This window comes from Aquimarina algicola (assembly GCF_006443095.1).
In the GTDB taxonomy this organism is placed as follows: Bacteria; Bacteroidota; Bacteroidia; order Flavobacteriales; family Flavobacteriaceae; genus Aquimarina; species Aquimarina algicola.
On sequence record NZ_VFWZ01000002.1, the window covers coordinates 1,268,773 to 1,326,443 of the forward strand.

Annotated in this window: 37 protein-coding genes and 1 tRNA gene (2 of these 38 only partly in view); 24 read left to right on the forward strand and 14 right to left on the reverse strand. The window is 33.3% G+C overall.

Annotated elements, in window-relative coordinates:
- Nucleotides 1-266 carry the 3' portion of a SoxR reducing system RseC family protein gene (locus FHK87_RS09620; protein WP_140592461.1) on the forward strand. The gene continues 229 nt to the left of window position 1, outside the view, so 266 of the gene's 495 nt are visible here — the last part of the coding sequence; its start codon lies beyond the left edge, outside the window; the stop codon is at nt 264-266.
- 54 nt (nt 267-320) lie between these two features.
- Here the strand turns inward: FHK87_RS09620 and FHK87_RS09625 are convergent, their stop codons facing one another.
- From FHK87_RS09625 to FHK87_RS09635, 3 genes are all read right to left on the reverse strand, one after another.
- Complete coding sequence (locus FHK87_RS09625) at nt 321-551, reverse strand: hypothetical protein (RefSeq protein ID WP_140592462.1); 231 nt, start codon at nt 549-551, stop codon at nt 321-323.
- Nucleotides 552-751: 200 nt separating this feature from the next.
- Nucleotides 752-1,165: a hypothetical protein gene (locus FHK87_RS09630; protein WP_140592463.1), complete on the reverse strand. Its 414-nt coding sequence runs from the start codon at nt 1,163-1,165 to the stop codon at nt 752-754.
- Between the two features lie 118 nt (nt 1,166-1,283).
- Nucleotides 1,284-3,119, reverse strand: coding sequence for a cation:proton antiporter (locus FHK87_RS09635; RefSeq protein ID WP_140592464.1), 1,836 nt, complete (start codon nt 3,117-3,119; stop codon nt 1,284-1,286).
- A gap of 624 nt (nt 3,120-3,743) precedes the next feature.
- On the opposite strand from FHK87_RS09635, the gene FHK87_RS09640 reads away from it, so the two are divergent.
- From FHK87_RS09640 to FHK87_RS09660, 5 genes are all read left to right on the forward strand, one after another.
- Nucleotides 3,744-4,610, forward strand: a complete 867-nt coding sequence (locus FHK87_RS09640; RefSeq protein ID WP_140592465.1) for an MBL fold metallo-hydrolase — start codon at nt 3,744-3,746, stop codon at nt 4,608-4,610.
- Nucleotides 4,611-4,623: 13 nt separating this feature from the next.
- Entirely contained in the window at nt 4,624-6,300 is a 1,677-nt protein-coding gene (locus FHK87_RS09645) for a S8 family peptidase (protein ID WP_140592466.1), read from the forward strand.
- Between the two features lie 6 nt (nt 6,301-6,306).
- Nucleotides 6,307-8,142 carry a M1 family metallopeptidase gene (locus tag FHK87_RS09650; protein ID WP_140592467.1) on the forward strand — a complete coding sequence of 612 codons (1,836 nt, stop codon included), beginning with the start codon at nt 6,307-6,309 and terminating at the stop codon, nt 8,140-8,142.
- A 112-nt stretch (nt 8,143-8,254) separates the two neighbouring features.
- Nucleotides 8,255-8,626, forward strand: coding sequence for a ribonuclease P protein component (rnpA, locus tag FHK87_RS09655; protein ID WP_140592468.1), 372 nt, complete (start codon nt 8,255-8,257; stop codon nt 8,624-8,626).
- A 54-nt stretch (nt 8,627-8,680) separates the two neighbouring features.
- On the forward strand, nt 8,681-10,303 hold the full coding sequence (locus FHK87_RS09660) for a S41 family peptidase (protein ID WP_140592469.1): 1,623 nt from the start codon (nt 8,681-8,683) through the stop codon (nt 10,301-10,303).
- Between the two features lie 90 nt (nt 10,304-10,393).
- On the opposite strand, the gene FHK87_RS09665 is transcribed toward FHK87_RS09660, so the two are convergent.
- The 3 genes from FHK87_RS09665 to FHK87_RS09675 form a co-directional block, all read right to left on the reverse strand.
- A complete protein-coding gene (locus FHK87_RS09665; RefSeq protein ID WP_140592470.1) occupies nt 10,394-10,840 on the reverse strand; it encodes a GNAT family N-acetyltransferase in 447 nt (148 codons plus the stop codon).
- A 60-nt stretch (nt 10,841-10,900) separates the two neighbouring features.
- Nucleotides 10,901-11,335, reverse strand: a complete 435-nt coding sequence (gene rpiB / locus FHK87_RS09670; protein WP_140592471.1) for a ribose 5-phosphate isomerase B — start codon at nt 11,333-11,335, stop codon at nt 10,901-10,903.
- 657 nt (nt 11,336-11,992) lie between these two features.
- A complete protein-coding gene (locus tag FHK87_RS09675; protein ID WP_140592472.1) occupies nt 11,993-12,232 on the reverse strand; it encodes a DUF2007 domain-containing protein in 240 nt (79 codons plus the stop codon).
- A 477-nt stretch (nt 12,233-12,709) separates the two neighbouring features.
- Between FHK87_RS09675 and rnr the strand changes: the two genes are divergently transcribed.
- From rnr to FHK87_RS09690, 3 genes are all read left to right on the forward strand, one after another.
- Nucleotides 12,710-14,908, forward strand: coding sequence for a ribonuclease R (rnr, locus tag FHK87_RS09680; protein ID WP_140592473.1), 2,199 nt, complete (start codon nt 12,710-12,712; stop codon nt 14,906-14,908).
- A gap of 70 nt (nt 14,909-14,978) precedes the next feature.
- Nucleotides 14,979-15,659 (forward strand): head GIN domain-containing protein, encoded by a 681-nt coding sequence (locus FHK87_RS09685; RefSeq protein ID WP_140592474.1) that lies wholly within the window; start codon nt 14,979-14,981, stop codon nt 15,657-15,659.
- A gap of 39 nt (nt 15,660-15,698) precedes the next feature.
- A complete protein-coding gene (locus FHK87_RS09690; protein WP_140592475.1) occupies nt 15,699-16,409 on the forward strand; it encodes a LysE family translocator in 711 nt (236 codons plus the stop codon).
- A gap of 21 nt (nt 16,410-16,430) precedes the next feature.
- Here FHK87_RS09690 and FHK87_RS09695 read toward each other — a convergent pair.
- Both FHK87_RS09695 and folB read right to left on the reverse strand, forming a co-directional pair.
- Nucleotides 16,431-16,501, reverse strand: a tRNA-Cys gene (locus tag FHK87_RS09695).
- Between the two features lie 94 nt (nt 16,502-16,595).
- Nucleotides 16,596-16,952: a dihydroneopterin aldolase gene (gene folB / locus FHK87_RS09700; protein ID WP_140592476.1), complete on the reverse strand. Its 357-nt coding sequence runs from the start codon at nt 16,950-16,952 to the stop codon at nt 16,596-16,598.
- A gap of 159 nt (nt 16,953-17,111) precedes the next feature.
- Here folB and FHK87_RS09705 point away from each other — a divergent pair, with 159 nt between their 5' ends.
- Nucleotides 17,112-19,157, forward strand: a complete 2,046-nt coding sequence (locus FHK87_RS09705; RefSeq protein WP_140592477.1) for a glutamine--tRNA ligase/YqeY domain fusion protein — start codon at nt 17,112-17,114, stop codon at nt 19,155-19,157.
- A 60-nt stretch (nt 19,158-19,217) separates the two neighbouring features.
- Here the strand turns inward: FHK87_RS09705 and FHK87_RS09710 are convergent, their stop codons facing one another.
- The 4 genes from FHK87_RS09710 to FHK87_RS09725 form a co-directional block, all read right to left on the reverse strand.
- Nucleotides 19,218-19,727, reverse strand: a complete 510-nt coding sequence (locus FHK87_RS09710) for a hypothetical protein (protein WP_140592478.1) — start codon at nt 19,725-19,727, stop codon at nt 19,218-19,220.
- Nucleotides 19,728-20,046: 319 nt separating this feature from the next.
- A complete protein-coding gene (locus tag FHK87_RS09715; RefSeq protein ID WP_140592479.1) occupies nt 20,047-20,994 on the reverse strand; it encodes an SPFH domain-containing protein in 948 nt (315 codons plus the stop codon).
- A gap of 248 nt (nt 20,995-21,242) precedes the next feature.
- Nucleotides 21,243-22,754 (reverse strand): glutamate--tRNA ligase, encoded by a 1,512-nt coding sequence (gene gltX, locus FHK87_RS09720; protein ID WP_140592480.1) that lies wholly within the window; start codon nt 22,752-22,754, stop codon nt 21,243-21,245.
- 100 nt (nt 22,755-22,854) lie between these two features.
- Complete coding sequence (locus tag FHK87_RS09725; RefSeq protein ID WP_140592481.1) at nt 22,855-23,904, reverse strand: alkane 1-monooxygenase; 1,050 nt, start codon at nt 23,902-23,904, stop codon at nt 22,855-22,857.
- Nucleotides 23,905-24,006: 102 nt separating this feature from the next.
- Here FHK87_RS09725 and FHK87_RS09730 point away from each other — a divergent pair, with 102 nt between their 5' ends.
- From FHK87_RS09730 to FHK87_RS09780, 11 genes are all read left to right on the forward strand, one after another.
- Nucleotides 24,007-27,411 (forward strand): DUF4175 family protein, encoded by a 3,405-nt coding sequence (locus FHK87_RS09730; RefSeq protein ID WP_140592482.1) that lies wholly within the window; start codon nt 24,007-24,009, stop codon nt 27,409-27,411.
- Nucleotides 27,404-27,823, forward strand: coding sequence for an rRNA maturation RNase YbeY (ybeY, locus tag FHK87_RS09735; protein WP_140592483.1), 420 nt, complete (start codon nt 27,404-27,406; stop codon nt 27,821-27,823). The genes FHK87_RS09730 and ybeY overlap by 8 nt, the downstream gene beginning before the upstream one ends.
- A 55-nt stretch (nt 27,824-27,878) precedes the next feature.
- On the forward strand, nt 27,879-29,750 hold the full coding sequence (gene mnmG, locus FHK87_RS09740) for a tRNA uridine-5-carboxymethylaminomethyl(34) synthesis enzyme MnmG (protein WP_140592484.1): 1,872 nt from the start codon (nt 27,879-27,881) through the stop codon (nt 29,748-29,750).
- Entirely contained in the window at nt 29,750-30,229 is a 480-nt protein-coding gene (locus tag FHK87_RS09745; RefSeq protein ID WP_140592485.1) for a hypothetical protein, read from the forward strand. The genes mnmG and FHK87_RS09745 overlap by 1 nt, the downstream gene beginning before the upstream one ends.
- 128 nt (nt 30,230-30,357) lie before the next feature.
- On the forward strand, nt 30,358-30,831 hold the full coding sequence (locus FHK87_RS09750; protein WP_140592486.1) for a hypothetical protein: 474 nt from the start codon (nt 30,358-30,360) through the stop codon (nt 30,829-30,831).
- Nucleotides 30,831-31,682 (forward strand): class I SAM-dependent methyltransferase, encoded by an 852-nt coding sequence (locus FHK87_RS09755; RefSeq protein WP_140592487.1) that lies wholly within the window; start codon nt 30,831-30,833, stop codon nt 31,680-31,682. Before FHK87_RS09750 ends, FHK87_RS09755 begins: the two co-directional genes overlap by 1 nt.
- Before the next feature lie 231 nt (nt 31,683-31,913).
- Nucleotides 31,914-32,450 (forward strand): OmpH family outer membrane protein, encoded by a 537-nt coding sequence (locus tag FHK87_RS09760; RefSeq protein ID WP_140592488.1) that lies wholly within the window; start codon nt 31,914-31,916, stop codon nt 32,448-32,450.
- Nucleotides 32,451-33,021: 571 nt separating this feature from the next.
- Nucleotides 33,022-35,091, forward strand: a complete 2,070-nt coding sequence (locus FHK87_RS09765) for a T9SS type B sorting domain-containing protein (protein WP_140592489.1) — start codon at nt 33,022-33,024, stop codon at nt 35,089-35,091.
- Between the two features lie 6 nt (nt 35,092-35,097).
- A complete protein-coding gene (locus FHK87_RS09770) occupies nt 35,098-39,102 on the forward strand; it encodes a PorP/SprF family type IX secretion system membrane protein (RefSeq protein ID WP_140592490.1) in 4,005 nt (1,334 codons plus the stop codon).
- Between the two features lie 62 nt (nt 39,103-39,164).
- On the forward strand, nt 39,165-50,414 hold the full coding sequence (locus tag FHK87_RS09775) for a T9SS type B sorting domain-containing protein (RefSeq protein WP_140592491.1): 11,250 nt from the start codon (nt 39,165-39,167) through the stop codon (nt 50,412-50,414).
- Between the two features lie 72 nt (nt 50,415-50,486).
- The gene (locus tag FHK87_RS09780; RefSeq protein WP_140592492.1) at nt 50,487-51,443 is read left to right on the forward strand and encodes a PorP/SprF family type IX secretion system membrane protein; all 957 of its coding nucleotides are present in this window, start codon (nt 50,487-50,489) and stop codon (nt 51,441-51,443) included.
- A 63-nt stretch (nt 51,444-51,506) separates the two neighbouring features.
- Here FHK87_RS09780 and FHK87_RS09785 read toward each other — a convergent pair whose 3' ends face one another.
- Together FHK87_RS09785 and FHK87_RS09790 are read right to left on the reverse strand one after the other, a co-directional pair.
- A complete protein-coding gene (locus tag FHK87_RS09785) occupies nt 51,507-51,908 on the reverse strand; it encodes a DoxX family protein (protein ID WP_140592493.1) in 402 nt (133 codons plus the stop codon).
- A 69-nt stretch (nt 51,909-51,977) separates the two neighbouring features.
- Nucleotides 51,978-53,132 (reverse strand): DNA polymerase III subunit, encoded by a 1,155-nt coding sequence (locus FHK87_RS09790; protein ID WP_140592494.1) that lies wholly within the window; start codon nt 53,130-53,132, stop codon nt 51,978-51,980.
- 549 nt (nt 53,133-53,681) lie between these two features.
- On the opposite strand from FHK87_RS09790, the gene FHK87_RS09795 reads away from it, so the two are divergent.
- The 3 genes from FHK87_RS09795 to FHK87_RS09805 form a co-directional block, all read left to right on the forward strand.
- A complete protein-coding gene (locus tag FHK87_RS09795) occupies nt 53,682-54,869 on the forward strand; it encodes a phosphoglycerate kinase (protein WP_140592495.1) in 1,188 nt (395 codons plus the stop codon).
- Nucleotides 54,870-55,165: 296 nt separating this feature from the next.
- A complete protein-coding gene (locus tag FHK87_RS09800) occupies nt 55,166-56,791 on the forward strand; it encodes a lytic transglycosylase domain-containing protein (RefSeq protein ID WP_140592496.1) in 1,626 nt (541 codons plus the stop codon).
- A gap of 19 nt (nt 56,792-56,810) precedes the next feature.
- Nucleotides 56,811-57,671, forward strand: partial view of a DUF4837 family protein gene (locus FHK87_RS09805; RefSeq protein ID WP_140592497.1) — the 5' portion only. It continues 126 nt past the right edge of the window; 861 of the gene's 987 nt are visible here — the first part of the coding sequence; its start codon is at nt 56,811-56,813; its stop codon lies beyond the right edge, outside the window.

Consider the following 57,671-nt stretch of genomic DNA (forward strand, 5'->3'; position numbering starts at 1 on the left):
TCATCAAAATCAAACCTACCACAAACGGAACTCATTTGAATATAACGGCAAGACCCAATTTTACTGGTTCAATATTTGCGATTTTATTTCCTCTTATAGGTATTTTCTTTTCATGGATATTTGAAACAACTAAAGAAGGATATAGTGCTTTACTTGTACTTGGATTACCGTTTATTGGTTTGGGGCTATATCTTTATTTAGAAGGCAGATATTTTCGTAATCGATTTCTAAAAAGAATTATTTCATATCTGGATATACAAAACTAAAAAAGCGCTCTGATTAAATAGAGCGCTTTTTTACATCAATAAATGATTTACCAATTAAAATCCTATTTGGATATCACATAATCCTGAATTGGCCAATGCTGCTGCATCGTCATAATTATCACCAGTATCATTTCCATCTTCATCTATAGCATTACCATTTTCTCCACGAGTAAAAGTAAAACCTGCACACTCAAAAGAATCAACTCCTCCATCATCATCACTGCTACAAGCGATTAGACCAAGTACAAGAGTAAATACAGCCAAATACATAAGTTTTTTCATCATATAGGGGGGGGTTGTAGATTAACGCGGACGAAGATATAAGAAAAAACGTTTTTTAACAAAAAATTAAGTTAAAAATATCTTTTAGTCGATATAAAAAGTATTTAGTCGGTTTTATTGTATAAAAACTGATGTGTATTAAACCAAAAAAACGACCTTAAAAAAGTCGTTTTCAATTTATATTATTAGATAAATAAAAAGTATTATTCACAATTTGATAATTCTATATATCTAGCAAAAGGAATACCAATATCTCTATCATCTATAAAAGCATTACCATTTTCTCCTCTACAAACAACTGTAGCGATACCACTATTGGTACAAACCAAACATGTTCTGCCAGAAAAAGTACAATCTCCTAATTGAGCTAATTCTTGTCTTAATGTATTTATTACCTCTTCATCATCACCAGAGCAACCATTGTTTATTACTGTTTCTAATGCCATTCTATAAGCATTACATGCGTCTGTAGATTCTATATTTGATCTATATGCGTTTTGAGCTTCAGACAACATTGTGTTTGCTTCTTCACAATTAATACCATCATCATCGCTCTTACAAGCAGTAAATCCGAAGACTAACAAGCAAGTAGCCATATACATAAGTTTTCTCATCATTTTTAGTTTTGGGTTAAGCGTGATCAAAAGTAAGAAAATTAACTATAATTATACAAAAGTAGGAAAAATACTATTTTTTATGTACTCAAATACAATGCATTACAATGATTCTTAGTTCTTATTTTACTTCTTCGATATCTATAGGTTTACCGATATATGCAAGAGTACTATCTTCGTCAATTTGGTTAATTTCTTCACTGTAAGAAGAAATAATTCTTATTTTTTTATCTGCTCCTTTTATAAATAGCGGAATGATGTCTTTATCTTCTTTTGTAATATCAATAAGGTTTTTATAGTGTTTTTGATCTTTGATTTTAATCTCTTGTATTCCAGGATATTTTTCTGCCAATCCAATAAGCTTATAATAATCATCTGTATGAGAAAATAGCCCTTCTTGTGGATTATTTCTGGGGTCTTCCATTTCTTCTGGTGTAATTAACCTAAAGGATCCATGTTCTCCAAACTGATTTCTGAACTTATTAATTGCATATTTATTGATATCACTATTTGCGGTTAATGCCATGAGATACCCTACATCACTTAGTTCTATATTGTCTTTTAATTCACCTCCATAAATATTACTTTCTATAGCTTCTAAGCCAAGGTCTTTGGCTTTATTAATATTGTTTCGGTTATTATCGACAAGTACCACATGTCTACCGTTATCTTTTAGATATACTGCTATCAATCTTGATATTTTCGATCCTCCTATAATTAGAATCCCGTCAGATTTTTTAAGAAATACACCAACGATTTTAGCAAACAAACGAGCTGTAGTTGCATTAAGTAGAACTGTGCCTAATACAATCATGAATACCAGTGGTGTAATATATTCTGCTGCCGGGATACCTACTTTATACAATTTTAAACCAAATAAAGAAGCAATACCGGCTGCTACAATACCTCTTGGTCCTACCCAACTTATAAAAAGTTTTTCATTTGTTTTAAGTCCTGATTGCATTGCACTCAAAAACACTCCCAAAGGTCTTATCAAAAAAGCTACCACAGAAAATAACAAAACTGCTTTCCAGTTATAAATAAGTTTAAGGTCTTCGATATTAATATTTGCTGCCAAAAGAATAAATAATATAGATATTAATAATACACTAAGAGACTCTTTGAAATATAAAATCTCATTAATATTAGGCAGATTAATGTTTCCCAAAACCAATCCCATAATTACTACAGAAAGTAAACCGGATTCGTGGGCAAAAATATCGGATAATACAAAGACTCCAAGTACAGAAGCTAGGGTAACTACATTAAGTAAATAATGCGGAATAATCTTTCTCTTAATCGCAAATGCAAGTGCATGTGCGAAAGTAAAACCAAAGGTAAGTCCAAATAATACAATTTTACCAAACTCGATCAGAGCTGTAAAAGTAAACTCCTCTCCTGCTCCTGCTCTTATAAACTCAAAAACCAAAACAGCGATAAGAGCTCCAATAGGATCAATTAAAATACCTTCCCATTTTAAAACAGCAGAAACGTCTTTCTTGAGAGGTATATTTCTCAAAATCGGTGTGATCACGGTAGGACCTGTTACAATAATCAATGAAGAAAATAAAAATGCAATCGGCCAGCTCAAATCAAAAATGAAGTGTGCCGCAAGACCTGCTCCAAAAAACGTGACCACCACTCCTATAGTTATCAATTTAATAATTACCGGTCCAACATTAAGGACCTCACTTCTTCTCAATGTAAGTCCACCTTCAAAAAGAATAATACTTATTGCTAATGAAACAAAATAAAACAAGCTTTCTCCAGGAAATAATCCCTCTCTACCATTCCAAATAGGCTGTATTAGCTTTGCACCATCTTCGGTAAAAAGAGTAGCTATAGGACCAACCAACAAGCCTATCAAAATCAAAGGTAAAATAGCCGGGATTTTTAATTTCCAGGCAACCCACTGGGCTAAAATTCCTAAAATGACTATTCCTGCCAGTTCTAACATTTTGTATTATTATCTAATTATTCAGGAGAAAGATCGTAATTTTTTTCCAACATGATAAAAATATATGCCAATTTAAAGTTTCATTTAATATCCGTTCAAGTTATTATTGAGTACACATCAAATTTTATCATCCTAAATTAAAGGTATAATATTTTGATTTACATCCTTTTCAAAAAGCAATATTTTATAAAATCATATTAATTAATCCTGTAACACTACAATTCTTTATGAGTTTTTATAAATGCTTGGAAAAGAAATTTCTAAGTTTAATAGAGTATGAGTCACAAAATGTTAAAATTTGTGTATACATTTGTGTGAAAATGATATTATCGTTAGAAAGCACACAAAATTAAATGTTCAATATAAGTACAGTTATTTTTTGTATTAAAACCTATCGATTCGTACATAAGACAGATATATTGTATTGAAATAGTGTTAAAAAGTACAAAAATTAAATCTTGATATTTGCCATTTTTCTATTTTGCAAAAATTTACAACTATCCATACCGTGCACCACACAGTTGGAATCAAAAAAAGTGTATTTTTTTATAAATAATTGTGTTAAGAATAATCTTTTTAAATTTTGTGGTAAAATTTAAAAGGGTAAAAATTATTATACATTAAATGAATTTATATCCTATAAAGGCAGGAAATTTCAAACTTGATGGCGGTGCTATGTTTGGAGTCGTTCCCAAAGTACTTTGGAATAAAACAAATCCTGCGGATCAAAACAATCTTATTGATATTGCTGCTCGTTGTCTGTTGATAGAAAATGGTGATCAATTGATTTTAATAGACTCCGGTATGGGCGATAAGCAATCCGAAAAGTTTTTTAGCTACTATTCTTTATGGGGAGATGATAGCCTTGATAAATCTCTAGCAAAGCATAATTTTCATAGAGATGATATCACAGATGTATTTATTACACACTTACATTTTGATCATTGCGGAGGTGTTATACAATGGAACGATAAAAAAACCGGCTATGAATTAGCATTCAAAAATGCTAAAATATGGAGTAATCAAGAGCATTGGAAATGGGCTACAGAACCTAATGCAAGAGAAAAAGCCTCGTTTTTAAAGGAAAACATACTACCCATAGAAGAGAGTGGTCAACTTAATTTTATTACAAGAACACAACTCAATACTTCTTATCAAGAAGAATCAGAATTAGGGTTTGGTATATTATTTGCCGATGGTCATACAGAAAAACAAATGATACCTCATATTAATTACAAAGGGAAAACTATAGTTTTTATGGCAGATTTGCTCCCTACAGTTGGGCATATACCTTTACCATATGTTATGGGCTACGACACAAGACCTTTATTAACTTTGGATGAAAAAAAATTGTTTTTAGAAAAAGCTGCTACAAATAATTGGTATTTGTTTTTAGAACATGATGCGCATAATGAAATAATAACCGTACAACATACAGAAAAAGGCGTACGCCTAAAAGAAGTTTTTACTTGCTATGAAATTTTTAATTAAAAAAAACACCAAAATGATTGTCCCATCTTATAAAATGGTTACAGCTGTTACCGCATCGATCCTTATGATTGGCTGTGGTACGCCTGCAATAATTTCTACTCCTATAGAAAATATTGACGCAATTCCTTTAAAAAATATTGATCTAACAGAAACACAATTAAAAAAATGGAATTCTTTAGATCTTGTTTCTGACACTATTCCGGGAATGAGTGTTGATAAAGCATATAACGAGCTCATCAAAAATAGAAAAGGAAGCACTGTAATTGTTGGAGTGATCGATAGTGGTGTAGACATAGAACATGAAGATCTTAAAAATGTGGTTTGGGTAAATCCAAAAGAAATAAAAGGCAATGGAATCGATGATGATAATAATGGATATGTTGATGATATCAACGGTTGGAACTTTTTAGGCGACTCTGAAGATGAAAATCTAGAATTTGTAAGAATTATAAAGAAACTAAGCTCAAAATACAATGGTAAAACCTTAGCCTCTGTATCAGAAGAAGATCGTAATGAGTATAGCAATTATATTGAAGCCAAAGCTGAATATGAAAAAAAATATCAGGAAAATGCTTCTCAAAAAATGCAATATGAACAGATTTTAAGACAATCTGAAATTTCTCACAAAGCTATTGTTGATGTAATTGGAAAAGAAGATTATTCTAAAGAAGAATTACTAAAAATAGAAGCAACTACTCCAGAAATGCAACAAAATGTCGCTTTTTTAGCACAAATGTTTGGTTTTATGGATCCGGGAGATACTGTAGCAGACTTTATAAAGAATCTAAATGAAGGTGTAGATCATTTTACAGAACAGCTTAATTACAATCTCAATATAGAATTTGACGGCAGAACTGCTGTGGGAGATAATGTAGATGATATCACAGATACCAAATATGGTAATAATAATGTTATGGGACCAAATCCTAAAAAAGAAGGAATAAAACATGGTACTCACGTAGCAGGAATCATCGCCGCAGAAAGAAACAATAATATAGGATTAGATGGTATTGCTCAAAATGTAGAAATCATGGCAATAAGAGCCGTTCCTAATGGAGATGAGTATGACAAAGATATCGCTCTTGCTATACGATATGCAGTAGATAACGGAGCCACTGTAATCAATACGAGTTTTGGTAAATATTTTAGTACACACCCAGAATGGGTTCGAGAAGCTATTTCTTATGCTGCTTCAAAAGATGTATTAATCGTAAATGCAGCAGGAAATGAAGCCGAAGATTTAGATCAAAAAGCAGTATATCCAAACGATCAAATTAATAACGAAACTGAAATTTCGGATAACTTTATTACTATAGGCGCTCTTAACTATGAATATGGTTCAAGTTTGATCGCTGATTTTTCTAATTATGGTAAGAGTAATGTAGATGTATTTGCTCCAGGAGTAAAAATATGGTCTACCACCCCAAATAACTCTTATGAGTACTTGCAAGGAACATCAATGGCTGCTCCTGCTGTTGCCGGTGTTGCTGCACTTATTAGATCTTATTATCCTAAATTAAAAGCTGCGCAGGTAAAACAAATCCTTATGAATAGCGGATTAAGTACAACTGCTTCTGTAATCATAGGAGGAGACGCAGCAAATGTAGGTCCATTTACTTCACTTTCTAAGTCTGGTAAAATGGTAAATCTTTATAATGCTTTTATTATGGCAGATAAATTATCAAAATAATATTTTATGATTACTAAAGCATCGTCTTTTCTTGTTTTATTCACCGGAATTCTATGTGCCGTAGCACAGAATAATACTCCGTATTGGCAACAACATGTTGATTATACAATGAAAATCGATATGGATGTAGACAAATTTCAATACAAAGGCACACAAGAATTAGTGTATACCAATAACTCTCCCGATACTTTGTATCAGGTTTTTTATCATCTTTATTTTAATGCTTTTCAGCCAGGAAGTGAGATGGATGAACGATCTAGAGATCTACCGGATCCAGATCCGAGAGTTATGGATCGAATCAGCAAATTAACTCCAGAAACAATAGGTTTTCTCAAGGTATCGTCTTTATCTCAAAATGGTACCTCTCTTACATACAAAACAGAAGGAACTGTTCTAGAAGTAAACCTTAATAAACCCATTTTACCTGGAGAGAAAGTTAATTTCTCTATGGAGTTTAATGGTCAAGTACCTGATCAAATACGTCGTTCTGGTAGAAATAGCAAAGAAAATGTGGCTTTATCAATGACACAGTGGTACCCAAAAATGGCCGAATATGATTTTGAAGGTTGGCATGCCCATCCATACATTGCTAGAGAGTTTCATGGAGTTTGGGGAAATTTTGATGTCACAATAGATATTGATAAAGATTACATTTTAGGAGCTACAGGATATTTACAGAATCCTCAAGAAATAGGGTATGGCTATGAAAAACCTAATACCAAAGTAAATAAAAAAGGAAAAAAGCTTTCTTGGCATTTTAATGCTCCTAACGTTCATGATTTTGCATGGACTGCTGACCCAGATTATATTCATGATGTAGTAGAGGTGCCCAATGGACCCACTTTGCATTTTTTATATAAAAACAAAAAAGAATATATTGATAACTGGAAGGATCTACAGCCTAAAACAGTAGAATTAATGCAGTTTTTTAGTGATAAAGTTGGTAAATATCCATACGATCAATATTCTGTATTGCAAGGAGGAGACGGAGGAATGGAGTATGCTATGTGTACTCTAATTACAGGAGAAAGAAAGTTTGCCAGCCTTGTAGGAGTTACAGCTCATGAGATGGCACATTCATGGTTTCAACATATTTTGGCCACTAATGAAGCAAAGCATGAGTGGATGGATGAAGGATTTACAACCTATATCTCTACTTTGGCTATGAATGAAGTCATGAAACAAAATAATCCTAATTCTCTTAGAGGGATTTATAAAGGATACATGCAATTAGCATTATCAGGTATAGAACAACCACAAACAACTCATGCAGATAGATATGCTCATAACTCTGCTTACGGTGCTTCTGCATACTCAAAAGGAGCTGTTTTTCTTTCACAGTTAGGATATATCATAGGAGAAGAAAATCTTGCAAAGACTCTAAAAAGATACTTCAATGAGTGGAAATTTAAACATCCTACTCCTAACGATTTTAAACGAATTGCAGAAAAAATATCAGGGTTACAATTGGACTGGTATCTAACAGATTGGACCAAAACTACAAATACAATAGACTATGGTATCAAAGAAACCATAGAAAAAGAAAAAACAACTCAGGTAATTTTAGAACGAATGGGTCTTATGCCTATGCCAGTAGATCTTTATGTAGAATACAAGGATAATACGGTAGAATCTTTTTATATCCCCTTAAGAATGATGAGAGGACAAAAAGAGAACCCTATTCCATCTATGAAAAGAACTATTCTACCCGATTGGCCCTGGGCCAAACCAACATATTCTGTACAACTTTCTAAACCAAAATCAGAAATAAAAACAATATCTATAGATATTACAGGTACTATGGCAGATGTAAATCCTGGTAATAATACATTTTCAGAATAAAAAATATATTATTTAGGATAACTTATATAAAAACCGACTTTAAAAGTGTTTTAAAGTCGGTTTTCTTTACTTCAAGAATATATATAAAATCTATTGATTACTTTTAGCTGCAATGAAAGCCACTTTTAATAAGAAAGAAAAATTAAAAAGCAGAAAAGAAATTGGTAATCTTTTTTCTGAAGGGAAAGCTGTATCAAAATACCCCATTAAACTCATCTATAAAAAAACTACTTTTGAAGAAAATGTCACTATAAAAGCTGGTGTTTCTGTAAGCAAACGTAACTTTAAAAAAGCTGTTGATCGTAACCATATAAAACGTTTAATGCGGGAAAGTTATAGAAAAAATAAGTATATTGTCATCAACACTACTCATCAATACACATTTATGTTCTTATATTTAGGTAAAGAAATACCAGAGTATACATTTATGGAACATAAATTTAAAGCATTATTACAAAAATTTGTTGAACAAGAAATAAAATAGCTTATCAACATCAATACTATTGTATTTAATCAGGTAAGCAAAAAATAAGTCTTTATGAAAAAGAGAGTTATATATCCTATTGTAGCAGTTGCTATTTTACTATCTACAGTTAGTTTTAAATCAGATTTTTTTGAAATCGCAAAACAAATCGAAATTTTTACAACTATGTTCAAAGAATTGAACATGAACTATGTAGATGAAACAAACCCTGCAGAATTGATGGATACTGCGATCAAAGCCATGCTCGATGATCTTGATCCATATACCAAATATTGGAATGAACAAGATGTTGAAGCGTCCAAAATTCGTAATGCAGGAGAATACACCGGTATAGGCGCTTCGGTAAGAACAATCAAAGATAAAATCATTATCATAGAACCGTATAAAGGTTATCCTGCAGATAAAGCCGGATTAAAAGCCGGAGATGAAATTATACAGATCGGAGATATAAAGGTGTCTGATTTCAAAGAAGACGCTGGAGAACTTCTTAAAGGAGCCAGTAATACCAAAGTAGACATTACTTATAAAAGACAAGGAGAAACAAAGAAAACAGTACTTACACGAGAAGAAATCGAAGTAGATGCTGTCCCTTTCTACACATTATTAAAAGATAATACAGGGTATATTGTATTATCAAAATTTAATAACAAAGCTTCTAGCGAGACTATTGCTGCTTTAAAAGACCTAGAAGCCAAAGGTGCTAATAAATTAATTCTTGATTTAAGAGGTAATCCAGGAGGTTTACTTAGTGAAGCTATCAATGTTACCAATATTTTTGTTCCCAAAGGTGAGTTGATTACCACTACAAAATCTGTTGTTAAAAAATATAACAAACAGTATTTTACAAAAAAAGAACCTATAGATACTCAAATTCCTTTAGTCGTTTTGGTAAATGGAAGAAGTGCTTCTGCAAGTGAGATCGTAGCAGGAAGTATTCAGGATCTCGATAGAGGAGTAGTAATTGGTGCAAGAAGTTTTGGAAAAGGATTAGTACAGCGACCAAAAAAACTTACGTATGGTACACAATTAAAAATAACCATATCAAGATACTACACCCCAAGTGGCAGATGCATTCAGGCTTTAGATTATTGGCATAGAGATAAGGATAATAAAGCCGTACGCTATGATGCAAAAGATTTCAAAGCCTTCAAAACCAAAAATGGAAGAACAGTATACGATGGTGGAGGTATACAACCTGATATTGAAATGGAGACCTCAAAATTTAGTGAAATTACTACAGCACTATTGCGTTCGGATGCTATCTTTACATATGCTACCAAATATTACTACTCTCATGAGTTAAAAGATGCCACTAATTTTACTTTTACTGATAAAGATTATGAGGATTTTAAAACCTATGTAAAACAAAGTGATTTTAATTTTGAAACTGAGACCGAAAAATCATTTAAAAAGGCTTTAGAATCAGCAAAAAGAGAAAACTTTGATAAAGAAATCGAAGCAAGTTATAAACAAGTTATGGCTTCTATTGAAGTATCAAAACAAAATGCTTTAGACACTTATAAAAAAGAAATTAAAAATCTAATTACAGACGAAATTGTAAAACGCTATTTTTATAGAGAAGGATTGTATAATTACTACGTAACTCACAATCCTGAAGTAGCAAAAGGTCAGGAAATTTTAAATGATACAAATAAGTATGCTTCTATATTAAAATAGTACACATATTTACTTTATAAATAATCAAACCCCTTTAAAGAAGCTTTTTTTAAAGGGGTTTTTGTTACGATGTTATATAAATATTATACTTTAAGATTTTATCATTGCGATATGGGGAATACCATCTTCCAAATATTCTTCTCCAACTTGAACAAAATCATGACTATTATAGAACTTTTTTAAATAGGTTTGCGCAGAGATTTTGATCTGTTTTGTGTCAAAATGATTCTCAATTGCTTTTATACTTTCTTTCATAAGATCATGACCATAGCCGTATTTTCTTTCATTTTCGGCAACAACAACTCTGCCAATACTAGCATTTTCAAAGTAATCTCCCTTATCAAATATTCTTGTATACGCTACTACATGATTATCTTTATTCCCTAATACGTGTAGTGCCTTTTGATCTTTATTATCTATATCTTGATATACACAATCTTGTTCTACCACAAAGACCTCAGCACGTAAGCGCAGTACTTGATATAACTCTGATAATGATAAATCACTAAATTTTTTTACAGAAAAGTTAACAGCCATACGTGATACAGAATAAACTTGAATACTGTTTAGAAATAATTAAAAAAAATGATAACATTTTTATATACATGTTGCTATTTTATCAACACGTTTTGCATGTCTTCCTCCTTCAAACTCTGTATCTAAAAAAGTTTTTACCATTTCTATAGCTTGTGGTAGAGATGTAAATCTAGCAGGAATGCATATGATATTTGCATTGTTATGTTGTTTGGTCAGTTCGGTAATTTCTTTTGTCCAGCAAAGCCCTGCTCTTACTTTTTTATACTTATTTGCTGTCATTGCTACACCATTTCCGCTACCGCAAATCAAAACTCCTAGATCTACTTGTTCTGTATCAACATCTTTTGCTACAGGATGTACAAAATCAGGATAATCTACGCTACTATTTTCATTCGTTCCGTAATTTTGTACAGTTATTCCTTCTGACTCTAAATATTCTACAATGGCAAGTTTATATTCAGTCCCTGCGTGATCATTCCCGATAGCTATTTTCATTTTTTTTGTCGATTTTGATGTTTATGCAAAGATACTCTAAACTTGAAAAGTAGTCAACTACTTCTAGATAAGCTCATAAGCATAGACAAATAAGTATTTTTAGGATTTTGAAAGAAACCCAGGATCATTTATATCTCAATTATACAGTAAACTTCAAGTAATCAAATGTTTAGCCAATATTATCTTAATGTTAATAACTCATAACCCTATGTTAACATACTATGTGAATAAATAGTTGCTAAAATTGAGAAAGTTTTTTTGCTTCTTTTAATTTTTATTAGAATACAAAGCTGTCAACAACAAATCAAAATTTTAATTCGTCTTTTTTTGGAGAAGTTTTCAAATGTTAAGCTAACGTTATAAACTACGGTTTTACCGTAATAATATTAAAAATATCTTGTAATTTTGATCTATTAACATCTGTTAATTATATTTCATTTTTAGAAGATTTTCAGGCATTTATGCTATTAATATCCTGTTCATATGTTTATGAAAATTTACTTTAACTTAAAAAACAAATAAAATTTCAAAAAGTTATACCGCTATCCACACTACATCATAATAATCATTATTAATTTTAAAAAAGAAAAAGAAAAAAGAGAATTATATAATATCTGTTAAGAACTAAAGAAATTAAAAGAGTATTGTAAAATGAATTTATACGATTCTTAAGTTTGGATCTCTGTTAAGTTGATCAATAATTTGTAGAACCCTTGTTTTATCCTTTTTGTGGACTTTGAGATTGATACCTCCTATTGCGTTAGAATAGAAGGGGAATACGCCAACCATGGTTTCGTTTTCAAAAAAATAAGAGATACCTTCTTGATCTAATAATAGTTTTAAAACAGTATATTCAAAAGGATATGTATACGTTTTTACGATTACGAAGTCTTTCATTTTAAGGCGAATGCTAAATACTCATGCTAGTACAAGATACAAAATAAGAATTATAAAATTAGATTAATGAATTTGAGTAGCTTTTCTATCTGAAGGTTGAGGTATAGGAGAATTTATATTTGTTTGATCAATAGGTTCTTTCTTCTGACTCATTGTTTTATTTATATATACACTAAATGAGTATATGCCTAAAAGAAATATGACAATAAAGAGTATTATAATTTTATGTATTTTTTTGATTTTATTCATGTCAAATACCGTGATTCAAACTTCATTCAGATATACTTAGTTCTATAAATTTAAGTAATTTTTAAGATAAATATAAGTTTTTGTTTAAAAAATTGAATTGTATTCATTTGATTTACAGATAATTTATTAAACAAAGCTAATTTTTAATGATTAATAAAAGTTTAAAGTTAAAATTGTAAATGTTAAAAGATAAACTGTACTTTTATCATAAATAATAGAATAGATTTAATGAAAAGAAAGAGTAGAAGAAGAAAAAAGTCTCCCAAAATAGAAAACATCAACCAAGGAATCCTTAAAATTCTCAAAGCTGATCCTGATAAAAGTTTTAACTACAAACAAATTGCTGCAAAATTTGGTGTTAATGATGCCAGTAGTAGAAACCAAATTATTAAAAAGCTTGCACAATTAGCAGCCAAAAAACAGATAGAAGAAGTTGATCGAGGAAAATTTAAAATTATTCTTAGTAGTAATACATATGTTGGAAAATTAGAGATTACTTCAAAAGGTTCAGGATATGTAATTGTAGAAGATCAGGATGATGATATTTTTATACCTAGTACGAATTTAAACAAAGCGCTGAATGGTGATGAAGTAGAAGTGTATGTATATCGAAGAAAGCGAAGAGGAAAAAGCGAAGGCGAAATCTCAAGGATCATTTCTCGTAAGCAAAGTGAATTTGTTGGTGTTATTGAAATTCAAAAGAATTATGCTTTTGTCGATATGCAAGATTCTAGAATGTACACAGATATTTTTATTCCAAAAAATAAGATTAATGATGCAGAAAATGGAGATAAGGTTTTGGTCAAACTTGAAGATTGGCCCGAAAATGCAGAGTCTCCTTTTGGAAAAGTAATCAAAGTATTGGGTAAACCTGGTGAGCATCATACAGAAATCCATGCAATTTTAGCACAATACGGGCTTCCTTATGAGTTTCCACAAGAAGTAGAAGAGTTTGCTAACAAGTTAGATACATCTATTCAAGAATCTGAAATCAAGAAACGTAGGGACATGCGTGATATCTTGACGTTTACCATTGATCCAAAAGATGCAAAAGATTTTGATGATGCTTTGTCATTTCAGCTACTTGATAATGGTAATTATGAAGTGGGAATCCATATTGCAGATGTATCTCATTATGTACAACCCGGCACCATTCTCGACGAAGAAGCATACGAGAGAGCTACCTCTGTATATTTGGTAGATCGAGTAGTACCCATGCTACCAGAAGTATTATCAAATAATGCTTGTTCTTTAAGACCACATGAAGAAAAATATACATTTTCTGCTGTGTTTGAGTTGAATGATAAAGCAGAAATAAAAGAGCAATGGTTTGGTAGAACAGTTACATACTCTGATACACGTTTTGCTTATGAAGAAGCACAACACATTATAGAAACTAGTCAAAACGAAATTCCTGAAGAGATTTCACTAACAGGAAAAGCATATGCAACAGATCAAAATATTGCAGATGCAGTATTAAAATTAGATGAGCTTGCAAAAATAATGCGAACGCAACGAATGCGACAAGGAGCTATATCTTTTGATAAAGTTGAGGTTAAATTCTCTTTGAATGAAGATAATGAGCCAAAAGGAGTGTTTTTTAAGACTTCTAAGGACGCTAATAAGCTTATTGAAGAGTTTATGTTGCTTGCTAATAAAAAAGTGGCAGAATTCATCGGAAAACAAAATCCTAAAAAAACATTTGTATATCGAGTACATGATGAACCTAATGATGAAAAATTAGCTGCTTTACAAAATATCATTGGTCGGTTTGGATATAAATTAGATCTTAGAGATCGAAAAACAACTACTAATTCACTAAATGGATTACTAAAAGAGGTTCAAGGAAAAAAAGAACAAAATTTGGTAGATACGTTAGCAATACGTAGCATGAGTAAAGCAGAATATACAACTCACAATATAGGTCATTATGGTTTAGCTTTTGATTACTACTCACATTTTACCTCACCGATTAGAAGATATCCGGATGTTATGGCACATCGTTTGTTACAACATTATTTGGATAAAGGAAAATCTGTTGCCGAAGAAGAGTACGAAGAACGCTGTAATCATAGCAGTTCTATGGAGAATCTTGCAGCCAATGCAGAACGTGATTCTATAAAATTTATGCAAATAAAGTTTATGAAAGATCACCAAGATGAACAGTTTTTGGGTGTTATATCAGGAGTAACAGAATGGGGTATCTATGTAGAGATCATAAATAATAAATGTGAAGGTATGGTTAGACTCAAAGATCTATCAGATGATCATTACATTTTTGATCAAGACGAATACGCTGTTATTGGTCAGCAAACAAAGAAAATATATCAGTTGGGAGACGAGGTATATGTAAAAGTAAAAAATGCTGACCTGATCAAAAGACATCTTGATTTTACCTTGCTCGGAACCAGAGAAGAAATAGAATAATCTTTTGCAGATTACGTTTTATCCTAAATGAGAATATAAGTTTACATTTTAAATTTATTAAATAAGGAAAATGATGAAAAAGGCAATTATGCTTATTGTATTTTCTGTCTTGATAGGCAAAATACACGCGCAAAAAGAAATTACAAGAAATTTAGGAGATTTTAATGAATTAAAAGTCTTTGATAAGATACAAGTAACATTAGTAAAAAGTGAAGAAAATAAGATTGAGATCACTGGTATCAAAAGAAGAGATGTTAATGTGGTTCAAAATGGAAATCTTTTAAAAATCAGAATGTCTCTTAATAACCTATGGGATGGTAATAATACAAAAGTTATCCTGTTTTATAAAGAACTAAAGAAATTAGATGTTAATGAAGGGGCAAGAATAGCTTCAGATGATGTAATAACTTCGAGAAAATTAGATATTAGAGCGCAAGAAGGAGGAAAGATAGACGCAAAGATCGAAACAGATTTTCTTTATGCAAAATCTGTGACAGGTGGGGTATTAGAACTTGAAGGAGATGCAAAAGAACAAGAGGTTGTGATAAATTCCGGAGGGCAATTTTATGGTAGAAATCTAGAAACCGTAGAGACACAAGTAAGAGTTAGTGCTGGTGGAATAGCAGAAGTAAATGCAAATATCTATCTGAAGGCGAATACAAATGCAGGTGGTACAATACGTGTTTTTGGAAATCCAAAAGAATTAGATACACAAAAGCTATTAGGAGGAAAAATAATTGAAGTTAACTAGTTAGTTTTTTTAACTTTGTAGCAAACACGTTGATACGTCATGCTACAAGATGCTCAAGCAGCAATACCTATTGGATTTTTTTTAGCTTTTTTGATAGGGCCGGTTTTTTTTGTTTTATTAGAAACTGCCGCTATCAAAGGCTTTAGAGCAGCATTGGCAGTAGACCTAGGAGTTATCTTTGCAGATATCGTTTTTATATTTATTGCATATTTTAGTACGAGCAAGATCATAGAAAAAATAAAAGATGATCCTGCTCTTTTTATTTTGGGAGGTATGTTATTGCTTACCTATGGGATCATTTCGTTTATCAAAGAACGAAATAGCTATCTAAAAGTAAGAGATACAACAGTAGAAGTAATTAATAAACGCAATTATTTCAAACTATTTATAAAAGGTTTTTTACTCAATTTTATTAATATAGGTGTTCTGGGATTTTGGTTATTTGTGATTATAGGATTTGGTTCTCAGGATGATATGAGTAGCCAAAGAATTATTATCTTTTTTACAATGATATTAGGAACATATCTTTTTATCGATGTATTTAAGATGTTACTAGCCAAAAGACTTAAACGAAAATTGACTCCAAAACGGATATATATTATCAAAAAATCTATCAGTATTATTATGGTAATCTCAGGTATTTTTCTGATAATGAAAGGTGTAATACCAGATACAGTAGAACAAAGAATACAAGATGAAATCGACAAGATAACACCACAATCTACTTTACATAAAAAAATCCCGGAATAAAAATTCGGGATTTTTTCTTTGAGGTGTCGAGCGGATTCGAACCGCTGTAGATGGTGTTGCAGACCACTGCCTAGCCACTCGGCCACGACACCCTTTTCAATTGGAGAGCAAATGTAAAAAAATTTATCATTACTTCTCAAATGATTTCGCATTAAAACGTAAATCTTCTAGATTTATATCCAAAAATTAACGTTTTTTGGTTCTTGTAATCGTTACCATTTCTACATTTCCACCAATAGGTGGATTTATTTTTGAAACATTTACAATAGCGATATCAACCAGAGGTAATTCGTCTAAAATTCTAACCAAAATACGCTCAGCTGCATGTTCTAATAGTTTTGAACGAATTGCCATTTCTTCTTTCACAATACGATTTAAATGAACGTAATCTACAGTATCTGCCAGTTTATCAGATAATGAAGACTTTGTAAGATCAGCTTTAACTTTTAAATCTACTCGATAATCTGATCCAATTTTTTTTTCTTCAACAAGGCATCCATGATAGGCATATACCTTGATGTTTTTTAATTTGATAAATCCCACAAAATCTTTTTTGCAAATGTAAAAAGAATCTTTGGTATTCATAACGGGGAAAATATCCCTTTTTTTATAAGGTCATTATCTTTTTTATGTTGATAAATACCTTTTGTGTATTCTCTAAGGTTAGAATTTTAGTAATTTTGTGGCTTATATAAATTGGCCATGTCAGAAGAGAAAAAACCACTCAATTTTATAGAGCATATTATAGAAGAGGATTTAAACAACGGAATGTCTAAAGATGACCTTCGTTTTCGTTTTCCTCCTGAGCCTAATGGATACTTGCATATAGGACACACAAAAGCAATAGGAATAAGTTTTGGATTGGGACTTAAATATAATGCCCCGGTTAATCTTAGATTTGACGATACAAATCCCGCAAAAGAAGAGCAAGAATATGTTGATGCTATCAAAAAAGATATCTCTTGGTTGGGCTATCAATGGGATAAAGAATGCTATTCTTCAGACTATTTTCAACAATTATATGATTGGACAGTAGCACTTATCAAAGAAGGTAAAGCCTATGTAGACTCACAGTCTGCAGAAGAGATAGCAGAGCAAAAAGGAACTACAACAGAACCAGGAAAAAATAGCCCATATAGAGACAGGTCTGTAACAGAAAACCTTGATCTTTTTCAGAAAATGAAAGAAGGTGTTTTTGATGAAGGAGAACATGTAGTGCGTGCTAAAATTGATATGGCTGATCCTAATATGTTGATGAGAGACCCTTTGATGTATAGAATTCTAAAAAAATCACATCATAGAACTGGAGATCAATGGTGTATTTATCCTATGTACGACTGGACTCATGGCGAAAGTGATTATATAGAACATATTTCTCATTCTCTATGTTCATTAGAGTTTAAACCTCATAGAAAATTATATGATTGGTTTTTGGATCAAGTATATAGTGAAAATATACGACCAAAACAGCGAGAATTTGCACGGTTGAATCTCAGTTATACGATTATGAGTAAACGTAAATTACTTAGATTAGTAGAGGAGAAGATCGTATCGGGTTGGGATGATCCAAGAATGCCTACCATTTCTGGTTTAAGAAGAAGAGGTTATACACCATTATCTATTCGAAAATTTGTAGAAACCGTTGGGGTTGCCAAAAGAGAAAATGTTATTGATGTTTCTTTATTAGAATTTTGTGTAAGAGAGGATTTGAATAAAAGAGCACCAAGAGTGATGGCTGTTATTGATCCAGTTAAACTTGTGATTACAAATTATCCAGATAGTCAGGAAGAGTGGTTAGAAGCAGAAAACAATCCTGAAGATGCAAATGCAGGATCTAGAAACGTTCCTTTTTCTAAAGAATTATATATAGAAAAAGAAGATTTTAAAGAAGAAGCCGGACGTAAGTTCTTTAGATTAACTCTAGGAAAAGAAGTTCGTCTTAAAAACGCATATATTATCAAAGGAGAAAGCGTTGTAAAAGATAGTGAAGGTAATATTACAGAAATTCACTGTACCTATGATCCAGAAAGTAAATCGGGTAGTGGTACAGAAGCGTCTAAACTTAATGTAAAAGGAACACTACACTGGGTGTCTATACAACATGCGATACCTGCAGAGATTCGTGTATATGATCGATTGTTTAATGATGAAGCTCCAGATAGCCATAAAGACAAGGATTTTATGGATTTTCTTAATCCTGATTCATTAAAAACGATTACAGGTTATGTAGAACCAGGTCTTGCAGACGTGAATCATCTGGATACATTCCAGTTTCAGCGATTAGGATATTTTAATGTAGATATTGATAGTAAACCAGAAGCATTGGTTTTTAATAAAACTGTAGGATTAAGAGATACTTGGGCTAAGGTAAAATCCAGTCCTGTATCATCCAACAACAATCAAAAGCAAGTTCAAAATCAGCAAAGAGAGGTCTCTGCAATAGACGAAATAAAGAGAGCTGGTAAAAAGTATACTAACCTTCCGGAAAATAAGAGAGAAGCGCTTAAAATTAAAATAGTAGAGGCTGCAAAGAAAGTAGAATTAGAAGAATTAGTGCCTTTATTTGAAACAGCAATAAAAAAATCAGGAACTAGAATTGCTACAATGATAGCATTGAGAGAAGTTCTTACAAATACTGATAGTTTGCCTGACCAATCTGCAAAAGATTTTATTACAAAAGGATTAGATGATAAAAATGAGCTTTTGCAACAGGAAGCGGAGGCTACAGCTTCAAAATTTAATATATAACAGAGAATGTTGTAACAAAAAAACGGATGAGAATATACTTCTTCATCCGTTTTTTTGTTTTTAATTATCAGCTATTTGCTCATCAATAGGAATTTCAATATCTGTTTTAAAATCTTTGAAAATGTCTTTCGTTTCGGGATCATCAAGAAGCTTATTTGACTCTACAAAATGCCATTGTTTTTTCTTTTTATCATAAAAACCAAATAATGAGCTTTTTATAATGATAGTTCTACCATTAAAATCCATATTAACGGTATTTTTTACCAAACATCTGTACTCCTTATTTTCTTTTTTAATGTCTGTAACTTCTTCTACAACAGAATTTTTGATCGTTATATTTTGAGCATCCATAGTTCTAAAGATTTCATCCATAGCACTCATTAATTCTTCTTCACCATATTTTTTTATGATCTTTGGATGTGTATATTTTAAGATGTTACTTAGATTCCGATCAATTGATGCTTGAGATGTTGCTCTTGCATCTTTTAGTGCTTGTTTTTTTAAAGCATCTATATTTTGAGAAAAGATGCTTCCTGTGATAAAAAGAAAGATAATTAGATAATTTCTCATAGGGGGTCTAAATTTAATATGATTAAAATTTGTGAGATAATTTTTACAAATTTATTAATTTTTATTTGATAAGATTAATCTATAATTTAAGTAATAGTTATCATTTTTTATTATAAATTTTGGATTCATATAAAGCGTATTAAGCGCTTATTTTTTTAAGTTAATATCACAATAGCATTTACCTTGTAAAGACTTCTTAAAATGTTCTTATTTGATTTCTGGTTAAAAAACATCAGATTTTTAGCCTTGTCTAATAAAAATTAACATTTACTCAATAATTGAAATTAAAATACCTTAAGAAAATATCAAATTAAGTGTTTTATAAAGTATCATCATTTTTTCTTTGATTTCGTTTTTTGGCGTTTTGCTTTTTTAACTCTTCACCAATTTGATTTGATGCAGTAAAAGACGCAATCATATTATTTAACATATCACTTCCTGCTTGTGGAGAATTTGGTAATAGAATAAGATTACTGTTTGTTTCTTCTCCTATAGATTGTAATGTATCGTAATGTTGAGTCACTACAATTAGGGCAGAGGCTTCTTGAGAATTTATTCCTACATTGTTCAAAACATCAACACTTTCTTCTAGACCTCTGGCGATTTCTCTACGTTGGTCTGCTATACCTTGTCCTTGTAGTCTTTTACTTTCAGCTTCGGCTCTTGCTTTGGCTACAATTTTAATTCTTTCAGCTTCGGCTTCGTATTCAGCAGCTACCTTTTCACGTTCTGCAGCATTGATTCTGTTCATAGCTTCTTTTACCTGAAGATCAGGATCGATATCTGTAACCAATGTTTTTATAATATCATATCCATAGTTTACCATGGCCTCATTAAGTTCTTGCTTTACAGCAATTGCAATATCATCTTTGCGTTCAAAAACATCGTCAAGTTTCATTTTTGGTACTTCTGCACGTACTACATCAAACACATAAGAGGTAATTTGATCGTTAGGATTTTCTAATTTGTAAAAAGCATCATATACTTTTTGTTTGATCACCTGAAATTGCACTGATATTTTGAGACGAACAAATACATCATCTTTGGTCTTTGTTTCTACAATTACATCTAATTGTTGTATTCTAAGATTTACACGCCCTGCAATACGGTCAATCATTGGTATCTTGAAATGAAGTCCTGAATTTCTTGTGCTTAGAAACTTTCCAAAGCGTTCTATAATGACAGATGTTTGTTGCTTTACAGTGAATATTCCTGAAATTATGAAGATAAACCCAAAAATAACAGCGGGAATTAAATATAGATTCATTATGTTTTGTTTTATAAATTATTACATTCTAAAATACTCAATAAATTTTAACTTCTTATAATTGAAAATCTATAATATTATTAAGGTTAAGATATTAATAATGAGTTTTATAATATGAGTATATATTTACATAATAATGTTACATCTCTAAAAAATAAACCCTGAAGAAAGTTATAATACTAATCTCTCTTCAGGGTTGGGTATATAAAACTATGTAAATAAAAATCTTGATTGTTGAGTAAGATATGTTAATTATTTTCTATAGCATTTTCTATTCTTTGTATAGTTTCTTCTTTTCCGATCATAGCAGCGATTTGAAAAAGATCCGGGCCCTGTAGAGAACCAACAAGTGCGATACGCAGAGGCATCATAATTTTACCAAAACCTATTTCTTTACCAGTGATCCATGCTTTTACGGTTGTAGTTACATTGTCTTCGCTAAAATCAGTAATATCATTCAGAATCCTTGTTAATTCGTGCATAAGGTGAGGAGTATCTTCTTTCCATGCCTTTTTAATAGCTTTTTGATCGTATTCTGATGGAGATAAGAAATAGAATGAAGATAAATCCCAAAGGTCTTTTGTAAAGGTTGCTCTTTCTTTTACAGTATTGATGATTGTAGTAAGATCGAGTTTTGTTTCGATATTTTTTTGTGATAATAGTTCAGCAAATTCATTAGATAGTGTGTCACTATCTTTTCTTTGTAAATGTTGTTGTTGAAACCATTTTGTTTTTTCTGGATCAAATTTAGCACCTGCCTTATTTACTCTTTTTAGATCAAACGCTTTAATGAGTTCTTCTATAGAAAACAATTCTTGCTCTGTACCGGGATTCCAACCTAAAAACGCAAGCATATTGATTACAGCTTCCGGTAGATATCCATCTTGTTTATATCCTGAAGAAATGTCATTTGTTTTAGGATCTTTCCATTCTAATGGAAACACTGGGAATCCCATTTTATCTCCATCTCTTTTACTTAGTTTTCCTTTTCCTACCGGCTTTAATATTAAAGGAAGATGAGCAAATTTTGGAGTATCCCATCCTAAGGATTTGTATAATAAATAGTGTAGGGGTAGGGATGGTAACCATTCTTCACCTCGAATTACATGCGTAATTTTCATAAGATGATCGTCTACGATATTAGCAAGATGATATGTAGGCATACCATCACTTTTGAATAAAATTTTATCATCTAGAATATTAGTATCGATTTTGATATCTCCTCTAATTTCATCTTGAAGATACAGAGTTTCATCTTTTGGAGATTTGAATCTAATGACATATGGTTCTCCGGAATTAATTTTGTGATCAACTTCTTCTGGAGTTAACGATAAAGAATTAGTAAGTTTTTCTCGGTTATGCCAGTTATAGATAAATGTTTTTCCTTCAGCTTCGTGTTCTTTTCTATGTATATCTAAGGCTTCTGTAGTATCAAATGCATAGTATGCAAATCCATTTTTGATGAGTTGATCTGCATATTCTTTATAAATATGTTTACGTTCACTTTGTCTATATGGTCCAAAACCTTTGTCCTTATTTGGTCCTTCATCATAAGGAATTTTACACCAATCAAGTGTTTTTTTTATGTATTCTTCAGCTCCTGGTACATATCTATTTTGATCTGTATCTTCAATTCTTAGTATAAATGTTCCGTTATGCTTTTTGGCAAAAAGATAATTAAATAATGCAGTTCTTACACCACCTATATGCAAGGGTCCGGTAGGACTTGGTGCAAATCGTACCCTAATGTTATCAGTCATGATTATGTGTTTTAATCTTAAATAATGTATAGTACTTGCAAAGATACAATCTTATATAGGCTCAAAAAATGATTTGGTAAGTATTATATAGGATATATTTCTAAGTATTTTTAGCAGTTTTCATTTCACGTGGAACACGTTTATTCATTATAAAAAACCAAATAGGTGGTAAGAGTGCCAAAACCATAGATGTTGGATACCCAAAAGGAAGTTGTGGACTTTGATCATGATGATCTAAGATTTGATATTTTTTTGATGCTCGATGATGATGGTCGCTATGTCGTGTAAGTTCATATAACAATATTCTTCCGAGTTGATGATTAGAATTCCATGAGTGGATTTCTCTTACTCGCTCATATCTTCCCGTATTAGTTTTAGATCGTCTTAATCCGTAATGTTCTATATAATTTATAGTTTCAAGAAGAAGAAACCCTACAATGCCACTTAGAATAGCGGTCTTCAAACCAAGAATGCCAAAGAAATATGTAATTGTAGAAAGATATATTAGGATAAAAAATATATACCATAACATATCATTTTTGAATGAGAAAAAGGATTTGTTTTGTTTTTTGAGAAGGTTTAATTGTATTTTCCATGCACTTATGTATTGACCAATGGTAGAGGTAATCCAGAATAAATAAACAGGATGATTATACTTTGCAGTTGCAGGATCTTCTTTTGTAGCAACTTTTTGATGATGACCAAAGTTATGTTCTATATAAAAATGCATGTATAATGAGGGTAGCAATAAAGCTTTACCTATAAACCGTTCTTTGGTAAAACGATGTCCTAATTCATGAGCAACATTAATTCCATTTGTTCCTAATACAATTCCTGTAGAAATAATAATTCCGGTTAGTTCAAAGGTTTCTAATGATGTATGGGTAACTGTGACCAAAGTATAAATAAGAACACCATAAACAATAAATATGTTTAAATATAACATCCAGTCAAAAAGTATATTTTTATTTTTTGAAGTTTTACTTTCCTTATCAAGATTTTCGGTAGAAGCATTTGTGAATAACTCTATAATTGGTATAAATCCAAAGGCATAGATAGGAGTGAAATAAGTATAAATATCTTGCAACCATAACCCAATAATAGCAGTTATTGGTATAGTATAGGCACAGATATACTTTAAATCTCTCATAACAACCTATTTTTTAGGGGATTGAATTATTATAAATATAACAATTCTATTGCAAATAAAATTGTAGATTTATAAGTTAATCAAAAGATTAGACTTTATAAGATGGATAATTTTGACTTTATAAAAGATAAATTAGAACAGTTTATCAAAAAATATTATATCAATGAACTGATAAAAGGAATTATATTATTTCTTAGTATTGGTATTCTTTACTTTTTGTTGACACTTTTGATAGAGTATTTTTTATGGTTGAATAGTGTTGGTAGAACGATTTTGTTTTGGTTATTTATTATTGTAGAAGCTGGTTTGTTTTCAAAATTTATACTTGTACCTATATTAAAGTTATTTAAACTTACCAAAGGTATAAGTTATGAAAAAGCATCGTCTATTATTGGAAATCACTTTCCTGAAGTAAGTGATCGATTACTTAATTTGTTACAACTTAGTAAAAACTCTTCAACATCGTCTTTATTGTTAGCGAGTATTGAACAAAAATCGAGTCAACTCAAGCCTATACCTTTTAAATTAGCTATTAATTTCAAGAAAAACGGTAGATATCTTAAATATGCTGCTATACCATTTGGTATTATTGTGATTTTATACATCTTTAATAAAACAGATTGGATTTCAGATAGTTATGATAGAGTAGTAAATTACGACACTGCTTACGAGCCTCCAGCTCCTTTTCAATTTTTTGTTGTAAACAAAGATTTAAATGCTTTCGAAAACAAAGATTTTATTCTAAAAATAAGAACTACTGGTAAGATTGTTCCCGATAATGCTACGATAACTTACAATGACGAAGTATATTTCCTTAAAAATACTGGAGTAGGAGAGTTTGAATATACATTTGTCCAACCAAAAGAATCAATAGAATTTTTTATTACTGCAAATGACGTTAATTCTACTCCGTATGATTTATCAGTTGTTCCTATTCCTGCTTTATTGTTTTTTGAAATGAATCTTGATTATCCTGGTTATACCGGAAAAAAAGATGAGGTTTTAAAAAGTTCTGGTAATGCTACAATTCCTGAGGGTACAAAAGTAAATTGGATTGTACATACCAGAAATACAGATCGAGTAGATTTAAAAACCAAAGATTCTATAATTTCATTAAAAAAGGACGGTAAGGATTTCTCGTATAAGAAACGTGTGTTATCAAATTTTGATTATGAAATAACAACATCTAATCAAAACATAGAGAATTATGATAATCTTTCTTTTCGTCTTAATGTCGTAAAAGATCAATATCCAGAATTAAATCTAAAGTCAGAAAAAGATAGTATCAACAATGAAACTTTATATTTTTTTGGACGAGTGAGTGATGATTATGGGTTGAGTAAATTAAGGCTTGTATATTATGAGGCTGAAGAAAATTCTGAAAAAAAGATAAAAGAATTAAAAATTAATCAATCTAATTTTGATGAATTTATTTATGCGTTTCCTTCAGAATTAGACCTAAAAGAAGGAAGTAATTATGCGTTTTATTTTGAGGTTTTTGATAATGATCAAGTGAATAATTATAAAGCAACAAAAAGTCAGGTTTTTAATTTTAGGAAGTTAACACAAGAAGAAAAAGAAAAGACACTCTTAAAAAAACAAGATGAAGCTATTTCCGGTTTAAACAAATCTTTGGATAAGTTCAAAAAGCAAGATGAAGAATTAAAGAGTTTGAGTAGGCTTCAAAAAGAAAAGAAAGCTTTAGATTTTAATGACAAGAAAAAACTAGAAGACTTTTTAAAAAGACAAAAACAGCAAGAGAAGATGATGCAAGATTTTTCTAAAAAGCTAAAAGAAAACCTTGACGAATTTAATAAAAACAAAGAAGAAGAACCATTCAAAGATGCATTAAAAGAAAGATTAGAACGTAATGCTGAACGGTTAAAAAAGAATGAAAAACTACTTGAAGAAATAGAAAAATTATCGGATAAGGTTAAGAAAGAAGAGCTGACTCAAAAGCTGGAAAAGCTAGGTAAAGAAAATAAGAATGTAAAGAAAAATTTAGAACAACTTTTAGAGTTGACAAAAAGATATTATGTGTCAGAAAAGCATCAAAAACTTTCTAAAGAATTAAAGAAACTTTCTGAAGAACAAGAGAAACTTTCTGAAGAAAATGATGAAAATAATACAAAAGAAAAGCAGGATGAATTGAATAAACAGTTTGAAGAATTTCAAAAAGAAATGAACGAACTGAGAAAGCAAAATGACAAACTTAAGAAACCCATGGATATGGGTCAGAACAAAAATGATGAGGAAAAAATTAATGATGAACAGAAAGAAGCTAGTCAAAATTTAGAGAACAAAAATCAATCTGAAGCAAAGAAAAATCAAAAAAGCGCCGCTCAAAAAATGAAAGAAATGAGTGATGCGATGCAGATGCAAATGCAAGGTTCTAGTGGAGATCAGCAGATGGAAGATATGGAAATGTTGAGACAGATATTAGATAACCTTGTTGATTTTTCTATGGAGCAGGAGAGCTTAATGAAGTCCTTTAAAAACATTAGTATAGATAATCCTGCATATTCTTCAAGGTTGAGAAAGCAAAGTGTATTACGAGAAAACTTTATTCATATCGATGATAGTTTATATGCTTTGGCCCTAAGAACTCCTCAGATATCAGAAAAGGTCATAGAAAATATTACAGATATTCAATTTAATATTGATAAGTCTTTGGAGCGATTATCAGAAAATCAAGTGATACAAGGTGCCGCTAATCAACAATACACAATCACAGGATCTAATGAACTTGCATATCTGTTAAGCCAAGCTTTGGATCAAATGCAAAACAGTATGGCTTCTTCTGGAAAAGGAAAAGGTAAGGGTGGCAAAAATGAATTTCAATTGCCTGATATCATCAAAAACCAAGAAGAGCTTAATGAGCAAATGGGTGAGGGTATGAAGAAACAACAAGGGCAAAAAGGAGGAAAAGATCAACAGGGCAAAGATAGCAAAGAAGGGAGTGAAGGTAATGAAGGTAAAGAAGGCGAGGAAGGAAAAAAAGGTAAAGGTTCAAAGAATGGGAAAGGTAAACGTGGTGATCAGCAGGGAGGCGATCAGAACGGTAAGAACGGACAGAACCAAGGTAATGAGGACCTTAATGGCGAGTTGTATGAAATTTATAAAAGACAGGTAGAGTTGAGAAATGCATTAAGGGATAGAATTAAGAAAGAAGGAATAAGTAATAAACTAGGAAGTGGTTTATTAAACAAAATGGAACAAATAGAACAGGAACTTTTGGAGAAAGGATTTAATGAAAACACACTGCGAAAAATGGTAGATTTAAAACATGAACTCCTCAAACTCGAAGATGCTAATTTGCAACAAGGAGAAGAAAATAAAAGAGAAAGTAAAACAAATCTTCGCGATTACAACAATCAAACCAATCAAGATTTGGAGCGTGCAAAACAATATTTCAATACTACTGAAATATTAAATAGACAAGTATTACCTTTGCGGCAAAATCACAAACAAAAAGTTCAAGAATATTTTAAGAAACAGTATGATTAATTTTTTTTCTGAAACCGATTTTAAACTAATAGAAGAATCAAATATTTCTAAATGGATACAATTGGTTTCGGATTCAGAAAACAAAAAGATAGGAGAAATTAATTTCATCTTTTGTGACGATGAATATTTATTAAAAATCAATCAAGACTATTTAGATCATGATACGTATACTGATATTATTAGTTTTGATAACACAATAGGCAGTGAACTTAATGGGGATATTTTTATTTCTATTGAACGTGTAAAAGAAAACGCTGTTGATTTTTCAGTTTCTTTTGAAGAAGAATTACGAAGAGTTATCATTCATGGTGTACTTCATTTTTGTGGATATAAAGATAAGAGTGAGGAAGAAAGTGTTTTGATGAGAAAAAAAGAAGATGAAAAACTATTATTGTTCCACGTGGAACAATAATAGTTTTAATTGAATATTATTAGAATGTTCCACGTGGAACAATAATATGTTTGCTATGTTTGAAAAAGAATATGATGTAATAGTGGTGGGCGCAGGACATGCCGGTAGTGAAGCTGCAGCTGCAGCTGCGAATCTTGGTTGTAGCACTTTGTTGATTACGATGAATCTGCAAAACATTGCGCAAATGAGTTGTAATCCTGCTATGGGAGGTATTGCGAAAGGACAAATTGTTAGAGAGATCGATGCACTAGGAGGGTATAGTGGTATTGTTAGTGATCGTACCGCTATTCAATTCAAGATGCTAAACAAATCAAAAGGACCTGCGATGTGGAGTCCAAGAGTACAAAGTGATCGTATGCGCTTTGCAGAAGAATGGAGATTACTTTTGGAACAAACTCCAAATCTTGATTTTTATCAAGAAATGGTAAGCGGTCTTCTGGTAGAAAATGAAAAGATCGTTGGAGTTAAAACATCTCTCGGTATCGAAGTAAAAGCCAAAACTGTTGTGTTAACAAATGGTACTTTTTTAAATGGTTTGATTCATATAGGAGAAAAACAATTTGGTGGTGGTAGAGCAGGAGAAAGAGCTGCAACAGGAATTACAGAACAGCTTATAGATTTTGGTTTTGATTCGGGAAGAATGAAAACAGGAACACCACCAAGAGTAGATGGTAGATCATTGGACTATTCTAAAATGGTTGAACAACCTGGCGATGATCATCCGGAAAAATTTAGTTATTTGGATCTAACAAAACCATTGACAGAACAGCGATCTTGTTTTATGACCTATACGTCTCCTCAAGTTCATGATTTATTAAAAGAAGGTTTTGATCGTTCTCCAATGTTTAATGGTAGAATCAAAAGTATAGGGCCTAGATATTGCCCTTCTATAGAAGATAAAATTAATAGGTTTGCAGACAAAGAAAGACATCAGTTGTTTGTAGAACCCGAAGGATGGAATACAGTAGAAGTTTATGTAAATGGTTTTTCTACTTCGCTTCCCGAAGATGTACAATTTAGAGCATTAAAATCTGTTGCAGGTTTTGAAAATGTAAAATTTTTTAGACCTGGTTATGCAATAGAATATGATTATTTTCCTCCTACACAATTATCACACACGCTAGAAACGAAACTAATATCTGGATTGTTTTTTGCGGGACAGATTAATGGAACAACTGGATATGAAGAAGCAGCTTCGCAAGGATTGATTGCCGGTATAAATGCTGCTTTAAAAGTAAAAGAACAAAACCCATTTATGTTGAGAAGAAGTGAAGCGTATATAGGTGTGTTAATTGATGATTTAATTACCAAAGGAACTGAAGAACCATATCGAATGTTTACTTCGAGAGCAGAATATAGAACACTGCTTAGACAAGACAATGCAGATTTTAGATTAACACCAAAATCACATGAAATTGGTTTAGCTTCTAATGCTAGAATGAATAGGATGGAAGAGAAACAAAAAAAATCTGATGCTTTTGTTCAGTTTTTTAAAGACACCAGTATTTCTCCAGATGAAGCGAATCCAGTTTTAGAAGAAAAAAAATCTTCACCAATGAGTCAAAGTGGCAAATTGTTTAAATTATTTGCACGCCCTCAAATTACTTTAGAAGATGTAAAAGAGTTTAATAAAGTTAAAGCGTATATACAAGAACATAATTTAGATAAAGAAGTTTTAGAACAAACAGAGATTCAGGTAAAGTATTCTGGGTATATCGAAAAAGAAAAAAATAATGCTGATAAGCTAAACCGATTAGAAAATATTAAAATCCCAGAAAATTTTGATTATACAAAATTAAAGTCGTTGTCATTTGAAGCTTGTGAAAAATTATCAAAAATAAGACCAACTACAATTTCTCAGGCATCTCGAATCAGCGGTGTTTCACCAAATGATATTTCTGTACTTTTAGTATACATGGGTAGATAATGAAAAGTGAAGTTTTTAAACAACAAAAACCATTAAAAGCAAAAATACTGTCCGTAATTGTAGCAGTATTTAGTGTTTTAATATTATTGGTAAGTACAGGGTCGATTATTCCAAGAATATTATTTTTCTGTGTTTCAATGGTTGTGTTAGGATATTCTATCTCTTATGAAATAAAAGAAAATTTTTTAAATCGTAAGCATTTTTCAGTATTTGGTGTCAAGATATTTAGTACTGCATTAAAGCTAGAGTATCCTGATTATATTTCTGTATTTTCTACATCTTCTAGTATAAATAACGAATGGGGTGCAATTGCTGCAATCGGAACCAAAGAAAGGCACGATAATATTGTAGTTCGATTTTTTACAGACAATAGAAATTTTACACTATATAGAACAAATAACTACGAAGAGGCATTTAGAAAAGCGACAACCCTTCAAAAAATCTTAAATATAGAATTATACGATAATACAAAAGAGTAGTTCCACGTGGAACATTTTGAGAGTATAGTTAAATTGACTTCTTAAACACAAATGAAATTTAGAACATATTTGAAATATAATAAAGGTACTCTCCAATAATGAATGTAATTAAAATAGTTTGTTTTTGCTTGATATTATATTCTTGTATTCCGATCAAAAATGTTGAGCGAGTAGATCAATACAAAATTGTAAGTAGTAAAAAAAATTCAGAAGATATTTATTTTCTTTTCAAACCAGAAATGAGTGTTCCAGGTGCAAAGTACTCTTTACGCAGGCAATTTTCTTTAAAAGATGATCAGGTTTTGAAATCATTTACCTCAAAATTGTTTGACAATTATGATATTGAGTTTGATGTTGAAGTAAGTTTTGAGCTCGACAATGACGAATATTTAGATTTTACACCAATGTTTTTTGATGACAATGGTCGCCCGGAAGATAAAGAAGGAGGCGCCATTACATTTGTACAAATTAAAATAATGGATCAAGGAGGTAATAATTGTCTTTCTCCAAAATCTTTGTTTTATAACAAGACACGATTGCTATTAATAGAAATTAGAGATAATATTAAAAAAGAAGACTATTTTAGACCAATTGTAAAATAATGGACGACCAGCACGTTTTAGACTTTTTTATAGAATGTAAAGATCACACCGTTTCGGGAGAAACATTTCAACTGCTTCATGACAAGAAATATGATATGTTAATTACTTCTCCTAAACCAGAAGTAAATGATCTTGCTAAATATTATGAAAGTGAAGATTATATTTCGCATACCGATGCAAAAAGATCACTTTTTGAAAAAATGTATCATTTTGTGAAAGAATATGCATTACGCAAAAAAGTGAAACTTATTTTTGATTTAAATAAAAAAACAGGATCTCTTTTAGATATAGGAGCAGGTACAGGTGATTTTTTGATTGCTGCAAAAAACAAAGGATGGGATGTAAAGGGAGTAGAGCCGAGTGATCAAGCTAAAAAATTAGCAAAACAGAAAGGAGTTGATTTAATCACTAAAACATCAGAATTACAATCCAAAAGTGTTGACGTAATAACAATGTGGCATGTTTTGGAACATGTTCCGGATATAATGAATCAGCTTATAGAACTTAAACGCTTGGTAAAAGAAAATGGGTATATCATTATTGCGGTGCCTAATTATAAATCATACGATGCATCATATTATAAATCTTTTTGGGCTGCCTATGATGTACCAAGACATCTATGGCATTTCTCTAAAAAATCAATTGAATCTCTTTTTAAAGAGCATGACCTAGTTTTAGAAAAAACACTTCCAATGAAATTTGATTCTTTTTATGTATCACTTTTGTCTGAAAAATATAAAAAAGGAAAAATGAATTTTTTGAATGCTTTTTGGATAGGATTACGATCCAATTATAAAGGAAAGAAATCTGGAGAGTATTCTTCACATATTTATATACTCAAAAACACCTAATTTTAGTTTTAATGATGTTTTTGAGCTTTTTTGATCTGTATAACATAGGAAACCATAAGAATTTTATTAAAGACGCTTAAAACGCTTTATTTTAGCTTCTTTTTAATAGATTTTTTATATTTTATATTTAAAAATGATTGTTTTTACTTATAGTTTATTATTTTAAAAAATATAGTAGATAACATCACACGAACTTTGATATTTTTGCCCAGAATTTAACTTTTTTAAAAAATGAAAAAAATTTTAGCAATTGCAGGAGTTGTTTTGTTTTTAGCTTCTTGTAATCAACAACAGATAGAGAAAACAGGTTATGTAAATAATACAAAAGTTGTTTCTGATTTCAAAGAAATGAAAGTTGCCCAAGAGAAATGGACAAAACGTAATAATGAGGTAAGAGCAGAACTCGAAGAAAAAGCAAAGCAGTTTCAGATTGAAGTACAAGGATATCAAAACATACAAAAATCAATGTCTCCTGTCAACAGACAAAAGAAGGAGCAAGAATTGATGGCTAAGCAACAGGCACTTCAGAAAGAACAGCAAGCCAAAATGCAAGAAATTCAAAAAGGTAGCCAGGCCGAAATTGACTCTATCATCAATAAAGTAAAAGATTTTATTGTAGAGTATGGTAAGAAAAACGAGTATACATATATCTACGGTGATACAGAAGCAAGCAATATCCTTTACGGTAAAAAAGAATTAGATCTTACAGAGATTATTCTTAAAGAACTAAATGGAGAGGATTCTACAGCTACAGAAACAAAAGAGTAGTCTTTACACCATATAAAAATAACAAAGGCATCAGGAAATTGTTTTCTTGATGCTTTTTTTATGTTTAAAAACTATTTTTTTTGTACAAAGTATGAGTGATTTTTACCCCCGATTTATCTAACTTTTAAAACATATTTTAACAGTGTTTTTTACACTTTATCGAAAATAATTGCTTTTTTAAGACGTTTAACACGCTATAAAATGCACTGCAAAATGAAAAAAACATACGCTTTTTTGAAATTTGACGAGTTTAAATATTAGATTTTGTGAAGCATATTTAGCATAAAATTAAGTAAAAAAAACACTTTTTTTTGCTCAATAATTTACTGATTAACAATTTTTTATATATATTAACATGCTGTTTTAATTTAAATAAATGATCATTAAAATAGTGCAACAAACTAGAAGTCAGAAAATTATTACAAAAAAATATCAAATTTTAGTTTGATATAAATATTTAATTTATAATTTTATGACTTGGTAAAAAATATATTAACAATATTATTAACAAGCGCCCCAAATCGCAAAGTTGATAATCAATTGTTCACCTTAAATTTTTGAGTGTGATACCATGAGAAAAGAACTTAACCCCATATCGTCACTTGTCTTTATATTGGCATTAATTTTGTCTGTACAGAATGCTGTGGGTCAAACTACTCGTCCTAGATTTACAAATGCCGCTGGTACAAGTCTTACAGATAGAATTTGTGTTCGACCTGCAACAGCTACAGAGCCTCTTTTGGATCAAAGAATTGTAAGGGCTCAAGGAACAGAACGTTTTCCGGCAGGAACTGTATTTACTTTAGAATTGTCAGATGAAACGGGAACTTTTCCTACAGATAATGTTAGAGTGCTCACAGAGTTTACACTAGCTGTAGAAATACCATCATCAGGTGGTCTTATAGAATTTCCTTCATTTGTTATCCCTTCAGATTTACGTAGTGATGATTTTAGAATGAGAATTAGATTTGATAGGATGGAAGGAAGTCCAAACGACAGAGGTGTTGGTCAAACTAATAATAGTGTTTCTATATTCTTTTACGACAGTACAGAACGAGTGGAGATCACAGGTCCTAATCCAAATTCTAGGATTGTAGCATTATGTGCTGGTGAAACAGCTACACTTACAGTATCTCCTACAAATCTTCCTAATTATCAGTGGTTTTTTAATGGAGCTGCAATCCCGGGAGCAACCGGTACTTCTATAGAAGTTACAGAACCGGGCGATTATGAGGTAGTTGCAGAATTTGGATCATGTAATGATGAATTTAGAACAGTTGCTCGTGATGATGTTGTCTTAATAAATTTTGATACTACTCCAATTGTTATAAATGGTGGGCTACGTCAAGAATTTTGTCCTAGTGATGTAAAAATACTTACTACTACAATAACCCCTATTGCAGGATCTGGAGATTTAGATTATGAATGGACTAAAGATGGTGAATTAATAGTAGGAGAAAACCGAAACCAATTAGAATTACCACAAAGTAATTTTGCAGGAATTTATGCTGTACGTGTTATAGGAACAAATACTTGTGATGCAAATACAGACCCCGTAGAAGTAATTAATTTAGGGTCGAATATTCTAACACAACCCCCTCCAGAGATTGTTTTATTGCCGACGCAACCTCCTATAACCCTAGAAATAACAACTGATGCTCCACCAGGAAGTACCATAGAATGGTTTAGAGATGGAGTATCTATAGAAGGAGCCCCAGTGTCAATTGCAGACCCAGGGGCATTGTCTATTGAAGTATCTACCTCAGGAGTATATCGAGCAGATGTTTTTGCAAATGATTTTTGTATGGATACTCTAAGTGCCGAAACAGTTGTTTATACTACTAACAATTACAGTATTCAAATCGGAAATGTTCTTGATTGTGAAGAGAATACAGGTACCTTAGGTATAGAAAATATTTTTGGAGAAGTTGCCACAGTTGGGCAAATACCTCTTACAGTAGATCAATATTCATTCTTTGCTTTTGAATGGTTCAGAAATGGAACATCTACAGGAGATACAGGGACAACATTGGCTGTTACAGAAAGTGATGTTGGAGATATATATGTATTAGAAGGAACATTAACCGGTTCAGGAATAAGTACAATTTCATCCAATGAATTAACTGTAGAGATTTTATCAGACACTGTAGAAATAGAGTCATTTCCAGAAAACCCTGCACCGGATCAACCAGTAACCCTAAGTGTTACTGATAATGCTAGCTTTATGTACCAATGGTTTTTGAATAGTGAACCCATTGCAGATGCAACAAGTAGTTCGATAGAAGTTACAGAAAGAGGAACATATACAGTACAAATAACACTATCAGATTGTATCATAGAGTCTGCACCTTTTAATTTTGGTGTAGGAGGAGGAGTTTCAGAATTGATTCCAAATGTGATTACTCCTGATGGTAGTTTTGGTAGAAACGATAGTTGGAAATTACCAGAATCGTTCAATAGTTCAGATGTAGAAGTTACGATATATAATTCTAGAGGAAAGCTCGATTTTCAAAAATCAGGAGGCTATAATGGTGATTGGCCTACAGAGTCAGCATCAAATGCCAGAGAGCTTATCTATTATTATATCATAACAAGAAATAACGAGATAGTTAGAAAAGGAACAATTACAGTATTAAGATAGTTTTAGATGGTAAGAAAAATACTTTTCATATTAATAAACATCACATTTATATTTCAAGCGTATTGCCAAGAAAGCGTTGTCAATACAAATGGTATATTGCCCTCAGATATACCACTTCATAATTCATTAAAATATAATAGATTTTTATTCAACCCAACTTTTTCTTTTGTAAGAGAAAAACAAAATTCTGTAAATATATACAACAGAAATCCAAGGTCAGGTTTTGATAATAATCCACAGACTTATGTTCTTAATTATACAGGAACCCTAGACGAAAGAATGGGAATAGGTGTAGGTCTTTTTCAACAAAATGTTGGGATTTTTAGATACTTTGGTGCTACACTTAACTATGCTTACAATGTAGAGCTCAATAGAGATATGAACCTTACTTTTGGTATGAATGTTCAGTATTCTCAAAGTGGTCTAAAGAATAATCTTAATGAAGCAGATGCGGGAGACGAGGTTATTAATGATTTCCAGAATAATTCAGTGTTTTTAGTACAACCGGGTGTTAATTTCAATGTAGGTAATTTTGATGTAGGAGTATCAGCAGGTAATCTTGTGGCATACAGTATTACATCAAGTGAATTATTTACTGATAATATGGTGCTTACAGGTCATGCTATGTATACAACCGAGTTAGATTGGAGAACAGATAACGAGATACGAGGAATGGTGTATGCCACAAAACCAGGAGAAGAAGAACTTCGATATGGTGGAAACGTGATTTTTGAATTACCACAATACGGATGGGGTCAATTAGGGTATAATAGCTTTTTTGGAGCAGCTATCGGTATTGGCGCAAACATCACACCATTAGTATCAGTAGGATATACAGTAGAGCCAGGTATAGGAGGAGAAGCAAATGAAGCAGATTTTGGTGCCACCCACGAATTTGGATTGGCATTTAATTTTGAAAGAGATTCTAGAAGCCGAAGAAGAAGAGGCAGTAGCAGTAAAAGAAAAACAAGCTCACAAAAAGCATATGAGGCGAGAGACTCAGAAATTAGAAGACTTAAGAAAGAAATCTTAGAACAAAATAAGATTATTAGAGAATTGCAAAATCAAAGAGGTGATTCTCAAACAGAGTCTCAAAAGGCAATGAGTGAACTCGAAAGATCTATTGCAGAAGCGAAAGAAAAAGAAGCACAAGCCTTAAGAGATCTTGAGTTACAAAGGGCAGAAGAAGTAAAATTACTTAACGAACAAAGAGAAGAAGAAGAACGCCTTGCAGCACAAAGAAATTTAGATAGAGAAGATGCCGAGAGACGAGCTGAAGAAGAACGTTTGGCGACAGCTAGAAGATTAGAAAGAGAAGAAGCAGAGCGAAAAGCAGAAGAAGAGCGTTTGGCTGCAGCAAGACAATTAGAGCAAGAAAATACATTACAAAAAACAGAAGAAGAAAGAATTGCTCAAGAAGAAGCAGCAAGAGAAGCAGAAGCAGCAAAAGAGCAAGAAGAAGAAGATCGACTTGCAGCGCAAAGAAATTTAGAAAGAGAAGAAGCAGAACAAAGAGAAGAACAAGAACGTTTGGCTGCAGCTAGAAGACTAGAAAGAGAAGAAGCGCAACAAAAAGCTGCAGAAGAACAACAAAAAACACAAGAAGTAAAAACATCTACACAAGCAGCTATTGCTGATGGTAGTGTAGAAAGTTTAAGAAGTCAGGCAGATCTTGTGCGTTCAAGTACTTTTATTGCAGCACCAGAGCGTGAAAAGTTATTATCAGATATTAATGACGCAATCAGCAAAAAAGAAACAGAGGAAGCGGAAGCAGCTCAGGCTGTAGAAGCAGAGCGTCAACGACAAGAAGTAGAGGCAATACGTTTAGCAGAAGAAGAACGTAAGCAACAGGAAGCAGCAGCAATTGAGGCCGCACAATTAGCAGAGCAACAACAAAAGACAGAAGAAGTAAAGACGTCTACACAAGAAGCTATTGCAAATGGTGATGTAGAGCGCTTAAGAAGTCAGGCAGACCTTGTACGTTCTAGTACTTTTATACCAGTAGAGGAGCGTGAGCGTATCTTAACAGAGATCAACAATGCGATTAGTGAGAAAGAAGCCGAAGCAACTCAGGCTGCCGAAGTAGAGCGTCAACGACAAGAAGCTGAAGCAATACGTTTAGCAGAAGAAGAACGTAAGCAACAGGAAGCAGCAGCAATTGAAGCCGCACAATTAGCAGAGCAACAACAAAAGACAGAAGAAGTAAAGACGTCTACACAAGAGGCTATTGCAAATGGTGATGTAGAGCGCTTAAGAAGTCAGGCAGATCTTGTACGTTCTAGTACTTTTATACCAGTAGAGGAGCGTGAGCGTATCTTAACAGAGATCAACAATGCGATTAGCGAAAAAGAAGCCGAAGCAACTCAGGCTGCCGAAGCTGAAGCAGCAAGAATTGCAGAAGAACAGCGCAAAGTAGAAGAGTTGAAATCTACAACAAGAGATATTATATCGACTGGAGATATTAATGCGTTAAGAAACCAATCGAATATTGTGAGTTCAAGTGATTATCTTCCACAAGTAGATCAGCAGAGTCTAATTTCTGAGATCAACAATGCGATTAGTCAGAAAGAAGCCGAAGCGGCTCAGGCTGCAGAAGCAGAGCGTCAGCGTCAAGCAGCAGAAGCAGCAAGAGTTGCAGAAGAGCAACAAAAGACAGAAGAAATAAAAACGTCTACGCAAGAAGCTATTGCAAATGGTGATGTAGAAGCTTTAAGAAGACAAGCAGACCTTGTACGTTCTAGTACTTTTATACCAGTAGAGGAGCGTGAGCGTATCTTAACAGAGATCAACAATGCGATTAGTGAGAAAGAAGCCGAAGCGGCTCAGGCTGCAGAAGCAGAGCGTCAGCGTCAAGCAGCTGAAGCAGCAAGAATTGCAGAAGAACAGCGCAAAGTAGAAGAGTTGAAATCTACAACAAGAGATATTATAGCAACTGGAGATATTGATGCGTTAAGAAATCAATCGAATATTGTGAATTCTAGTGATTTCCTTCCGCAAGCAGATCAACAGAGTCTAATTTCTGAGATCAACAATGCAATTAGTCAGAAAGAAGCCGAAGCAGCTCAGGCGGCAGAAGCAGCAAGATTAGCAGAAGAAGAACGCCAACGTCAGGCAGCAGAAGCTGCTTCTACAGCTAATGAAGAAGGATTAGACGAAATCAAGAAAGAATTAGATAACAGTAGTCGAATCACAGATAAGATCGTTGCACAAAGAGATTCATTACTTACTACCAGTATGAATGTTGATAAACGAGAGTTTAGTAAACTTTTAGAATCATTGGTTAATATGAATGATGATGCAGATGCTGCCAAAAAAGAATCAGACCCAATTAGTTCAAAAAGACTTAGTGCTAAGAACAGATTTGTAAAGTTTGCTGAAACAGCAAGACCAGAAGCCCAGATCGCAACTAAGTTTATACCTGGATACCCAGAAGGATATTACTTAATTGGTAATGTATTCAAAGGAGGTGCATACGCAGAGAAATTCTCAGGAACACTTAAAGACTTAGGTTTTGATAATTCTCAGATCATTCTGAATCCGGAAAATCAATTCCAATATGTTGCGATAGAAAGCTATACTGATCGAGACGATGCTATAGAAAAGTATACTAGCAATGTAGATAATAAATTCTTTGGTGATATGTGGATACTACATATTGCAAAAAGTAGAGTAGAATCTTACAAGAAACTTTTACAAGAAACACGATTAATTAAAGATACGGTTAAAGACGATACTGTATTAACAGAAAGCCTCTCATTTATTGGAGGACATAACATAGAAAACGGATACTATTTAGTTACCAATGTATTTAAAAGAGAAAATTATTTTGAAAGAGGAATAGCTAAATTAAAATCCCAAGGGCTAGACCCACAATATTTCAGGAACCCAAAAGACAACTATATATACGTTTATTTAAAGAAGTTTGATAACCTTGATGAAGCAAAGCAGAGTTTATTCTCTAATGTAGAAAACTCTTATAATGGTGATCTATATATTTTGAAGATTGAATAAGAGTATTGTAGTTATAAGCTTGTAATGAAGATGACCCAAAATAACACTAAATACCCCGGCTCATGAAAACCAAAATGCATATCAAAATCGCAATAATGATATTGGTAGTAATTGCCAGTAACATAAGTAGTATATCCGCTCAAATTAGAGACCCTTCCTCAGTACCTTTTCAGGTTGTTCCAGGAAGTACATTTAGGGTTCGAGGAGAACTAAAAATGATTGGTAACGGTATTATTGGACCAACAAGAGATCGATTTGGAAACACTCTCAATGCAAATGATCCTGTATTCAGTGATGAAGAAAATGGTACAGGATATAGAGCTTATGATTATGTAGATATCGATGGCGATCCATCAACATTTAGTTCAAGTAGTTCTTTTCTAGAGTTACCAACAGGATGTGAGCGTATTTTATATGCGGGTTTATATTGGTCGGCTACCTATTATGATGTAAATCAGTTAAATGGAAATCTAACACCTATTTATTCTCGCAATACACAGCCAGATCCAAGACCGGCTTTTAATACCCTTAAGTTTAAAACACCTACTTCAGGATACATAACCATCCCTCAAAGTGATGTTCGAATTTTATATGATGGATATCCGGGATCAATAAATAATCCAAATGGGAGTCCCCAAGATACAAGGGGTCCTGGAGCTATTAATCCTGCATGGCCAAATATAGAGAATGCCGTTGTAGATATGCCTTATCACTGTTATGCTGATGTAACGGCTCTTGTACAGGCAGAAACAAACCCAGAAGGGGATTATTTTGTGGCTGATCAAAGAGCTTCGATTGGCGATATTCACCCTAGTAATGATTTGGTTGCAGGGTGGACTCTAGTAGTTATTTATGAAGACCCATCGCTGCCTAATAAATTTATAAGTTCTAATAATGGAGTCGCTGCGATTTCTGCGTCAACAGGGGATATAGATTATACATATTCCGGATTTACCACATTACCAGCTCCACTACCGGTAAATGCAAGATTTGGTATTGGGTCATATGAAGGGGATAAAAACTTAAGGGGTGATGATTTATTGATGGAAAGACGTACTTCGGGCATCTTCGAAAGACTAACTACAACAGGTACAGTACGACCACCTTCAGACGATATTCCTAACCAAGCAAGTAACTTTTTTGATAGTTCAATCTCTGTAGATGGTAATTATGTAACAACCAAAAACCCTGGTTACTCAGATAACCAATTGGGATATGATATTGATATATTTGATATTCCAAATTCATCGAACAGATTTATAGGAAACAATCAAAACGCTGTTAATTTCAGATTAACCACAAGAAGTGATAAGTTTCAGGTATATGTAAACACCTTTGAAGTCGAAATTATTGAACCAGAAATGAGAGTTACCAAACGTGTGTTTGATGGTGGTGGAACAGTAGATATTACTGGGGGAGATGTTAACCTAGGAGATAGTATATTATATAGATTGGGGATTCAGAATATTGGTAATGAAGATATTGAAAACGCAACTATACGAGATGAATTACCAATAAATGTTAATTTTACAGGAGTTACTTTTGCTAGCCCTGGTATTACTACCAATGTCATTACAGACCCTGTAACAGGGCGACAAACTTTAGAAATTACTATAGATGATAGTGTTGTAGAAAGATTTGATCCAGAAATCAGAATTGATTTTGGAGTAGATATTATTGCTACGTGTGGAGATCTTAGAGACGCATGTTCAGAGTTTGTAGAAAATGTTGCTGTTTCTACATATACAGGTGTTATATCTGATAGCACTGTGAGTGGAGAAGACAGTATTTTAGAAACTGATTCGTGTAGATTTGATGTTGTAGGTACAGCTAATGCTTTGATTCGAGATGATATTTGTGAATCAGATGCAGAAAGTGCTGTATTATGTAGAGGAGAGGCCGACTTAGAAATGGGTACAGGATTTACTTCTTATGAATGGAGAGATTCTACAGGAGCAATTGTAAGTAGAGACCGCACATTTACTGCCACTGCTGCTGGAATATATACTGTAATTGGTAGATCACCAGATTGTAGAGATTTAGAAAGAACTTTTGAAGTATTAGATGGGGCTAGTATCCCTAATCCTATTATTGCAATTGCAAATGGATTGACTTCTAATCCAAATGCAAATGGAAACATAAGAAACTGTCCGGTAACAGGAGAAGATCTTCCTGAGATCTTTTTATGTGGGGCAAGTACGTCATTACCTTTAGATTCTGGTTTTGATCCTGCTTCAACTACAATTATCTGGGAACGTTTAGACCCTACGGCTTGTCCTGCGGTTACTAGAAACCCAGATTGTCCTACTACAGATTCAGCTTGTGAACCACTTTGGACAGAGGTTGGTAGAGGTGCAGGATTTATCCTAAATCCTAGCCCTGATCCTTCTGCTCCAGACCCAAATATTACAGGAGAGTATAGAATAAGAGTTGATATTACAGGAGATTGTGAAGAAATCTACCATTTCAATGTTTTTCAGAATAATGTTATTGCTACAGTTAATAAAATCAGAGATATTGTTTGTGGTACACCGGGTCGCCTACAGGTTACAGGTACAGATATTAGCACTTATGAATTTCAAGTAGAGCTTCCTGATGGAACTACATTCCCTACTGATGGAAGTTTTACTAATGCTTCTACAACTTTTGATGCACCAATTCCTGGATCTTATACCATAAATGCTAGACTTATTGGGTCACCAGCAGGAGCATGTACTTTTCCTTTAAATTCTGTAGTTGTTGATGAGTTTACTCCTACAATTACTTTGACTCCTACACAACCTGCTTGTGCAGAAGGTACTAACAGGTTTGGTAGTTTGAGAGTTGAAATAGCTGATGGTCAGCCTGATTATAGATATATTATAACAGGTCCTACAGGATTTACACCTAGAACAATTTCTGGTACTACAGATGCTACAGTAGATTTTATAGATTTAGAACCAGGAACGTATACTGTAGAAGCATTTGCAGATGATGATGATGGATCTACAAATTGTTTTCTAACTGATATGGAGACCATAAATGTAGGAACGCCATTAGATATTGATGTAACTCCTACAGCTACTCTACAATGTAATCCTGATTTTCAGCCAAATCCTTTACCAACAGGAACAGAAGGGCCTTTTGATCCTGATGAATATATCGCGATAGTACAAGTATCTATTACTTCTACGCCAGCCTCAGGAAGCTATGAATTTAGTACTGATCCTACTTTTGCAACACTTATATCTCCTGTAGGTAGTGGAGGACCAAATATTTTTAACTTTAGATTTACAACTACAGGTAACTTTACCATATATGTAAGAGATACAGGTTCTGGTGGTTCTTGTGAAGCATCAGGAAATACAACTATCAATCCTGAAGTTAGAATAGCAGCAACTGCAACTGCGGTAGACCCTGAGTGTTCTACAGAATTAGGAAGTATAGAAGTGGATATTACTAGCGGAACAGCACCATTTACGTTTGATATTGATGGTACTGCTGCTACTCCTGCAACATCACCTACATCAGCAGACGGTTTGGGAATATATACTTTTGCAAATATAGATCCTACCACAACTCCGGTAGTAACAATTAGTGATAGTATTAGTTGTGATGAAGAGTTAGCACCATTAAGTTTTACAATTCCTGATGCGATTGATATAGATTTTGGAACAATAACACCATTAAGTTGTTCTGCTACTCCAACAGCATCGATAGTTATAGATGATATTACTGGTGGCTCAGGAAATTATCAATATAGCTTAGATAGTCCTACAGGACCATTTACTGATGCACCGGCTACACCTTTTACAATAACAGGTATTTCTGGAGAAGGTACACACGTGCTTTATGTAAGAAATCGATTAGCACCGACAGCTCCTCCTTCTACACCAGATTGTATGGTGAATGAGAGTTTTGATATTGCGCCACTTCTAGAAGTAGATGATGTAACAGTTACTCCAACTAGTGTAAATTGTACAGCACAAACTACAGAAGTAACTTTATCAGCTTCACCGACGGCTACATATGAATTTAATGTACTTCCAGACCCTGCAACAGGAACCGGATCCACAGGCTTTTCAAGTACAAATACATATACTTTTGAAAATGGAGTAACATATACTGTAAGAGCTAGAAGAACTGATAGTCAGTGTAGAGGAAGAACTACATTTACTGCTCCTAATGTTCCGGTGGCAGAAATAGTAAACCAAAGACAAACCAATCCGGTAACTTGTAATGGTGGTAATGATGGAGCATTTGAATTCTCTGTAAACAATAGCAGTACCGCTGATCCTGTAACCTCATTTGATTATGTAATTACAGGACCAGGAAGTACTAATATTACTGGTACAGGTACTACTGCTCCGGTAGTGATAACAGGTTCTGTGACAACTCCAATTATTGCAGGAACATATACTATAGAGATTACAGATACAAGTGCAAGTCTTGGAGCAGGTTCTACAGGATGTACAGATACCGAAACGGTAGTAATTACACAACCTGATCCGATTACATTTGCTATAGATAATATTGATCAAGATTGTGCAACTAATCTTAATGAAGTAACAATAAGAGATGTCATTGGAGGTAATGGTCCCGGATATACATATCAAATATCACATCCTACTACAGGAGATTTCCCTGCTGCTCCGGTGGATATTGCTACACCAATTGGTAGCATACCAAATGTACCTGCAGGAGATCCTGTGCCTAATTATACCATTACCGTTTTTGATGTAACAGGAACATGTAGAGGTACATTACCACTTAACATTACTCCTTTAACAGCTTTTGATGCTGCTATTGCAGATACATCTGATTTCTGTTTGGATGATGGCACAGTAAGTTTTATTATAAATGTCGATGCTACCAATACAGGAGCACCGCCATATACGTATACGGTTTCTAGAGGAGGAACATTAGTCCAGACTGCAACAACGACTCCAACTTCTCCTATTACAACCAATACATTTACACAAGAGGGAGTATATGAAATCACTTTAACAGATGATGAAGGTTGCGAGGTTATATTAACAGAGACTATTGCACCTGTATTAACCCTTAGGGCAAGACGAGTAAATGATCTTACTTGTGACCCCACATCGGGAGCTAGTAATGATGGCCGTTTTGAGCTTACTATTGCCGGAGGTACTGCAAATTATGATATTACTTTCGAAAACACAACTACTACTACAACAGGAAACGTTGCTTTAGGAATAACAAGTACTGCGACACCAATAACATTTGATAGTCCTGATGCCGGTAACTATATTTTTACAGTAAGAGACAGAAGTGGTTCTACAGGAACTAGATGTGTGGCAACAGCTACAGGAGAACTTACGGATAGAACAACACCTACAATTACTGCAGACAACGTAAGATTAGGTTGTGAAGGAGATTCAGGAACGGTTACGATTACCGTTACTGGTCCTGAGGCAGAATATTTTGTTCTTTTTGATGATAATGATGCTAGTACTACCGACACCTTTGTACAAACGGTATCAAATCAAATTCAAGTACCAAATTTACCTGCAGGTACATATAATTTTGTAGTAAGAGATAGTAGAGGATGTAGATTTCCTGAAACTGTAGAAGTTGTTTCTCCTGGTCCTATTAGAGAAATTAGAAGAGATGTAGATCCTATTACTTGTAACGATATGTTGGTACCACCTACCCGACCTGGTAGGATAGAGATAGAAATAGGTGATAGAAACCCATCACCAATAATTCCGCCTACTTTACCATTAGAATACACATATACACTTGTCGAAGAATCTAATATTTCGACATTACCTTTGGTACCGGCAACAACTACATCTCCAAACCCGTTTACATTTAGAACAAATACTGTTGCTTTTGATGATTTGGATGCAGGCAGATATTATATTTTTGTTGAAGATGAAAATGGTTGTACAGAGCGTTTAGGGCCTTATGAAGTAGCATCTGATCCTAATGATCTTACGATTTTTGCAACTACTACAACTACTTGTCCTGATCTAGTTACGTTAGACGTACAAGTAGTAGGAGGAGTTGGTCCTTTCTCTATTGAAGTTTTTGATGGTCCTACTTCTATTGCAGGTCCATTTGGTCCACCACTTGCAGGAACACCTACACCATCTGGAGGTGCACAAGAAAGAAATCAACAAATTACTAATTTACCATTCAATACAAGATATAGAGTGCTAATTATAGATAATAGTACTTCATGTCAATATGTAGAATTTGTTGATCCTGAAGCTCCACCGGCAGAACCTGCCCTTTTAAATACAAATGCAACACCTATATCTTGTGATGATGGTGACCCAATTACACCTTTACCGGCTGATGGTTCCTTCTCATTTGAAATTGATGTGAGTACGTTAGGAACTTCTCCTGCGGTTACTCAAGTTTCTTGGGCAGTATTCCAGTTTGGATCTGGAGCGCCTGCTACAGGAACTAATACGACGGGTACAGCTGCTGTAGGAGCTACCGACATTCCTGTTGTCGTTACAAATTTACCGGCAGGATTATATTATGTAGATGTTGAAGAAGTTGATGGAACAAGATGTCCTACAAGGTTTGATTTTGAAATAGAAGTTCCTGATCCGATAGATTCTAGAGCTAGTGATCCGATAATTGCTAGTTGTGACACAGATGTATCTTTTTCTGTCACCACAAATGGTGGTACACCCACTGGCGGAAGTATTACGCCGGATGAAGGATATCGATATGCTGTTGGTGCTAGAGGTTTTACCCCTGCGGCTATTGATTTTACATTTACAGCTACTACTGTAAATAGTACATCTTTTACTACTGATGGGAATGGAGATGGCACTACAGATCCTCTAGACCCAGCTGATCGGGTAGAATGGGATATTTATACAAGAGATGATAATGGCTGTATTGCAGGACCATTAGAAATAGATATTAATGTAACGCCAGGTCCATCAATAGATGTAAATCCAGGATTTGTTTCTAATCCTTGTGATTTAAGTGATTTTACAATGCAAATAGAGGCTTCTGCCACAGCTTTGAATTCTGCAGGAAATATCTTTTATGGGTTTGATGATGGTGTTAATCCTGTAGTGCTTGATGAAGCGCCACCGGGAGCCCCTTACACATTTACATTCCCATCTCCGGGAACATATGATATTATTGTACAAGATAATAATGGTTGTAGGGATACTGCTACGATTACTATTTTCCCAAGAATAGAAATTACTGCAGAATTTACGACACCACCAGATTGTACTACTGCTCCACCTCTAGGTGTAGTAACAACTACAGTTGTTTCGCCAGGTTCTGGGGTAGTAAACCATACTTATACATTGATAGACAATATTACTAGTGCACCGGCTGTAGGAGTTACAGAAAGTCCTGCGGGTTCAGGAACATTTATTAATGTTCCGGCAGGAAGCTATAGAGTAAGAGTAGAAGACTCTGGTATGGGGGCGCCTGCAGTGATTTGTCCTTTTGAGACTCCTGTAAGTATTGAAGCTCCTGATACTCCTGTAATTGATGGAAGTACGGGAGTAACAAATGTAAACTGTAATGCAACGACCCCTTCTACAACAGGGGGTACCGGTACAGATAATGGTAGCATTACCGTTAGTCTAACATCACCTTTGGATCCAAATGCGACATATGAATATGAAATTATAGCTCCACCAACTAGCTTGAGACCAAGACAATCAAGTCCTACATTTAATAATTTAGGAGTTGATACATATACGGTTAGAGTGTGGGCTACGGTAGAAAATGGTCCGGGAGCTGCAGACGATGTAGTATGTTTTGATGATGAAGACTTTACTATTGGAGAACCGGCAGCAGTTACTGCATCAGCATCAGCATCAGCATATAGTTGTGATCCTGCAGATAGTAGTGAGCAGTTTCCTGTAATTACTGTAGAAATTGGAGGCGGAACAATAGCGCCAGGTGGTAATTATACGATATCCTATACAAGACCAGCACCATTAGCACCAGTTGTTGATGAGGTAGTGGTAGATGCTGATCCCGCCCCGGGAATACAACATCAAACCATCGCATCAGAGCCGGGATTATATAGTTTTACCATAAGAGATAGTAATAATTGTGAGACAACAACAGGTACTACTGTTCCGGTATTTGATAGAATGAATAATGAAATGGTTACCGTTACAGCACCAGGGATTACTTGTGTAACTGGAGAAGAAGTAACCATAACTGTAGATGGAGGAATAGGACCATTTGATTTTACAGAGACAACAGGTACAAGTTTATCTCAAATAGGTGTTGCTGATGCAACTATTGGAGCAATGTTTACATTACCGAATCCTGCAGATGAAACAAGAACGTACAGATTTAGAATTACAGATACGAGTACAGACTGTTTTGTAGAAGTTGAGCATACAGTAGATCAAGTAGATTTCTTAGAAGTAACAGGTGTACAGGCAAGACCAGAAACTTGTTTCGAAGGCGCAGATGGTCAAATTAGCATAACCGTATCAGGATACACATTCGATGATGGTACAACTGTAACAATAGGAGGAACGCTAAATTATACGATTATTGATCCTGTAACTAGCGTAGAGGTTGTAGATGGTCTAGGAGGTCCAATAGCAGGATCAAGTGGAACATTAACGATGACTACTGATCCACAAACATTTACTTTACCTTTTGGTGCTACACAAGGAAATTATATTATTAGAGTGGCACAAGTCGGTAATCCAATGTGTACAGAAGATAGCGACCCAATCGTAATTACAGGTCCTGTTGAACTAGAATTAATTTTACCTCCTTTTGTAACGACTACTTGTGCTTTGAATGATGGAGAATTTACTGCTACAACCAATGGTGCCCAGGGAGACGTTACATATCAAATTGTAGAAACAGGAGCTACATCTACAGATGGTAGATTTACAGGATTAGCGCCGGTAGATGCAACAACACCAAGAACATATACTGTAATAGCTACAGATACTTTTACAGATCCTTTGAATCCTACTGCGACATTAACTTGTACAGATACAGAAACAATAGAGGTACGTCCACCGATAGATGATCTAACAATTGTTTCTGCAATACCTACAGCCGTTACTTGTGCAAGTGATCCTGCTGGGATTACTAATAACAATGGTAGAATAGTAGTAACTGCAACAGGAACAAATACACCACTTCAATACACTATTACGCCTGTAGTGTCTACAGGACCATTAGTACTAGGTACCGAAAGTGACAGACAAAATAGCCCTACATTTGATAACTTATCTCCTGGAGATTATGTGATCAATGTATATGATAGAGCAGGTTGTTCTAGAGAAACATCACCGCCAATAACAATAACGGCGCCAAATCCTGTTACGATCTCTATAGATAATGTAACTATGACTTCATGTGTTGTAAGAACTTCTGATGTTACGCTTTCTGCTACGTCTGATGCTGGAGGACCATTTACTTTTGAAGCAAGAGATATTACATTGCGTGATGTAATAAGTACTCCAACTATGCCAATTGCAGATGCTGATAGAGACAGGTTTGTTGGAACTAATAATACAGGATCTTTCCCAGGGTTGCCTGAAGGAATCTATCAATTCTTTGTAACGGATAGTGATGGTTGTATGTCTGAAAGGTCTGCTCCTGTAGTTGTAAGTCCTCCAGATCCTCTTGATTTGACTCTAGATACTAGTAACACGATGATTGTTTGTTTTGGAGAAATGACAGGTTCTGTAAATGCAAGTACTACAGGAGGATTAGGAAGCAATGTATATTCATTAACGCCGATAACTGCTATTGGGGGTACTCCAACAGGTCCTGCTACTACCCAAAACACAACTTTATTTGAAGGTTTAGGTGCAGGGTTCTATCGTTACCAAGTAACTAGTGCACCAGATTGTAGTGATTTTGAAGACTTTGAAATTACACAACCTATGGCTGTTTTTGAGGCAGATCCTACAGCATCTGATATTACTTGTAATGGTGAAACAGATGGTACGATTCGAGTTGAAGCAAGAGGAGGTAATACTAATCGACCATATACTTATGTATTATTTGATAGTATGGGAGAAATTGTTGATACTGCCTCTGATGAAGAAAATGGTACAACAGGTCTTCATGTATTTGAAGGACTACCAGCAGGTACTTACACCTTAATTTCTGAAGACGGAAGAGGATGTGCAGATATTGATGTAGATATTATTATTAATGAGCCACCTGCAATTGTGGTTACTATAGAGGATATTACACCAGAAGTGTGTGCGGGAGATAGTGATGGTACAGTTACACTTTCTATTACAGGAGGTACACCAGATCCTGTAACTTCGCTTCCTGTATATTTCTGGAGTCGTGACGGAGTAAACTATGAATCAGTAACAGACCCAACAAATCTGTTTATAGATAACCTTCCTTCTGGAGTAACAACAATTTTTATTAGAGACTTTAACAATAGTCCTAATTGTGAAAATGCAAGAGAGGTTGATATTGTTCCTGGAGTAAACCTTAATGCAGAACTAGAAGCTGTAATTAATTGTCCTGAGTATGACTACTCAGATCCATTAAACCCTGCATTAATACAGGAAGAAAGTTATACAGTTAACTTTAATATAGGAGAAGAATCAGAAGGACTAAGTATCATTTACACCTTAGAAGGTAGAGAAGGTACACCAAACCCGGCTGTTAATTCTAACCTTACAGGAACATTTGATGTAGAGCCTGGTGTATATGAAGGATTTATGGAAGCTAATTCTGGTGCTGATGTTTGTAGAAGAAGTGTTGGTACAATTCGAGTGACAGAATATACTCCATTATCAATACCAGTGGCACAAATGACAGGTAATTCTCAAGATCCAAACGAATATCAAATCATTGTTTCTGGTGGATTGCAGTTTGATAGAGAACCTAATTATGCCTTCTACTTTACAATTCTAAGAGAAGGAATAACAATTGATCAACTACAAGAGTCTGATTATACAGAATTAGAAAGTAATATCTTTACTATAAGAGAAACTGCTGATTATGTATTACGCGTTGTAGATGCAAATGGATGTGAGGTGATTTCGGTACAAAATCTAACGTATATCAACATTAGAATACCAAATTACTTTACACCTGATAGCCCAAATACCTCTACAGAAGAGCGTTTCTGGTACCCAAGACAGATAACACCTAATGTAGACGACCCATTCTTCTTTGACGATATGGAAGTAAAAGTATTTGATAGATACGGCCGATTATTAGCTGATTTCAAAGGAGACCAGCAAGGATGGGACGGATTGTATCAAGGAAAACAGCTTCCTTCCGGAGACTATTGGTATACGATTATACTTAACGATATTGATAATAGAGAGTTCACAGGACACTTTACACTATATCGATAAAAGGTAAATATCATTAAGAAGAAGGTAAAGAAGAAAAGAAAAAAATTAATGAAGTGTAATTTTTAATGTTAGATGAAGAAGTTTATTGTAATATTTAGCCTACTTGTGAGTTATTGTGCATCTGCACAGGAGTTTTTAGCGCCTGTGCAAAACCAATATATCGCAGATAACCCGTATTTAATATCCTCTGCATATGCAGGTATTGGAGATTGTTGGCAAATCAGAGCCTCTGGTTTTGAACAATGGGTAAGTATAGAAGATGCACCAGGAACACAATCCTTGTCAATCGATGGAAGAATTTCTGACCGTTCTGGTGTGGGTGCTATTTTGTTTAATGACCAAAATGGTTTTACCACCCAGCGAGGAGTTCAACTATCTTTTGCACACCATTTAACATTAAGTGAATACGACAACCAGTATCTATCTTTTGGTATCAGTTATAAGTTTACACAATTTGGTATTGATACCTCAGAATTTAGTAATGGAGATCCTGATAATCCTTTTAATCCTGGATTAGCAGATATTAGTGTAAATGATTCTAACTTTGATATTGCAATGTTATATCGTTTGGGTAGATTTTTCCTAAGTGTGAATGCGATCAATCTTTTGGAAAAAGAAATAGATGATTTTAACCCTACAGAGCCTTCTCAAATTCAGAATTATTTTATTTATTCCGGATATACATTTTATCATAAGTTTTCAGATATTGAGATAGAACCTTCTGTATTGTATCAAAACTTTTCGGGTGATGGTCGTTCTACAACAGACCTTAACTTGAAAGTAAGAAAATTGCATAGAGGTGATTATTACTGGGCGGGAGTAAGTCTTAGGTCTTTGGTAGATCAAGATTTTAAACCACTTTCAGTTTCTCCTATGCTAGGGATTAAAAAGGCGAATTTTTATGTAGCTTATGGGTATCAAATAAATGTGAATGAAGTACTAGAACCTACTACTGCAGCTGGATCCCATATGATCACTTTAGGATTAGATTTTGGATGTAGACAAAGTAAGTGTGGATGTACTTACTAGAATATTTACAACAATAAAATAGATCAAAGAATCCTCGCTCAAAAGACGGGGATTCTTTGGTTTTTATACGTTTGAAGTTACATATAGACCAAAAACGGCTACAATAAAATAGCAAGTAATAGTTAATGCTCCCTGGTAATCTTTTGCTACTCGTTGTCCAAAGAGAAGAAATAAAAGAGTGAGACATGCCAAGAACATAGCTATAACAGCAAAATAAACTTCATTACTAGCAATAAGTTGATAAATCCCAATAATACAACATATCGCAGTAACGACTTCTATAACCAAAATTATTGCTAAAAGTAAAGGAACAATATTAGCCATAAAAGTTGCAGCAAAATGCTCTTTTAGCCAGCTCGTATTGCCTTTCCAATCTATGGTCTTGTCAATACCTGATTGAAGAAAAGTAATCAATAAGAATAATAAGATTGTAATTGATACGATGTGAGTAATAAAATTATCCATGAATAATAAGTTTTGATAGATTATTTATGTGTCTATTGAAGTTCTTAAAAGAAACTCTTATAATTTTAGTTATGCACTTTTTTTATGCAATAGTCTAGTTAGTTTAATAGATAGGTCTGTGAGGATTATTTTTGCATTTCCGTTGCGTTCTATATGATATATTGCATCCTGAAGCTCTTTGCAGATATCTATTATATTGGCACCATGAATAAAAGGAGCAAAATTTTCTAATTTGAAACCATTGGTTTTGGGTTCTAAAAACACTAATTCTTTGGCACCATAGTTTAGTAACATAGCTTGTCTAAAGAAATCAAGACAATACATGAGGAATCTTTTTTGGGTTTCTCTTCCACTACCTGCTATAGATTGACTCCATATAATCAAATCGTTTACTGCAGACTTGTTTCCTTTTGCTCTAAAGGCAGTGCGGACCCATTGTACAAACCAATCTTCGAATTGTTCGTCCCCACTGTCATGATGTACTAGATGTAAGGCTTTATTGTAGTCACCATTGGCTTGATGTGCTATTTTTGATGCTTCACTATCAGAAATGCTTTCGTTGTTAAGTAAGGCATCTTTAATAACTTGTTCTCCCAAGGGAGGAAAATGTAATACTTGACAGCGAGATCTTATTGTTTGTATAAGCTGTTCTTCATCTTCGGTAATCAGTATAAATATAGTTTTTTCAGGAGGCTCTTCGATCAGTTTCAGTAATTTGTTGGAGGCAGCAATATTCATTTTGTCTGCCATCCAAATAAGCATAATTTTATGCCCTCCTTCATAACTTTTGAGAGAAAGCTTTTTTACGATCTCTAGTGCCTCATCTACGCCTATTTGACCCTGCTTTTTTTCTATACCTATAGACAGATACCAATCAAAAATGTTTCCGTACGGATTTTCTTTCACAAAACTTCTCCATTCTTCTGCAAATTGATCAGAGGTAGGGTGTTTTTTTACTTTATCATTTACCGCAACTGGATAAACAAAATGCAAATCAGGATGAGCCAGATGATCGAATTTTATATTACATGCCTGTACTCCATTGGTGTTTTCACCATTTTGATTTTGGCATAAAATATATTGTGCGTAAGCTATTGCCATGGGTAATGTACCGCTGCCGCTTGATCCTACAAAAAGTTGAGCATGAGGTATTCTTTTGCGATCAGCACTAGTAGTTAGATAACTCTTGATATGTGTAAGCCCTAAAATTTTAGAAAATAGCATGAGCAAATATAAAAAAGATGCATACACCTTACCATGCGTGATGTAGGATTTTATTATAAATAAAAAAAGCCTGGTCAAATTAATTAAACAGGCTTTTGGATAAATTGGGACAAAAAAAAGTATTTAAGAAAAAGCTAATTTTTGTTTTTTAAAAGTTTCATAAAAAAATAATTTTGAAACCTAAAAAGTATTTATTTTTTAGAATTATGCTAAAAATACGTTAAAAACATAAGAATATTGTGGTTTACTAGTACAAAATAGATTACAAGTAAATTTCTTCGACAAAAAACATTAACGATAAGGTGCAGGCACAGAATTATCCTTCAAAATACTGCTTTACAAATAGATACAGTTTATTTCTAATAGAAATTCAAATTCTTTTCAAAGCATAAAAAATAAAGTTATTATGGATATGATTTTTATATCAAAACGAGAGTTTTTCTAAAAAATCGTTAAAAGTTAAAATACATTCTAAATTTCAATACATTTTTCTGCATAGTTTTGATGTAATAAAACTATTTTCGTTTCCATTAACACCAATCTTTTAAAATGAAAACAATCAACGATTTTAATTTTGAAAATAAAAAAGCATTAATCAGAGTAGATTTTAATGTTCCCCTTAATGAAGATTTTGAAGTAACTGATCCTACAAGAATCCAAGCAGCTATGCCTACGATAATCAAAATTTTGGAAGATGGTGGGAGCGCCGTATTAATGTCTCATTTAGGCAGACCAAAAGGAGTACAAGACGAGTTTTCATTACGTCATATTGTAGAAAAGGTATCAGAGGTAATTGGTGTTCAGGTAAAGTTTGTTGCTGATTGTGTAGGAGAAGAAGTAGAAGATGCTGTATCTGCAATGAGCCTGGGAGAGGTATTGTTGTTAGAAAATTTGAGATTTCATCCGGAAGAAACAAAAGGAGATACTGATTTTGCAGAAAAATTATCCAAATTAGGAGACATCTATGTTAATGATGCATTTGGTACTGCACACAGAGCACATGCTTCAACTACTATTGTTGCTCAGTTTTTTTCAGAAAGAAAATGCTTTGGTCATCTATTGTCAAAAGAAATTATAAGTATAGATAAGGTTTTAAAAAGTGGAGAAAAACCCATAACTGCTGTGTTGGGTGGATCAAAAGTATCTTCAAAGATCACGATTATAGAAAACATCCTGGATACGGTAGATCATTTGATTATTGGTGGAGGAATGACATATACATTTATTAAAGCCAAAGGAGGACAAATAGGAGATTCTATTTGTGAAGATGATAAACAAGAATTAGCTTTAGAAATATTAGAAAAAGCTAAGGCAAAAGACGTTCAAATTCACCTTCCTGTAGATGTAATTGGTGCAGATGCTTTTGATAATAATGCTACTACCAGTGTTATGGATGTAGATATGATTCCTAACGGATGGCAAGGACTAGATGCCGGACCCAGAACAATTGAAAATTTTCATAAGGTAATATTACAATCAAAAACCATTCTATGGAATGGGCCATTGGGGGTTTTCGAGATGGAAACTTTTTCTAAAGGAACAATAGCATTAGGAAATTCGATAGCAGAAGCGACAGAAAATGGTGCTTTTTCTTTGGTAGGAGGAGGAGACTCTGTTGCAGCGGTAAAACAATTTGGTTTTGGCGATAAGGTGAGTTATGTTTCTACTGGAGGTGGTGCAATGTTAGAAAGCCTGGAAGGAAAAACCTTACCTGGTATCGCTGCCATAGAAAGCTAATTAAAAAATAATAAGTGGTAAAAATGTAAGAAAACACTTATTTTTTGAAAAAATTATGAAAAACTAGTCTTTTTGACTGGTTTTTTTGTGTTTTTAACGCATTGATCTTTTGAAGTTTAGAAAAAAAATGCGATTTTCGCTGCTGTATTGTTGATAAGATGTTAAAAACAATACACCGCCCCAAAATTGAAATGATCAAAATGATCGAATCAATTAAAAAAGAGCAAATTTTAATTTGCAAAATACTATTTTGAACTAAGAACTATATAAACAACTTCTACAAACGAATTTGTAAAATGAACAACTATCGGATACTATTTATTTTTTTATTATTAGTTTCAACTTCGCTACTCGCACAAGAGGGTCAAACACAAAAAGAACAAAACCAAAAAACAACAAAAATCGTTTTAGACAAGTCACTTGCTTTGCAAAAAGATACCGTACAAGTGATTGATACTACAAGAATTATTCAAACAAAGGGCGAATTGCAGACTACTTCTTTGGTGTCTACAAATGTAAAGGATAGTATTGTTTATGTAGCCAAAGATCACCCCAGAATGTCTCAACTAGATTCATTATGGAAACAAGAGTTATATAATTCTAGCTTATTTGATAGTATATATAAATCTGTAACAGAATTAAATTATGAACCTGTCGAGTATGTAGATTTACCCACAGATACTTTAAAAGCTAGATTGGCAGAGTTAAATTCAAAAACACCATTTAATGTAGAATATAATGAGTCTTTAGAAAACGTAATAAAAAGGTATCTAAAACATCGTAGAAAGACATTAGAACGATTATTAGGGTTGAGTGAATTCTATTTTCCTATGTTTGAGCAGGAATTAGACAATCAAAACCTTCCTCTAGAGATAAAATATTTGTCAATTGTAGAATCAGCTTTAAAGCCAAGAGCAAAATCAAGAGTGGGTGCCACGGGGTTATGGCAGTTTATGTATGGTACGGGAAAAATGTTTGGTTTAGAAGTAAGCTCATATGTAGATGAGCGTATGGATCCTATTATGGCGACTAAAGCAGCTTGCAAATACTTATCAAATTTATATAAGATGTTTGGTGATTGGGATTTGGCTCTTGCGTCATACAACTCTGGTCCAGGTAATGTAACCAAGGCTATTCGTCGTAGTGGAGGCTACACAAATTATTGGAACATAAGGCATAATTTACCTAGAGAAACAGCTGGATACGTCCCTGCGTTTTTAGCCACGATGTACATTTTTGAATATGCAGAAGAGCATAATTTAAGACCTAAAAAACCTGAAATCACATATTTTGAAACCGATACGATCAAAGTAAAGCAAATGATTACTTTGGATCAGATTTCTGAATACATCAATATAGATATCGAAGAGTTGCAGTTTTTGAACCCTTCATACAAATTAGATATCATACCATATATCAAAGATGAAGATTATGTATTGCGCTTACCAATAGAAAAAGTAGGTCCTTTTGTTGCAAACGAAAACCAAATATATGCATTGGCAAAAGCAGAACTCGATAAGAGAGAAAAACAACTTCCAAAATTTGTTGAAGCTAATGATAGGATTCGTTATAAAGTGAGAAGTGGTGATTATCTAGGGAGAATTGCCAGAAAATATGGAGTGAGAGTAAGCCAAATCAAAAAATGGAATGGATTACGATCTAACAATCTAAGAATAGGCCAAAGACTCACAATTTATCCTCGTAGACCAGTGGTAAGCAAATCTCAAAGTACACCCAAAACCAAGACAGTATCAAAAGCTATTACAGGCAACTCTGAAGTGTACACGGTAAAATCCGGAGACACCTTATGGAGTATTTCTCAAAAATTTAAAGGCATAACTATCGAAAATCTTAAAAATTGGAACGATATTAGCGGTAGTGGTATAAAACCAGGTATGAAATTGAAAATTTCAAAGTCATAGTCGCTAATAAGAATCCTTTATGAGAACAATATCGATAGCACTTATCTGTCTTTTGGTATGCATAGGTTGTACAGAAACCAAAAAAGATAAAAAAAAGAAATCGCAGTCTGCAATGGCGCATTCTGTAGGAAAAATCAATGAACTTTCTGTAGTAATAGATAATGATTTATGGAAAGGAGCAGTAGGCGATACAATACGCAAGTATTTTGCAGCAGAAGTACCGGGTTTACCTCAAGAAGAACCACTTTTTTCGATGAGGCAACTTCCACTAAAGGCCTTTTCTGGTCTAGCTAGAAAAAACAGAACTTTTATTTGGATAAAGAAAGGAGAAAAGGATAAAAAATATTTTTTGCTGAATAATAAATTTGCCACTCCACAATTAGGTGCCGTTATTTCTGGAAAAACTGATGAAGAAATCATTTCGTTAATTCATGAAAACCATGAAACGATCATTTCAAAATTTAAAAACTTAGAGACTTCAGAAAAACAATCTAGAATCAAAAAATCTTTAGAAAAGATCCCACAACTCAAAGAGAAAATGGGTATTACGCTAAATGTGCCATCTGCATATAGAATTGCAAAAGAAGAGGAAGGTTTTTTCTGGATACGTAAAGATATTCCCCAAGGGAGTATGAATTTAATGATTTACGAAATGCCATTAGGAGCGATAACCAAAGATTCTAATACCGTATCTTGTATCATAAAAATGAGGGATTCTATCGGAAAACATAAAATTCCCACATCAGCCTCTGGAAAATTCATTACAGAAGAGGCATATGCCCCATATTTGTATGAAACTACTTTGGATAACAAGTTTACCTTTGAGACCAAAGGAACTTGGGAAATCAAAGATAGATTTATGGCAGGTCCATTTGTCAAT

Bases quoted from the DNA above. Each gene is read 5' to 3' on its own strand.
- FHK87_RS09745 (WP_140592485.1), top strand. From the start codon at position 29,750: ATGAAAAGTGAAGTTTTTAAACAACAAAAACCATTAAAAGCAAAAATA.
- FHK87_RS09790 (WP_140592494.1), bottom strand. From the start codon at position 53,132: ATGCTATTTTCTAAAATTTTAGGGCTTACACATATCAAGAGTTATCTA.
- FHK87_RS09645 (WP_140592466.1), top strand. From the start codon at position 4,624: ATGATTGTCCCATCTTATAAAATGGTTACAGCTGTTACCGCATCGATC.
- FHK87_RS09715 (WP_140592479.1), bottom strand. From the start codon at position 20,994: ATGAATCTATATTTAATTCCCGCTGTTATTTTTGGGTTTATCTTCATA.
- gltX (WP_140592480.1), bottom strand. From the start codon at position 22,754: ATGACTGATAACATTAGGGTACGATTTGCACCAAGTCCTACCGGACCC.
- FHK87_RS09665 (WP_140592470.1), bottom strand. From the start codon at position 10,840: ATGGCTGTTAACTTTTCTGTAAAAAAATTTAGTGATTTATCATTATCA.
- FHK87_RS09630 (WP_140592463.1), bottom strand. From the start codon at position 1,165: ATGATGAGAAAACTTATGTATATGGCTACTTGCTTGTTAGTCTTCGGA.
- mnmG (WP_140592484.1), top strand. From the start codon at position 27,879: ATGTTTGAAAAAGAATATGATGTAATAGTGGTGGGCGCAGGACATGCC.
- FHK87_RS09725 (WP_140592481.1), bottom strand. From the start codon at position 23,904: ATGAGAGATTTAAAGTATATCTGTGCCTATACTATACCAATAACTGCT.
- FHK87_RS09785 (WP_140592493.1), bottom strand. From the start codon at position 51,908: ATGGATAATTTTATTACTCACATCGTATCAATTACAATCTTATTATTC.
- FHK87_RS09690 (WP_140592475.1), top strand. From the start codon at position 15,699: ATGCTACAAGATGCTCAAGCAGCAATACCTATTGGATTTTTTTTAGCT.
- FHK87_RS09705 (WP_140592477.1), top strand. From the start codon at position 17,112: ATGTCAGAAGAGAAAAAACCACTCAATTTTATAGAGCATATTATAGAA.
- FHK87_RS09660 (WP_140592469.1), top strand. From the start codon at position 8,681: ATGAAAAAGAGAGTTATATATCCTATTGTAGCAGTTGCTATTTTACTA.
- rnr (WP_140592473.1), top strand. From the start codon at position 12,710: ATGAAAAGAAAGAGTAGAAGAAGAAAAAAGTCTCCCAAAATAGAAAAC.
- FHK87_RS09765 (WP_140592489.1), top strand. From the start codon at position 33,022: ATGAGAAAAGAACTTAACCCCATATCGTCACTTGTCTTTATATTGGCA.
- FHK87_RS09650 (WP_140592467.1), top strand. From the start codon at position 6,307: ATGATTACTAAAGCATCGTCTTTTCTTGTTTTATTCACCGGAATTCTA.
- FHK87_RS09780 (WP_140592492.1), top strand. From the start codon at position 50,487: ATGAAGAAGTTTATTGTAATATTTAGCCTACTTGTGAGTTATTGTGCA.
- FHK87_RS09640 (WP_140592465.1), top strand. From the start codon at position 3,744: ATGAATTTATATCCTATAAAGGCAGGAAATTTCAAACTTGATGGCGGT.
- rpiB (WP_140592471.1), bottom strand. From the start codon at position 11,335: ATGAAAATAGCTATCGGGAATGATCACGCAGGGACTGAATATAAACTT.
- rnpA (WP_140592468.1), top strand. From the start codon at position 8,255: ATGAAAGCCACTTTTAATAAGAAAGAAAAATTAAAAAGCAGAAAAGAA.
- FHK87_RS09675 (WP_140592472.1), bottom strand. From the start codon at position 12,232: ATGAAAGACTTCGTAATCGTAAAAACGTATACATATCCTTTTGAATAT.
- FHK87_RS09730 (WP_140592482.1), top strand. From the start codon at position 24,007: ATGGATAATTTTGACTTTATAAAAGATAAATTAGAACAGTTTATCAAA.
- FHK87_RS09770 (WP_140592490.1), top strand. From the start codon at position 35,098: ATGGTAAGAAAAATACTTTTCATATTAATAAACATCACATTTATATTT.
- ybeY (WP_140592483.1), top strand. From the start codon at position 27,404: ATGATTAATTTTTTTTCTGAAACCGATTTTAAACTAATAGAAGAATCA.
- FHK87_RS09775 (WP_140592491.1), top strand. From the start codon at position 39,165: ATGAAAACCAAAATGCATATCAAAATCGCAATAATGATATTGGTAGTA.
- FHK87_RS09710 (WP_140592478.1), bottom strand. From the start codon at position 19,727: ATGAGAAATTATCTAATTATCTTTCTTTTTATCACAGGAAGCATCTTT.
- FHK87_RS09760 (WP_140592488.1), top strand. From the start codon at position 31,914: ATGAAAAAAATTTTAGCAATTGCAGGAGTTGTTTTGTTTTTAGCTTCT.
- FHK87_RS09625 (WP_140592462.1), bottom strand. From the start codon at position 551: ATGATGAAAAAACTTATGTATTTGGCTGTATTTACTCTTGTACTTGGT.
- FHK87_RS09795 (WP_140592495.1), top strand. From the start codon at position 53,682: ATGAAAACAATCAACGATTTTAATTTTGAAAATAAAAAAGCATTAATC.
- FHK87_RS09800 (WP_140592496.1), top strand. From the start codon at position 55,166: ATGAACAACTATCGGATACTATTTATTTTTTTATTATTAGTTTCAACT.
- FHK87_RS09755 (WP_140592487.1), top strand. From the start codon at position 30,831: ATGGACGACCAGCACGTTTTAGACTTTTTTATAGAATGTAAAGATCAC.
- FHK87_RS09685 (WP_140592474.1), top strand. From the start codon at position 14,979: ATGATGAAAAAGGCAATTATGCTTATTGTATTTTCTGTCTTGATAGGC.
- FHK87_RS09635 (WP_140592464.1), bottom strand. From the start codon at position 3,119: ATGTTAGAACTGGCAGGAATAGTCATTTTAGGAATTTTAGCCCAGTGG.